This is a genomic window from Vibrio variabilis (assembly GCF_003263785.1).
Taxonomy (GTDB): Bacteria; Pseudomonadota; Gammaproteobacteria; order Enterobacterales; family Vibrionaceae; genus Vibrio; species Vibrio variabilis.
In genome coordinates, this window is record NZ_JYJK01000061.1 from 1 (window position 1) to 57,671 (window position 57,671).

The following is a 57,671-nucleotide window of genomic DNA, read 5'->3' on the forward strand; positions in this document are numbered from 1 at the left end:
GATGCTGCACGTTATCACCGCCCAAATAAGTTTGAGAGGCCGACCACGAAGTTAGAGCACCACAAGTACCACTAGAGCCGTTTTGTACGCTAACCACCTGAGTAGCAGTGTCTGACGAACCTTGATTGTCGGTAACAGTTAGCGTCACAGTGTATTGTCCCGAAGAGACATAGCTATGGCTAGCGCTTACGCCCTGACTGCTTGCCCCATCACCAAATCGCCAACTGTAATTGGCAATATTGCCATCAGAGTCACTGGATTGATTGGCGTTAAACTGGCAAGAGAGCGCAATGCAGTTCACATCCATTTGAGCGATCGGAGCCTGATTACCGCCCGATGGGCTGCCGACATTACTCGTAGGGACGCCAGCCGGAAAGTGTGAGGAAACCAAAGGCCAAATTTTGCTAATATGAGCGCCTTTGTTGTAGCAGCCACCCAAATGGTGCAAGGCAACCACACGGTGACTGCTCGCGGCCAGTACCGGTGATCCCGACGAGCCGCCTTCGGTATCACAAAGATAACCAGAATCCGTGTTACTACCTCGACCGTTGGTCACGGGTCTGTCTACCACGCAACGTGCACCGCTATCTGTTTCTATGCCAAGCTCTTTCAAACGACCGCCAGGATGCTGAGGAATGTATATGGTCTCCAGTAAGCTTGGAATTCTTGGGTCGAGACCAAGATAACCAAACGATTGAATGGTTGAAAAGTTTTTGACGGTAAACAGACTAAAGTCCAGGTCGTAGCCCGTTTCCAATAGCTTGTCGGCTTGTACCTTCACTACAGTTCCTCGACTACCGCCACATTGACTGAGCTGGTAGTTAAACCATACTTCGGTATTAGCAGCCTCACTCGCCGACTCAATACAGTGATTATTGGTCATCATGTGGTTATTTGGGCCTACTCGCCAAGCGGTACATAAACTTCGACCACCGATGAGAATGCGCGCGACCGGTTTACTGTGCGCTACCTCTTTTCCGTATTGATTGTCAAAACACGCAACCGCTTGCTTATTGTCCGAGCCACAAATCGATTCTTCTCCAGAAGGACTGGCGTTAATCACCTCTTCAAGTTGACCTTGGGGTAAGCCAACTTGTATGTAGTCAATGACCGCACTGCCCTCACCTATCAGCATCACTTCAACCGCATCACCGGCTATCGACATGGCAGAGAATTGCGTTACACCATCATCACCTTGACTACTCTCAATTGTCATCGGGGTGTTGTGCTGCGCACTGTAAACATAGCGCTCACTGCCGTCACTGCTCACGACTTCAATCGCAGCGCCTTCAGGCAATACTACATCGCTAAAATGTACTTTGATAAAACTCGCACCCGGCTCAGAAAAACGAAACACTTCAGACGTCACGAGAGTCGATTCTGTTGGTTCAGAACTCACGCTTAGGCTGTGATTTATTGTGCTGATGCTGGAGACACTGGGCAGTTCCGTTTGGCCATTAACCAGTGCGAGGGAAGAAAAACTCAAGCTAGACGCAGCTAGCGCTAGGCTCACCCCTTGCCAAATAGGCAAGCGCGAACCAGATAGTGGTCGATCCATGAAAGGTTCCTTACTTTGAATGAATTAAACACCTAGGTGTTACTCATTCACAGTAGTCAGGCTTATTGGAACCTAGCGGACGATTTGGTGGTGAGTATGAGGTTTTACGAGTTGATATGAGCTCTTTAGCAACTGATATGTTGCTCGGGCAACACGTCCTGTGAACTCAGCCATACAACTCACTCTATTGAGCGCTACTTTGCCTCATTTTCAGCAGTAGTTTCTGCTGTCTCTAAAGTTTCAACCGCTTCAGCTTGCTCAGAACTCACCGCTTGCTCCGCTTCCATTTTGGCGCGCTCAGCTTTTGAGATATAGCGCGGCTTGTTACTTTTCTGCTTTTTGGCGTTGCCTTTTTTCGCTTTTCGCTTTCAGGATCTGGATGACCTTCTTCTTTCTGTTCATAAACGGCTCTATTCTCTAGCGGGTTTTCATGGGCTGCGCATGATAGCGCTCTCTTGAATGTTAATCCACTGCTAAGCACTATGACTCGCCATCGAGAACATTAATTTCATCCCCTTTACCTTGAACATAGCTGCCAAGGTGCGTGGCAAAGCGCCGCTCTTCAATGATAGGCAGCACATCTTGCGCTAAATTTGCTGGAAAAACTTTTAAGGACGACAGTTCATCAATTGCAAGCCATTTCACTTCTTGAATATAGCTTTCATCGTTAAGCCCCACGAGATTTCCAAGCCCTGGCTCACCTTGCCAATCACGAATATGATAAAACAGCTCAACATGGTAGCGCTCTGCCGAAGTCTCATAAAACTCACGCACACAGATTAACTCGCCAACATCGACATCTAGGTTCGTTTCCTCTTTGAACTCGCGAACCAGGCTTTGCTTAGTACTGACATCCCCAACCTCAAAACCGCCACCTGGTGGGATCCAGTATTCGCCGGAGTAAGGATCTTGTACGCGCAGCATTAAAATGCGATTGTCGTTAACCGCTATCCCAGCGGCGCGAATGCGATGTTTCATGTTAACTCCTTTAACCCAGCCGCTGCTTCTATGAGCGACATGTGAATTGGCACTAAGTCGGCGTGATTAGTGCGATAACCACCACCAATCACACATGCGATTGGAATCGCGCGTTCCTGACAAATAGCGAGCATCCAGCGATCTCGTTCACGTATGCCATCAAGGGTGACATTCAAGAAACCAAGCTCATCATCTTGGTGGATATCAACGCCGGCATCAAAGATCACCAAATCTGGCTGATGGATATCGAGGGCGAACTGCACCACCTGCTTGAAGCTTGGCAAAAAGTCGTCATCCTCAGCACCTTTAGAAAATGGTACGTCGAAATCAGAATCGGGTTTTCGCGCCGGGAAGTTTTTATCACAGTGCAGTGAGAGTGTGATGATTTGCGAGTTTTGTGCCATCAGTGATGCTGTGCCGTCACCGTGGTGCACATCGCTATCGATGATCAGTACCTTATCTACACCTTGCGAAGTCGCGTGCCGCGCGGCGACCGCCAAATCATTGAACAGGCAAAAACCACTGCCATAATCAAAATGGGCATGGTGATAACCACCACTTAAGTGAATGGCTAAGCCATTTTCGAGTGCCTCTTTAACCGCCAGTACCGTGCCACCCGTTGAAGTCAACGTGCGTTCAATAAGACGCTCACTCCACGGAAAACCAATACGGCGCATCTTCGCAGCGGGCAAGTGTCCCGACACCAAGTTATCAGTATAAATATGGCAATGGGTCTGTTTAATATCATCCACGCTAAGCGCTTGAGGCTCGACAAATCGAAACAGCGACGAGTTGGAATAGCGCTCAGCGACCGCCTCATAGAGCAGCTCATATTTACGAATTGGATAACGATGCCCATCAGGCAATGGCAGCGTGGAGTAAATAGGATGATAGATGAGTGGAATCAAAGTATTCTATTCTCAGTTAAATCTATGACACAAAAAGATGTTACGAAAACATAGTAGCGCTAGGAGAACAACATGAAAACCGTCTTCATAACTGGAGCCAATCGAGGTATCGGCCTCGCTTTGACCAAAAAGTACTTAGAGTCCGGCTTTAGGGTTCATGCCACCTACCGCAGCGCCAGCTCCGCTCACGAACTGCTTTCTCTGGAAGTAAGCGAATCGAACCTTGCCACACACTCGCTAGATGTGACTGATTACGGCTCGGTAGCAAAATTAGTACAAACGCTGCCGGACATCGACATCTTCATCAATAACGCAGGTTACTATGGCCCGAAAGGCTACGGCTTCGGTAATACCGATGTTGATGAATGGCGCAAAGTATTTGAAATCAACAGCATCGCACCACTTAAACTGACTGAGATGCTGTATCCAAAACTCATCAACTCGTCGGTGAAAATCATTGCCTGTTTATCGTCGAAAGTCGGCAGCATGACAGAAAACACCTCCGGTGGTGGTTATATCTATCGCTCATCGAAAGCAGCGCTGAACTCGGTGGTGAAAAGTTTGAGTAACGATCTCACTTCACAAGGTTTTACCGTACTAGCGCTGCACCCTGGTTGGGTACAAACCGAGATGGGTGGGCCAAATGCGCTTATTTCTACCTCGGTTTCAGCCAGCGGTTTGTACAAGGTGATCCAAGGTGCATCGCTGGATGATTCGGGTAGGTTTTTAAACTTTGAAGGTGACGAGCTACCTTGGTAGCTCAATTCACAAGGAAAAGCTCAAGGAGCGAGCACTTGATTAGCTCGCTTTCGGTTTGCTACGACGCTTACCCGTTGAGCTACCTGCAGAGCGGCGCTTTTTGTACTTTTTGAAGGCTGGCTTTTCCACTTTCGGTAGATTACGCAGCGACTCTGGCACTGGGCCTGTTTTCACCTGCCCCATTAACTGATCCAGCTTCACGTTCAAGTCCGACATGAAAGGCCCATACGATTGAGTCTTTTCCGCCATGCCTTGAAGCTGAAACTCCCAATGCGCCGTCATATCAGGATACGTTGACTCATCAGGCAATGCGTGAATAAGGCCCCGACCTGCTGGCGTTGACATCACAGACTTACCCTGACGGTTCAGCAGCTGGCGTTTAAACAGCGTATCTAGAATGCCTGCGCGAGTCGCTTCCGTGCCGATACCGTCGGTATCACGCAAGATTTTTTTCAGTGACTTATCTTCAACGAAACGGCTGATACCGGTCATCGCTTGCAGTAAAGTGGCTTCGGTAAAGTGACGTGGTGGCTCCGTTTTCTTCTCGCCAATTTGGCCGTCACGACAAGTAAGAACAGTGCCGACTTCAAGCGGTGGTACGGCGTCTACCCCTTCTTCTTGATCAGTAGCACTGTTGCCCAGCAGTACTCGCCATCCAGGCTCTTGCAGACGCTTGCCCTTTGCAACGAACTGGCCACCTTGAATATCGAACTCCAACATGGCTTCGGCATACACGGCGGCAGGATAAAACTGCATCACATACTGACGTGCAATCAAGCCGTAGACTTTTTCTTCAAACCCAGAGAGCACCATGCTGGTCTTTTTAGGCGTTGGAATAATCGCGTGGTGGGCATCGACTTTACTGTCATTCCACGCTTTAGATTTACGACTGCTGTCTGCGCCATCGACAGCCGTGGAATACTCTTGGCTGTTGTTTTTAATCGCCGCCAGCACGTCATTAGCCTGATAGAAATGATCTTTAGGAAGGTAGCGGTTATCTGAACGTGGGTAAGTAATCAGCTTGTGCTTCTCATACAACGCCTGACACACATCTAATACCTGTTGCGCGCTCATGTTGTAGCGTTTCGCCGCATCAATTTGCAGCGCCGACAGCGAATACGGCAGCGGCGCGTTTTGTTTGGTCGACTTGTGCTCTGACTTAACGACCTTAGCTGGCTGGCCTTGAATACGCTGCGCCACGTTCTCGACTAGCTTACGATTGAGAACGCGTCCTTCTTCATCTTGCCATGGCTTACACGCTTCGCTCGGCCGCCATTTGGCGCGAATGTCAAATGCGGGGCCGTTGTCTTGGTATGGGATCAAGGCGTGCAACGTAAAATAATCACGAGGAACAAAGTTCTCAATCTCTTCATCACGACGAACCACCAACCCCAATACTGGCGTTTGCACACGTCCCACTGACAGTACGCCCTGATAGCCGGCCTTTTGGCCAAGCAAAGTGTACGCTCGGGACATGTTCATGCCATAGAGCCAATCAGCCCGTGAACGCGCCAAAGCAGAGACAGATAAAGGCACAAACTCGCGTTCATACGCATGCTATTGAGCGCTTTTTTGACCGCAGGTAAGTTAAGGTCACTGATCAGCAGGCGCTGAGCGGTCTCCTTCTTAGATTTAGGGACTTTGCAGTAGTCGATAACTTCATCCACCAGCAGTTGCCCTTCTCTATCTGGGTCACCGGCGTTGACGATTTGCGTCGCGGTTTTAAGTAACTTCTTAACGGCCGTAAGCTGCTTGGAGGCACTTTTTCTCGGCCTTAACTGCCACTGGTCGGGCACAATCGGAAGATCGGCGAGGTTCCATTTTTTGTAACGCTCATCATAAGCGTCTGGCTCAACTTGCTCTAGCAAGTGACCAATACACCAAGTGACGACATCACCGTTACCACATTGAATAAACCCATCCCCTTTTTCTGGGGGTTAGGTAAGGCGGCGGCGATCGCACGGCCAAGGCTGGGTTTTTCTGCAATGAAGAGACGCGTCATAAAATGAAATGAGTCGAAAAAATAAAGGTAAGCTTAACTAAGCTTACCTTTGCGAATCAAGAAAAAACTGTATAAATAGCCAGTTAATCCTTATCAGTTACAAAAGCGGCTGTTATAGAAAACCGCTGTTATAAAAACTGTACAAATTTGCCTAGCTCACGCTCTGGCACTTTCATTGGCGTACAGCCAGGGGTGCCGACATAGAGAAAACCAACAATTTGATCATCGCCTTCAAGCTCAAAAGCCTGACGGACAGAATCATCAAACATCCATTTTCCCGAACGCCAAAACGCTTGGAAACCTTGTGCGACTGCAGCCATCTGCATCGCTTGCACCGCGCAGCCCGCAGACAAGTGCTGCTCAAACGCAGGCACTTTTTCATGAGGTGTCACCTTGGCGATAACCGTGATCACCAGTGGAGCGCGAAACGGCGCTTTTTGTGCTTTTTCTATCACTGCAGGCTCACTACCCGCAAGTGTGGCCGCATTGGCGAGAATATTGGCAAGTTTTTGGCGACCTTCTCCTTGCGCGAGAACGAATCTCCAAGGCGTCAATCCAGCATGATCGGGAGCGCGTAGTCCCGCTTTAATGATGTTTTCTAGAGCAACCCCTTCTGGTGCGGGATCGGAAAGTTTGGCTATTGAGCGCCGGTTGAGCAACAGGTCTAAAGCATCCATAACACATACCTCTTATTATCGTTTCGCTATAATAACAAAACGTTAACCTTTACGCATCAAAAATGAGAACAGATCTCATTTAGTAGCTCTGGATTGACGTGCCAGTTGTGGAGCGACTAGCACGTCAGCCCAGTTTTTCGGTTTGGACTCTACCTATGTCTCTGTCTGTTTATTTGGGTCTATAACTTGGCAGCCAACTCAACGCCTTGTCGAATTGCTCGCACGGCATCAAGTTCACCCGCATAATCCGCACCGCCAATCACATGCAGTTTGTCACCAAACTCCGGCCATTGGTCTTCAAACGGCTTCACCGACTCTTGACCAGCACAAATCACCACTTTGTCTGCGGAGATGAGCTTCGACTCCCCTTTCACCGTGATATGCAAACCTTCAGCATCAATCTTGTTGTAGGTGACGCCGCCAAGTAAGTGGACGCCGCGCTTCTCAAGGGTCTTTTTGTGGATCCAACCTGTGGTTTTACCTGGACCTTTGCCGACGCGGCCTTCTTTGCGCTGCATCACCCAGACATTGGTCTCAGTGGTCGAGTCAGGGAACGGGTACAAGCCACCAGGGTGTTCGATGTTTTTATCAATGCCCCAGTCGTGTAGCCAATCATCCAGTGTTTGCCCGTGTGGCTCGGTAATCATGCTGGCGATATCAATACCGATACCGCCAGCACCCATGATAGCAACATTCTCACCGAGGTAAGTTTTGTCACGAATCACCGTTTGGTAATCGATGACTTTATCTGCATTATCGATACCTTCTAGCTTCGGCATACGTGGTTTAACGCCTGTTGCCATCACTACTTCATCGTATTCTTTGAGTAGATCCGCCGTCGCTTCGGTTTCGAGGTGCAGCTTAACGCCAGTCTGAGCGATTCGGTTGGCAAAGTAACGGATGGTTTCTCTGAACTCCTCTTTACCTGGGATCTGCATAGCAAGTCGGAACTGACCACCGATGCGATCGTTTTTCTCAAACAAATCAACCGAGTGCCCTTTTTCGGCCAGCATAGTGGCACAAGCCAATCCGGCAGGCCCTGCGCCAACAACCGCGATATTTTTGCTGTTCACCGTCTTCTTAATGATCAAGTCTGTTTCATAACACGCCTGCGGATTCACCAAACACGTTGCTCGCTTACCTTTGAATGCGTTATCCAGACAAGCTTGGTTACAGCCGATACAAGTGTTGATGAGGTGAGCTTCACCCTGCTCAGCTTTGGCAACAAAGTTAGGATCGGCGAGGAAAGGTCGCGCCATGGAAACCATATCAGCGTGCCCAGATGAAAGAATGCGTTCCGCTTCATCCGGGGTATTAATTCTGTTGGTCGTGATGACCGGGATAGAAAGGTGTGGGCGAATTTTCTCGGTTACCCAAGTGAATGCACGCGTGGCACTTGGGTGGCGATAGTCGGTACTTTTGCTTCGTGCCAACCAATACCGGTATTAATGATGGTCACGCCCGCTTGCTCAAGCGCTTTGCCCAGTTGAATGACTTCGTCAAAGGTGCTGCCCTGCTCAACGAGATCCAGCATCGAGAGACGGAAGATAATAATGAAATCTTCTCCGACAGCCGCTCGAACCGCTTTGACTATTTCTAATGGTAAACGAATGCGATTGTCATAACTGCCACCCCACTCATCGTAACGTACATTGGTACGCTTACAGATGAATTGGTTAATGAAGTAACCTTCTGAGCCCATGATCTCAACGCCGTCATAACCCGCTTCTCGCGCCAAAGAGGCACTGTTGGCGTAAGCGTCGATGGTTTTCCAGATCTGACGACTGCTCATTTCACTCGGAGCAAATGGCGTGATCGGTGATTTGATTTTGGAGGCACTTTGAGAGAAAGGATGATAGCCATATCGCCCTGCGTGAAGAATTTGCAGTGCGATTTTACCGCCATGTTTATGAACTGCTTCTGTGACCACTTTATGTGCTTTCGCATGCTTTGGTTTACTTAAACTCTGCAGCAAATGGGGCGAGGCGACCACGAAGGTTAGGCGCGAAACCGCCTGTTACTATTAACCCAACTCCACCTTTTGCACGCTCCTCGTAGAACGCAGCAAGCTTGTGTAGACCTTCTTTATGCTCTTCAAGACCAGTGTGCATTGATCCCATCAGCACTCGGTTTCTAAGTTGAGTAAATCCTAAATCCAGTGGCTTAAGTAAGTTCGGGTACATGGCAGATCCATTTATTGTTGTTGTGGTCTGACCAGAATATTATGGAAAGGTTAAAAAATCAAACTAGCGTTTACATTCTTACAACATAAACAGAAAAACTTTCTGATTCTTTGAACTTCATCTAGTATGGTAAGTCTCTAATTTATATTCAGTTAACCCCCAAGCTGATAGAAGTCAGCGTCACATACGTACAATTACACAATTGATACTGCGAATTGTTAACCTCAGCGCTACACTAGTAATTGATGTTAAAGGACATAAACACTCACATTTGTGATGTGGAGAGATGATGAAAAAAGTATTTCGTTTTATAGGTATGATTTTCAAAGGCATTTGGAAGCTGATTAACTTCACTCGCCTCGCCATTGTGAATCTGTTTTTCTTTGCGGTGCTCGCCACACTGTACTTTACGCTTACCCAAAGCGACGCGCCACCAGCGGTCGAGAAAAAAGCCACCGCACTGGTGATGAACCTGTCTGGTCCTATTGTTGAACAAAGCACCTACGTTAACCCAATGGACTCGTTCACTGGATCTCTGTTTGGCCAAGAACTGCCAAAAGAGAACGTGGTCTTTGATATTGTCGACACCATCCGCCATGCCTCTCAAGATCAAAAAGTCACAGGACTGGTTCTCTCACTGCGAGAAATGCCAGAAACCAGCCTAACCAAGCTGCGTTACATCGCTAAAGCTATCAACGAGTTCAAAGCGACAGGCAAACCGGTTTATGCCTATGGCGCGTTTTACAATCAAAGCCAGTACTACCTCGCCAGCTACGCCGACAAGGTCTACCTTGCCCCAGATGGCGCAGTGTTGATCCGTGGTTACAGTGCATACTCAATGTACTTTAAGACCTTGCTTGAAAAGCTCGACGTCACCACACACGTGTTCCGCGTGGGTACCTACAAATCTGCAGTCGAGCCATTCCTTCGTGATGACATGTCTGAAGATGCGAAAGCCAACGCAACTCGCTGGGTAACTCAACTGTGGGACGCGTATGTCGATGATGTTGCAGCAAACCGCGAAATTGAGCCAAGCATACTCACGCCGAGCATGGACGATTTCTTAGCATCGCTGAAAAACGTCGATGGTGACCTTGCTGCCCTATCTAAAGAACTCGGGTTAGTTGACGAGCTAGTGACTAAGCCACAAGTCAACGAAGCCATGATCGAAGCCTTTGGCAGCGATGGTGACGGTGGCTTTAATGCCGTGAGTTATTACGAGTATCTAGCAAGCGTACCATTTGATATGCCAACAGAGCCTGACAACCAAATTGCCGTTGTGGTTGCAAGTGGTTCAATCATGGATGGCGAACAGCCACGAGGCACTATTGGCGGTGATACCATTGCATCGCTGCTTAAACAAGCTCGCGAAGATGATAGCGTAAAATCGGTTGTGCTGCGTGTAGATAGCCCTGGCGGTAGTGCTTTCGCTTCTGAAGTGATTCGCAATGAAGTTCAAGCACTGAAAGATGCTGGCAAACCTGTTGTGGTATCGATGTCGAGCGTTGCTGCATCTGGCGGCTACTGGATCTCAATGAGCGCGAATGAAATCATGGCGCAGCCAACAACCATCACAGGCTCAATTGGTATCTTTAGCGTGATTACGACATTTGAAAAAGGGCTCAACAACATTGGCGTCAATACAGATGGCGTGGGCACTTCACCGTTCTCAGGTGTTGGCGTAACACGTGGCATCAATGAAGGTGCATCTGCTGCCTTCCAGATGGGCATTGAGCACGGTTATAAACGCTTTATCACCCTAGTATCTGATAACCGCAACATGAGCCAGACGGAAGTCGACAACGTCGCTCAAGGCCGTGTATGGACAGGACAAGATGCGCTAGACCACGGCCTTGTTGACCGAATAGGTGACTTTGACGATGCCATCGCGCGCGCCGCAGAGCTGGCTAACTTAGAAGATTACGACGTGTACTGGGTAGAAGAGCCACTGAGCCCTGCACAGCAGTTTGTACAGGATCTCATGAAGCAAGTGAAAGTTAGTCTAGGGCTTGATATTTCAGCTTGGGTTCCGCAAAGCCTATTGCCTGTTGCCACAGAGCTTCAGCAGCATGCAAGCATTATGGAGAGTTTTAACGATCCGAAAGGCCACTACGTTCTCTGTTTGACCTGTAATGTTCAATAGCGGATAACTCTGCAAAACCTGACTTTAGAGCCACCAATCGGTGGCTCTTTTGTTTGATTTGGTTATAATCGCCCCACCTGTTCCCAGTTTCAAAGTAATGTCTGTCATGACGCGTAAACACATCTATATCGCCTATACTGGCGGCACTATCGGCATGCAAAAGTCCGATCATGGTTACATTCCTGTCGCGGGCTTTATGGAAAAGCAACTGGCGAGCATGCCAGAATTCCATCGCCCTGAGATGCCAGAGTTCACTATTCATGAATACGAGCCGCTCATCGACTCTTCTGACATGACGCCTGCAGACTGGCAACAGATCGCCGACGACATTCGAGACAACTACGACAACTACGACGGTTTCGTCATTCTTCATGGTACCGACACCATGGCGTACACTGCTTCGGCATTGTCGTTCATGCTAGAAAATCTTGGCAAACCTGTGATTGTGACAGGCTCGCAGATCCCACTAGCTGAGCTGCGCTCTGATGGTCAGGCAAACTTGCTGAATGCGCTTCACATCGCAGCCAACTATCCAATCAACGAAGTGACGCTGTTTTTCAATAACCAGCTGATGCGCGGTAACCGCAGCACAAAGTCACACGCGGATGGCTTTAATGCCTTCACCTCACCAAACCTGCAACCTCTGCTAGAAGCTGGGATTAATATCCAATTGAGCAGCGGTGTGGAAATCAACAAACAGCCGGAAGGTAAGTTCAAGGTACATGACATCACGCCACAGCCTATTGGCGTTATCACCATGTACCCAGGCATTTCCCACGAAGTGATCCGCAATACCTTGCTGCAACCTGTTAATGCAATGATTTTGTTGACCTTTGGTGTGGGTAATGCACCGCAAAACCCAGAGCTTTTAGCACACCTGAAAGAAGCGTCAGAGCGCGGCGTATTAGTGGTCAACTTAACTCAGTGTTTGGCGGGTAAAGTTAACATGGGCGGTTACGCGACTGGCTGTGCACTCGCTGATGCCGGCGTGATTAGCGGTTTCGATATGACACCGGAAGCCGCGCTTGCCAAGCTGCACTATCTGCTGAGCCAAAACCTCAGTTATGAACAGGTGAAAGCGCAAATGCTGGAAGTACTGCGCGGTGAAATGAGCAAATAGCCTTTAGGCAACACCCTAAGATTCACCCTAAACTTTTATAGCCGCAGCGATATATCACTGCGGCTTTTCTTTGACCTTCACTTCATTACAGCGACTTTATCAAAAAAAGTTAGGGCGATTACTTTTTAACCAAACAAACACCCAAGCTCTGTTTTGCACGTGCAATCCGTATTTATTTCTATATACTCCCGCGCCGTTTGTCAGGTGAAAACCTGAACACAACCAATACAAGCCGTCACCATGGAACTGTGAATGACCCCAAGGAATCGGACCAGCTTATTTCACAGCTTGTAAAGGTTACTCAATGACAATTTTATTCAACACCTACCACACCACGTGGTTTCCTCGTCCGTCTCTGTCGGCTTCTTGGTATCACTTTGGCTCTTCCACCATTACCATGTTTGGAGCGCTGCCCAATGATCTCTATCCTGCTTAGCCTAGTCGGCATCGTTTCGCTCATTGCTATCGCATACCTGTTCTCTGAAAAACGTTCAGCGATCAATTGGAACACGGTACTTCGCGCCCTACTTCTACAATCACTAGTCGCAGCGTTTGTTCTCGCATTTCCACTAGGCAAAGATATTCTCGGCGCCATGAGCAGCGGCGTTGCGACTGTCCTTGGTTTCTCTGACCGCGGTATTCAGTTCCTATTTGGCGACTTAGCCACCAACGGCTTTGTGTTCGCCATTCGCGTACTGCCTATCATTGTGGTTATCAGCGCGCTGATTGCCGCGCTTTACTACCTTGGCATCATGCAACTGGCGATTCGCGTTATCGGCGGCGGCCTACAAAAGTTCCTTGGCACCAGTAAAGCGGAGTCATTAGTGGCGACGGGCAACATTTTCTTATCGCAAAGTGAATCACCACTGCTTATTCGTCCATTTCTCGGCACAATGACACGCTCAGAGCTATTTGCCGTGATGGCCGGTGGCATGGCATCGGTCGCAGGAAGTGTACTTGGTGGTTACGCAGGACTGGGTGTTGAACTTAAGTACCTCATCGCCGCAAGCTTTATGGCAGCGCCTGGCTCGTTAATGATGGCCAAGCTACTGGTACCAGAGCAGCAAACACCGTCTGACTACAGCGATATCGAACTCGATGACAGCAAGCAAAGCAACATCATTGATGCCCTCGCTGCTGGCGCAATGAACGGCATGAGAGTCGCGGTTGCGGTCGGTACTATGCTTGTTGCTTTCATCAGTGTGATTGCGATGCTTAACGCGGCAATTGAATCTATCACGGGCTGGTTTGGCGGCGAAGGGGTCACGTTAGAGCTACTGTTTGGTTATGTGTTCGCTCCAGTGGCTTGGTTGATTGGCGTGGAATCGAGTGAAGTGTTAACCGCGGGTTCATTTATCGGCCAGAAAGTGATTTTGAATGAGTTTGTTGCCTTCATCGACTTTGTAGAAGCAAAAGCCATGCTGTCGGACAAATCTCAAGTCATCGTTACCTTTGCCCTTTGTGGATTCGCGAACATCTCTTCGATCGCGATTCAAATTGGTGCCATTGCCTCTATGGCGCCGGAACGTCGCTCAGATGTGGCAAGCTTGGCATTAAAGCCGTTCTTGCCGGTACACTTGCGAACCTAATGAGTGCTTGCCTTGCTGGCCTGTTCTTTATGCTATAAAGCATAACCACCGTACAACTAGGGGAACTGATACCTCAGGCTCAAATAAGGTGTCAGATCCCCGCTTGGTATTGATAGTAAACAGCCACCCTAAACAAACTTTGCCAAGACGCTATCCGATGCGTCCTCAATCAAATCCAACACTAACTCAAACCCTTGTTCACCGCCATAATAAGGATCCGGTATCTCAGTGTGACTCGATGAGCCATGGCTCAGAAAAAGCGACAACTTGTATTGCAAGTGCGCAGGGCAACGCTGTTTTAGATCGGCCAAATTATCTCTATCCGCCGCCAAAATAATATCAAACACTTCAAAGTCATCATCCGTCACCTGCCGTGCTCGGATGCCAGCAAACGAGTAGCCCCTCGCCTCTCCCGCTTTTCTCGACCTTGGGTCTGGCGTATTCCCTTGGTGATAACCAATCGTACCCGCCGAGTCTATCGTCACCGATACACCACTTTGCTCAGCACGCGCACGAAGCACGGCTTCCCCTGTAGGCGAGCGGCAAATGTTGCCCATGCATACAACGAGAATCGATGGTTTCTTTTTATTATTCATAGAGTTAACACCTAATTTCGGCCAATTTTCATGTCAAAGATACAAAAAATTTTAGTCGATAAATCAGGTACTTGTGAATAGTTTTGGAGGGATTTTGGAGCGAATCTGCCCTCAAAATGACCATTCAGCATCGATGTGAAAACCATCCTAACAAACTGATTTCAACATAAGCCATTGAAAAATAAACACATTATAAAATTAAGCGTGTTCACACGGCTGCTTGTCAGTTTTATTTATCTTGAAGAGCAAAAAGTAATCACCAAACGGACTCTTGGGGTTTGGCCGGGTGTTAGCATCAGCAATGAAAGGAGCAGAGTGTTCTCCAACTTATCTCAATCCAAGCAAGGGGAGGAAGTATGAGCGGCATTTTTACTTTACTGGCTTTAGTCATCTTTGGTTTGTTTTTGGTAGCCAAAATGCGCAGTTACGAAGCTATCGGAAGCACGATCGAACCTGGCGTTAACACCAAGGAGTCAAACTATGAACCAAACTGGGTATTTTACCAAGACCAAACTCAAAGCTCGGTCGATAGCAACTCGTATGAGCCAACTAACGACACCGATTTTGCATCGATGGACTTTACCAACCAATCTCATGTCGATGATGAAAACACCGTCATTAACCCAGCAACAGGCCTTCCAATGGTTGGAGGTATTAGCGGGCTGGATACTATGGGAAATCCGTATGGCTACGACAGTCTGTCTCAGAGCACGTACCCAGACGATACCTCCTCAAGTACTGCTGATAGCGCTTTTGAAGCTGATTCTAGTTCATGTACTGATCACGACTCTGACGAATTCGTTAGTACAGGCTTTGATAATAGTTGCGATGGCAGTTTTGACGATAGCTTCAGCTCGGGATTGGATGACGACATGTTTTCGTAGGGGTTCGTTGTTGAGGCGGTTTAGGCGTTGAGAGTGAGGGCTGGGAGCTTTCGAGTTAGCTGTGGTTTTGAGGCTAACTGAAAGTGGACATAAATGAGCTACAGCTTTCGCTAAATTAGCAGTTAACGGATTAGCTAATGTATTGCAAACCTCTAGTGTAGTGGCTAAATTCATTCAGCCACTATACCCTGTGGGTTCATGGGCGTATACACTCTTTCAAGACTTATATGAGCCAGAATACAAACGAGAAGCTGCGCGATCCATCACTCCTTGCAGCAAAACTCAGTTTAATTGCCAGCTTCCATATCAATTAACTTAAAAATTGAGTGTGACATTCTGGTACCAGCTCCTACTATACGAGCGAATACTTTTAATTGCTCTTTTATAGCAAGGCTGTCTGTCTCTGTTGGATAGTTTACCGTGTGGTCTAACTCTCCCCAAACTTCCTCAAAAAGGGTTCTTACCTGCACCTCACAAGTAACGTCACTGTGTTCGCTTGCTTTGAAGACATAGTGAACACTAGTGTAGAAGCTATCTTTCTGTCGAACATCCATTCCTAGACTACGAAAGAGCTCTCCGTACTCGGGATCCCACGTGTAAGCCTTCGGTTGTTCGTACAGAAAAATATCACCTTTCTCAAGATATTCCTGAAACGTACGGTGAATGTGCTCTAGTTGTCCTTGATGTAGGTGAAGAATTCTAATCCCAGATATATCAGTGACCTTTTGCAGAATGTTCTCTGAAGAAATTAACTCCTCTCCCTTTCCTTGAAGTACCTCATTTTTGCGAGAGATTTTTGCATCCAAATGAGTGAGATCTTTCACTCTATATTTGTAACTATGTACGTTATCTCTCAAAACTGGGTTATGGTTTATGTAAGACAGAATCCTTTCAGCAAAAATCTGATATTCGTGAACTTTAGATCGAACAACAGCAATAGCACTTTCATTACTCATTTAGCTTCTCCCAATTCGTTCTAGGCGAGCCAGCAAAGAATTCGCAAAATTGATATAGCCTTCTTGAGTTTCAGTATATTGTTCCCTTCTACCTTGGATTGTGCTTTTGTCTTTTGGATCAGTTACCTCTCCTGATGTAGGTAAAAGCCACATTGGTTGTTTGTACTTTTGGGCGTATGCTGGCATCGTAGCATGGCCATAAATGATCGAATTACCACCAATAAACTCTCTTATTTCCTCTTCTGTGATAGGGGAATAGCAAGCTTTCGGGATGTAATCCACAATTTTGTCGGGTAATTTATTAGCCAATTGAAGTGCGCTTTGGCTATTTTGAGGGCGTTCGCTGCATCGTCTCGTTTTTTTGCGTTGTATATTGTGTAACCCAACAACTTAACAAACTCTTTCGGCAAGTTTTCCTTTTTGGATTCTGGTAGAAGAGACATCATCGTATCAAAATCTCTCTTCCATATTCCCAGGGCATTACCGATGTTTTTAATACCGTAACCGGAAAACATATCAGGAGCGCAGGGGATCAAAAAGCCGTCAGTATTAGAAATAATCACTTTATTTAAGATACCGAGACTAGGAGATGTATCGATTAGAACAACCTCAAAGCCATATTTTTCGGCGTACTTACGACTGATACGTCTAATCGCAGTAACTACACGTAAGGCTTGTGGTTCACCGAGAAACGCTTCACTCCATTGTTTTGAAAGCTTGTTTTCAAAAAGGTGGAGAGTGAGACGGCCGGGAATAAGAGATAAATGCTCATTTATATCAACGCTTGGCGGAAGCTCTTCCTCTTCAGATTGACCGTCCTCGGAAGGCTTCAATATATAGTGAACTGAGCGCGGGGAACCATGTACAGCTTTGAACTCTGGTTCACTAATACTGCGTTTAGCCTTTTCATAATCTTCAATAAACTCATCTTCTTTATCCCAAATGTCTTCGATTTGTTCATCACTCAAAGCGAAAAGACTAAGGTTAGATTGTGGGTCTAAATCAATCATGAGTGTTTTTACACCCATCTCAGAGAGAGCATACCCTAGATGATATGTGAGCGTTGACTTTCCAACCCCACCTTTATTGTTGAAGATCGATATTGATTTCATGTTGCATCCTGCCTAACTGTTTTATTTTACTGGTAAAGTATCACAAAAAACCAAACGGATTGCATATATCCCCTTTAAGACATGTGATTCACCACTAGATCTTTATGCTTCTGCTCTAATCGAGAGTAAGCGCCCTATAAACACCGCATTCTAATAACCTCAGTCTCCAATTATGATCTTATTTCACCAACACGGAGGTAAGGTCATGGCAAAACGACGCAGTGACCAGGAATGGCATGCATTATTCGAGCAATACGAAGCAAGAGAACTCACTCAACGCGCCTTTTGTGAGCAGAACAATCTCAGTCCTTCAACCTTTTCGCCAAGCGACAACTACTACAGCAAATTAGCCCCAACCAAAACAGCTGTTTCGTTAAAGCACAGCTAGTCGAAAAGCCCACCCACTATCAATTAGTACATACGCCAGTAGCGAATATGATACTCTCTTTGCGGGAGGCTGAACTCAGAATACCGCCGGGCACGCCAGCTTCTTATGTCGCGGAGTTGATCGGAGCACTATCGTGAAAAGAATGCTAAGTGCGCCGAACATCTACCTGTATCGAGAGGCTGTCGACTTCCGTAAGTCGATTAATGGCCTCGCTGCCATCATTGAATCTGAGACCAACTTGCCTCTAGGCTCTGGCTCCTTATTTGATAAGGCCTGTTAGCCGTAGCCACTTTCAGATTACAAAAGCTGGTACAAACTCGGATCGTTGCTCTGTCAGTTGCAACTAAACGAAACACATTTAGGGGCAAAAATAAGCTAGCCTCGTCACTCTGTTTGCGGAGTTGACGATATGATTCATTGGGCGCTGTCAGTAGATTCCTGCCTTCGCAGGAATGACCGGATTTGGATTTGGGTTATTAGCACAGAAAGGGGCACTTCTGAGTTACGAAGTGCTAACTGTGAAACTTTTGGACAAAACTGTTTCAGTGAGATTGCTAATTTGGCTGTTTGCGGGTTATTTAAAGTAAGTCAAACTGTGCCATAGTCGTTTGTTATAGCTATTTATCAGATGATGAAATAGCATCAATCATCTCATTTTTTATAAGGTACTTTATTAATACATATCGAACTATCCGCTCTAACCCTAAAATAGTAGGTGAACGTTTTACATGTCTTTTCATTGCTACATCTTCAATTACTGGATTACCTGAAATAATTTCTTCATTCTGATTTAAATGGTTAACAGAAAACCAGTTACTCATGAATTTTCCAGCATGAACATATGTACTTCGTATGCTATATGCAGCCTTTAACCTAGATTTAAAGTTTTCAGACGTTAATTGATTACTAGGTGATAAAGACTCGGTTTCAGAGAAAAAGTCTTCATCTATGTGTTCTGTTACTAGCAAACAGAATTTTTCTGAAATGCCAGATAACCTTTTTTTAATTTGTCTTGCTACTTTGTCACCATCATCAAGACCTAATTCAATTTTGTTAAGTAAAGAACGAATCTCATCATCTAAAAGGGATTCAATATCATAGTCCTGCTGAGCAGCCAAAATTTCACAAGATGTGACTAAACTAATAAAAGCAACTTCAGGATTAATTTCCATTTCACGCAGAGCATCTAAATAGAATTTGCCAGCATACAAAAATGCATCCTGAACTTCCTGTTTACTCTCACTAACACCATGAACAATTGCTATAATTTTCTCAACATTTTGCAAGTTTAATTCTAGCCGAAAATCACACCTTTCCTTTAAGCTATTAAAGGCTAGTGCTTTATTGTAACGTTCACCTCCAAGCTTTGAACTTGGTACATACGGACGTCCATGTTGTAGAAGTAAACCATGACTATCAAAACGCTTCCCGAACAAAACTGATAAAGCAATACAGAAATTTTCTGCAACATGGGAGTAATCCGGAATAACTATGGTATCCCTCTGCTCCTCAGGAGTAGAAACTGTCAACTCAAGGTACTGTCGGTAACTGCTTTCAGTTGGATTAGGACGATAGAGATCAAGCCGATGATTCTCACGGGCATGAGTCAATAAATACGTTTCTGATTCACTCTCACCAACAAACCTTGATGGAGTTGAAATTAAAAAACGCGTAATAGTTGTATCACTTCTAAATTTACTCATAGTTTCCTAATTGCTATAACAACCAGATAAAGTGTCGGCTAGGCTACACTTATCCTTATTTGTTATACATTGTGACCACATAGCTCACTGATGACTTTATCGCTCTCTCTACTTAACATTTGAGATTCTGCTACAGAGGCCATTTCAGCCCAACTAGAGAACGTAGTTTGTTCTGCAATAAAAGAATCCCACTTGGGAGAATTAAAGTCTGATTGAGAGATAATTTTCACACTTGAAGCTTCAACTAGCTCCTCGAATGTAAAATACTTCGAACACCCTCGAATGAAAGTGGATGGGAGTAGCTCATTAAGTGTAAATGACTGTCTAACTCGCGTATTGGCTTTCTTATTACACGATACGCACAAATAGTAAGTATCTGATACACCTTGCCATTCACAGATTTTCATTCGAGTGCTGAAGGCTTTTTGACAGCATGAACACTCTTGTGCCTTCAGCGCTTCCAGTTTTTGAATTGTGTTATAGCATTTTTTACAAAGTGCATAGGATTTACCGCCTTCTTGTATGCTGTATCTATTTTGCTTTTGGTGACTGATAACCGTTTGGCACTTCCGACAGACCGATTTATCGCTGTTCATGTAATAGGCAAAAATGACCACAGCACCAATAACACCAAATACCAACGTTGCTATATCGCTAGGGCTCATATTTTCTCCAAGATGTATAACGCTTTATAGACGGACTTTTCCGTCTTTGCATCCTGACTATGTTGCTGCCATTAATTATAAAACTCAACCAGTATCAACCTGTTATGTGAATCGGCAAATAGTTGCGGTGTCGAATTACAGAAAAGTTCCGTATAAGAGAACAAAGTACGGATTAGATTAACTTGGTCTATTGGTGTACTGCTCAGTTGTACCGTGTACAGGTTCTGTGAAGGTTTGGGGCAAAAACGCGTCACAACACTATAGCAGCCGGACATAGAAGCCTCACAATCACGACCAGAGCCTAGTGACCACATCAAAGTTTATACTCACCCAGAAAGCACCTTATAAACCGTAGAACGGCTACAGGCGAGCTCACGACTAATAGCATGTTTGTTCCATCCGCTTATAGCTAACTCCCTTATACGTTCATGTAATGCCAAATCAGGGTGACGACCAAGGTGCTTCCCTTGCTGTTTAGCTCGCTCCCTCCCTTCATTGCATCGCTGCAATATTCTTGAGCGCTCCATCTCTGCAAATGCACCGATTGTGGTATAGATAACGCGCCCCACGTCACTGTTTATATCTAGGTCGCCCAAATCATGACAAATGAGCCCTGCGCCCCGCGCGCTCAATTGATCGGCGACGCCAAGCGCATCGATTGTATTTCTGGCAATCCGGTCTACCTTGGTGACATGCACAATGTCCCCTTCCCTAGCAAACTCAAGAAGCCGCTTTAATCCCTGACGCTCCGCGCTCTTACCACTGGCTTTATCTTGATAGATCTTTTCACAACCGATACGAGTAAGCTGTTCAACCTGACCCCCAAATCTTGTTCATCACTACTGACACGAGCATAACCAATCAACATAACCCCTCCTCGAAACTGTCCAATAAGTCCCAACAAAAATGAAGACATGTACGGCAAGCGTTTTGCCGACTTAATGTACAGTGATTACCTTACCATTTGGCCATTTTGCTGAAGTCCGAAAAGGTACACCTTTTTGGACACACTTTTAGACGGTATTTGCCGCTTGGGGAACTTCTGATAATCATTAAACGGCCACTCAAATAATGGCAGCTCCTACACGCGTTGCGGAAACTGGTATCAAATGACGTGAAGCATGGGTCAATTACATTGGCTTTTGACGAATCAAAGAAACACAGCTCCGCGTTAACATACAAAATGTTTCTTCAGAATATGTGAATTAAAGAGGTTCACATATTGTCTTTGTGGTAAGAAAATACTCCTAGATAAAAGATCACATATACTTGAAACGGTAAACAATGAAAACATTCACATACAGTTGGGCATGGCGTCATAGAATATTAGTTCGGACGAGCCTGACATGGTTATTGATTTCATTCGTACTCATACTAACACGAGGTATAGATGAAACATTAGAAAACCCATCAACGCTAATTATGACTTGTAGTGTTTTCGCTATCCTAAACATACTTTCAATAAAGTATGAAAAAGACACCGTTTTGGAAGTAAGACTATTAGGTGAAGTCTGTAAGATTAGAACTTATGATGGACGTTACCAGGAGTTTCTTCTAAGCGACATACAATCGAAGACGCGTGTAACCAGCGAACATGGCTTTCGAGGCTACTCACTTGAGCAAATTTGCATAAAAATCAATGGTATTAGTCCTATTTTTATTTCTATCAACATTCGAGACTTTGATATCTTATGTGAAGCTTTAGAAATCGAAGACTTTAAGAAGTTAACAATTAATAAAAACATAGCGTGAAAACTATCAAGTGAAAATCAAGTTCCTATACAAGAATAAACTAATATTCAAACAGTATTTTGAAAAACATGGTGATACGGATAGTAATTTTAAATCAATCGCAGTTACAGCTTACCTACTTTTTCAGAACATAGCGACCATTTGCTTTCTGATTACATTGGCTTTTCCGAGTTTTAGTGAAAAGTTAGCTATACCCTTAAGCCTTCCTAGGTTTATGGAATTTTTTCTTATTTGCGCGTTTTTTTTTGGATTCGCTTTCTGTGTGGGTGGTAAGTTGGAATGGAATGAAGTCACAAAAACTGAACGCGCAATTAATAGGTGGTATGTAATACTTTCTCTGCTTTCGCTTCCAGTAACATATCTTATGATTTTTTTCTTTAAGTGGGACTAAAGCGAGATCTGTATTGGCTCAATAACTCGAACGCCAAATTTGGAGGTAAAGTCTCCACCATAAATAAGCTGTTCAATATCGCGCCCTCCCTCTACTAAGAGTTTAAACAGCGAAAACCGGGTATCAATCGAGAATATTCGGCCTCTAGTAAACCTGCGGCAATCATCAAAATGTCACTTGAAGATTGGTGGCTCCGATGCGCGTTGCAGAAACTGACGCCAAATCACGTTAATTGCATAGTAGTAATCTCGGCGAGTAGAAGGTGCCAGATGACGATTGTCACGATAAAACCGACTTACTTGTTTTCGTCCTATCTGCTCGAGCCCTTTTACCCTCTCTTTTTCGACCATATACCCTATTACGATCCGCATTTTTTGTGCCTGTCGCTTTCGGCTTGTTTTGCCTCCGCTGCGCACATAAAGGTGAAGATGTTTTTCAAGTTGAGCTATCGCTTTGTTCATCGCGTTTCCCCCTAATATACGTACACTTTCGCAATGCTTGCCCTCTCGTGGCCTAGTTGCTTTGAGATATAACTAAGAGCTTGGAAATTTAGCTCCGATGCCTTTGTAATGAAGTCATGAACAGTTCTCACATGAACATCACAGCAACAACTGAACGTGTCCTGGTGGACACAATAGAGTTCATTGGCAATAGTGCGAACTTGTTGTTTTCTATCATAGTGACTGTCGATTGGCGCAATCACTGAGAGCCCCTGTCTTGCAAAGAACAGTTCATATAGCGTCCTTGCATACTCACGGCGCTGAGTATGGGTGCGATATCCGATTTTCCCTATTTGTCGGTAATAGAAGCTTCGATACTTTTTGTAGCTGCTATTTTTTGGGATCATCGATTTGTGGTCGCCTTGATACTTAGTCGCATATTCCAAGGCTTGATATTGAGAGTCACAAAACACGTCAACTCTCCTGGGTTTACCTCCTTTCGTACCAGCAGTGATGGAAATGTATTCATTCCGCTGCGCTTCTCGCAATGCTCGGTGAGCATTGAGCTTCGCAGCCTCCTCAAATCTCAGCCCAAACGCGCGTTGTAGCGAAGCTATGCTGAACTCTCTTCCTCTCAAAAGCCTCTGTAAGCTCTGAAATTCCTCATCAGAGCTGCCTTTAGCTACGCCATATTCAAACTCACGCTTCGATAGCTGAGCTTCCGTTCCAGTGACTCGACATTCACTGTCGCCTCTCGCCTGCGAAAGTATCGTGTTCACGGCAGACAAGTGGTTCTGTGCCCAAGACGCGCTCTTTTGAGTGCTATTAGCTACAGTACGCAAATGCTTTGCATAACCTTCGACATGCTCACGTCTTACTCTGCGCATGTCCTTAATCTGATAGCGTTCTTGCATGTAGTGCACAAAGAACGCAAACCTTTTTACTTGCTGATGACGCGAGCTAAAACCGCATGCGCTAGCAAGGCGTCGCTCCTCCATTGCGTGTTCCGCAGCTTTCAGCATGCAACGCGCCCTGAGCCCAAAGTTACGAGCATTGGGATTAGCGCGCTCAAACCGGTGCCGAGACCTAACTTCATTTCTTTTGGACATACCAATCTCCTGAGTGGTTGCGGAATGGAGACTAGGGAACAGTAATAGTGAGTGTTATTGGTAGGTGAACACCTACACGCGCGAATACGTCGCGCAGCGCTGCCTCCTTTTTGTTTTTCGAGGTTTAGTATTAGCCCCACAGCTTAGCGCCCTATCGCGGACTTGCTTACCATGATAAGCGAGTCATTTAGCTGCCTATTGCACCTGTTCAGAGCGACATTCGTCGTTTTTCGTCCTAGATACATGGGGTTGTTTAGCTGCTTAGTTCTTGAATAGAAGATAAAAACTACATATGCGAGGAACCGCTTTAAGTTGCCTCTATGTTTTTTCCTATATTCGAACCACACCTCTTCACGAGGAAACCTCGAGCAGCAATTTAGTTTGATTTGTCTGCGTATCGGGCGATACGGGTAGATGCGAAGCGCATCTATGGTCGGGCTTTGAGCCCCGTGGGTGTGTAGCACACATTATTATTGGGTGCTAATTAGATGAAGCAGCGGTCAGTGACATGAGCCTGCTCATATAAAGGTTATCTCCCATTTTGCCCTAGGACTGAGAGGGTTGTGATGTATTTGTACATCAGAGTCGTTGGCAGCGACCCAGCTGTGCTGGAGATTGGAACAACATAACTATGTGAACCGAATCGCCATTAGAATGATTAAAGTTCAGCAGAGAATGAGGGAAATGCAAGGTAGTTTAGTTTGATCACAAGTTTTTGGCTGCTTAATCCCATTGCCACCATTTTGGCCTCGCTAATCTAGAAAAAGTAAGTAAACGGACTTTTTGGGTTCAACCCAAAGGTATGATGGTCGGTTACAGCAAGGCGATTGGCTGACTCAGGCAACAACTAAGGTCAGGAGTGAACTATGCATATTACGATTCGGGAATGGGCAATCCAAGAGTTTGGCTTTGCCCCAAGTGCGAGTACGTTGGCGAGCTACGCAAAAACAAAGCAGATACACCCTGCTCCGGTCAAATTCGGCGGAAAGTGGATGTGCGATGAAAAAGCGGTATTTGTCGGCCTGTGCTCAACAGACTCCATAGAAATCACCGACCCTGTCGTAGCTAGGATTTTCCGTCATGGCAGCTAGACCTAGAGCACACAATCTAAACGTTCCCAATCTCTATCAGAAATTTGATAGGCGAAATGGCAAGGCGTACTACCAATACCGAGATACTCGAACTGGTAGATTTCATGGATTAGGAACCGACAGAACAACAGCGATTAAGGTTGCAACAGAGCTTAATCGACTCATCGCTGCCCAGTTAGTCGAGCAATATCACCACATATTCAATGCTAATCCTGCCAAGAAAAAACGAATGGGGATCAGTACTGGTGAATGGTGTGAGCGATACATGGAGATCCAAGCCGAAAGGCTTGAGACTGGTGAAATCGTTGATGCTACCTTCAAAACACGGAGAAGTGGCATCAAAGTCCTAAATGACAGATGTAAGCATGTCGCTATCAGGGAGCTCGATACAAAGACTCTCGCCATCATCATTGATGAGTACAAACGAGAAGGCAAAACACGAATGGCTCAAGTTCTGAGGTCTATTTGGATTGATGTTTTCAAAGAGGCTCAACATGCTGGTGAGGTTGATGCTGGTTATAACCCAGCCTTAGCCACTAAGCCTCCAAAAACCAATGTTCGCCGTGCACGTCTAACCGTATCTCACTGGGAGCAAATCGACCGCGTCTTAAAAGACTCACCTCATGTCTATTGCTATCACGCCGCCCTTCTCGCTTTAACGACAGACTGCGTCGAGAGGACATTTGTAACCTCAAGTTCTCGGACATTAAAGAAGGCCTACTCTACGTTGCCACAAGTAAATCTGGGCAAAAAACGAAACTCGCCTTCCCCCTCACCCTTCGTAATCCAATTCTCGATATGACGCTGGCTGAGATTATAGGGATGTGCCGAAAGACGGATATAGTGTCACGCTATCTCGTTCACAATATAGCGCGAGTACACAGCACCAAACCAGGCGACAAGGTCAACGTCAACACTGTTACTCGCAGGTTTGCCGAAGCTCGAGACAAAGCCAATCTAAAATGGGAAGGCACCCCTCCTACTTTTCATGAACTAAGATCATTGGCCGAACGCACATACCACGAAGCAGGCGTCGATACCCAAAAGCTACTTGGTCATAAAGATCGCCGAACGACGGATAGGTATTCGGATAACCGAGGTAGTGAGTATGTTGTGGTGGGTGAGTGAGGCGGCTGTCACGAACAGTAAATTCTGGTTATAAAGTTACGTTTATAGCTACTCCATGAAGTTATATGCTCCCAAAACTTGATCAGGAAGTTGCGACAGAGTCGCATAGTGAACACTGCATTGAAGTGGATTCCAAAACTCACTTTTATATAAAACTTTCTTAATCAAATTACTAAATTAGGATTCCAATAATTATCTCTCGTATCACGCTTTGCTGAGTTGCAGCTAACGAGCACAACTCCCAAGCAAACCACACAATCACTGGACTCAAGCAAAACAATCATGCCGCATATTAGCTTGTCTATTTGTGCAACTTGTTAGGTTTTGGACTTACCAAGTAAATACAATGAAACTGCAGCAGCTGAGTTATTCACTAGCATTGCGAGGTCTTCATCTGGTTCTAGGTCTGCCTCGGAACTGCCATGAGCGTTTCCAATATGTGTCCTAATTGCTCCTATTGCTGAAAACATTGATTTAACGCCTGAGGTTAGTTTCTTAACGTCAGCTGACTCTTCTGGATAAGAGGATAAATCAACTTCCTGCAATGCTGCATTAATTAAATTTGTAATATCAATTCTATTCGGTAAAGGACTGCCATTCGACTCAATTACTTGCCGGCATACTGATTCTAAATAGCTACTACTTCTTGTAATTGACTCAGCGGGATCAGTGTAGACACTCGCTTTTGCTTTTACCCATTGTTTCAAGAGACTTTCACTCCGTATAAGAGTGTCCTTGACCTGACGATCTATATGTTCCACCTCTACATTAAACAGATTAACTAGAGACGCAGTAGCTCGTTCTGCACTATCAAGGTCGGCCGACAAATTAGTTTCAATTGACGTAATAAGTGAATCTAATATTTCATCCTTGATTAATGCGACTTTCCATTGATTTGACATTTCATGAATACTCTGTGTGCTAAATACGCGCTGCGCATTAGGAGTATTTTCCCTAGCATCCACATAGTCATCAAAGGTTGAACGATAAGCTACTTTCAGAGCACTTTTCGAGTAGTAAATATAACCATATGTCCAATCTTCATCAGAAGTATGCTCCAAGGTTACCGTTTTACTCCTACCATAAACTTCTATATTCGGTAAGTTTACTATCAGCTCTGCTTCAAACTCATTCAGCTTCGAGGCGACAACGTGATGCTTGTCATTTAGCTTCGTCGCTATCGATTTCAACCGCTCCAACTTGTTCATTCTATCAATTCCTCCTTATTTGTCAGATAAAAGCCTAGTTCCCTTTTAAGGAGTGACCAACGGAATACCGAAGCTCCCACCAAGCCACTAATACCAATGTACTGCAAAAATGCAACGCGTTCTAAATTCCTCTTGAAAGGTTGTTAAACATCAGATTGCGCAAAGTTTCCTTCAAGATCTGTTTGTCCCCACCTGATATACCCCGTGTTGAAAACTCTTTCCGAAAAGTCTCGCTGATCTATTGGGAAACCTTGTCTGCTAACCTGTTCAAAATCTGCAAAATCAACATTGAACAGCTGCGAATTTACAACAAATCTTTTTTCAGAAACCAGCTCGATACCAATAATAAAGTGAGGAAAGAGAGCACCTTTAACTGCCACTTCCCTTTGTCTAGGATATAATCCTAATGATTTATAGGTTGGTAAACCGCAACCAGTTACAATCCGTTGGTGATGTTCACTTACCCAAGGTGCTATAGCGTGAGCGTGGAATGGTTTAGGTATAAAGTAATGAAAAATGAACTTTTCTTTAGGGTTACGCTCTACCTTTGAAAATTCTCTAGCGACCTTTCTATCCACACTTGTTGAAACCAACGGAGTTTCAGTTCGTATTCCGGGCGATCCTGCGATATGAAGCCAATATAAGTAATAATCTCTAGCATTTAGTTTTGATTGGCTATTATCAGTATCATTAATTCTTTCGACAAACATCCTTTTATTCGATGGCGTACCAAAAAATTCTCTAAACTTTTCCGAGGTATTTTCTTGTACGCGACTACGTCTTTCGGGTGAATTTAGAACATTTGATATTCTGTCGAAGATAAACCCTAAAGTCTCTTCAGAGCAATCGTTAATGCCTGTTAGAAAACTTCGGTCTACATCAAACCGATCGATAAAAAAATGCCTTGCTTTTTCACCAAAGTAGAATGCTCTCTCATACATTTTTCCACTTACAAAATCACTCTGATCACTAAACAGACGTCTATTGACGTTCCTTTGCTCTTCTCCGCGATACAGAAGTAGAACTTCGCCCTCCTTATCTTTCTCACTTATAAAACTACGAAAGGATTTCAACTTATGCATTTCCTCGCTAGAAAGGGCAATAAAATCTGACTTTAAGTACTCCATAATTCTCCCATGATGTATAACGCTCTGTTAGGGGTTAGCAACACAACATCAATAACGCCGCATACCACACTAAACACAAGATCCAACGCATGGCAAAAATTCCACGCGTTGCGACCCTCCTTTAAAACAGCTTGTTAAGTTTACATAACCCACTTAGCTAAATCGTATGCGAACTGTCCAAACCAGCCTACCGACAGAACACCAAATATCGCACGATGCATCAACATTTTGCTGTTTGCTGAGCGATACTCAACTAACGGGCAAACCCACCGTAAATAGTGAAACAATAATCTAAAAACAAAGAGTGTTGCTACGAATGAATACATGTAAAGTGCGCTTTCAAAAAACACACTTGAGACTTGCATGCTCTCAATGTAAGGACTAAAACGACTACAAATCCAGAAGGATAATGGGAACCCCATAAACCACAACAATACGTCATAAATGCTATGCCGGTGAACAACTGAAAGTGTTGAAGATTTTGAGCCTATGTAGTTCTTCAACTCACTAAAAACCCCATTAACCCACGTAGCATCGTAGCCACTTACTTCAAGATTAGACTCATTTGGAGTTCCGTAACTCGGAAGTAGTGAAAAATCGAGCACCTTAGGTTTTGAGAAATCAAGATACATAACAAAATAGTTGTGCGGATAGTAATTATGTACATGCTTAAGTGTTGACTGACTATCTACATAAAGTGATTTAACGTTTTCAGGAAAGTTCACTGAATCGAAGACTTCACTAATTGTGCCCCACAATTCTTCGCCATTTGTTCCAGCAATCGTAATTTTTAAGGTAAAGGACTCACGCAGAGTTACGAGATTTTTCTCATATTCATCTTGAGTTTGGTCATTTTTAATAAATAGGGAAGCTTCAATTTCTGCAGCAGCAATAGCTCTTTCTTGCAGGATATCGCAAAAACGTCGGAGTTCATCTTTATCAAAAGATAAAGATGAAATTTTCATTTTTTGCCTACTTTTAATTTTGTTTTTTTCCATCGCAACTAATGAATCCAAATTGTATAATTAACACCAAATAGAAGGCTAGGGAACGCAATTCCGGCCTTGCCTCAACCACTTTAAAAACAGAAATCAACACATGGTGAAAATGTCATGCGTTGCAAATTATCCTTCAAGATTTTGTTAAATTCTTACCATCCGAGCATACGAAGACATAGATCCTACGTTTATGAAGAAAGGTTCCAGTTGCATCTGAGGTTCTTCTGGCAACCATATAGTCCTAACTTCATTTTGGTAGCTGTATTTAAAATGCTTTGCTAGAAATACATTTACATCATCAAGACTTACATTTAATGGATCAAGGTATTTTACTGGTGATGCAAATCCTTTAAAATCAGGCTTAACCTTTTTTACAGCTTTCATCATTTTTTGAAATAGTTCCCGCGGTTTATCAATGATAATGCAGCAATCAGCATCAAAGTCATCATACTCTCTATACGTATATTTAGAAGCAAAGCAATGAACGTAATAATTTGTGTTACTTTCCAATTTAAATTTAACTTGACCAAAAGTAGGTATTGTAACGCCATGTACGTCCTCAAAAACTAACCCATCAGCCCTTTTTTGAATTTCAAAGGATAGTTCATCGTCGCGAATTGCATTATTTAGTGATGGGTCTTTATAGTATGAAGCTGGAGAAATACGAATGTGTCCTTTATTAAACATCCCATCTAAATGTTCATACTTGCCAAACTTACAAATAGCCCCTTCATTAAACCCTCCAGCTAGTTTCAAAGCCGTTGCAGATTTTGGCGGTTCAGGAAAAGATGCTTTGACGATTTCCGCATTTGACATTGCCCCATCTGTAAAACCATTTGGATAAGGTCCGTACCTAATAGCAAACTCTTCCAAAGCATGAGTCCATACTTGAAGCCAGTAGTTGCCAATTTCATTCGTGCCATGTAAGCCGATCTTTCCCTCAGAAGAAAGAATTGTCATATTGGCGATAATTTGTTTCGTCCTGTCTTCCAGCTCGATTTTCGATAAGAACTCCATATATCTGTAAGACCTATATTCATTTCTCCACATTTCATGACGAACCAACTTTTTACCTCCTAGCATTTACCACCTTATAGACAGAGTTCTTCCGTCATTGCACTCCATCTATGTTGCTGCTATTTATTATGAAACTCAAGTAGTATCAATCTTTTGTGTGAATAGATATAGGGTTAGGGGAAAATTACGGAATAATTCCATATAAGAGGACAAAGTACGGTTTAAATTAACTTTGTCAGACTAAGTCTTCCTCTTACAGCTTTGAGGTAAAGGCGAGCCGGCAGTCATTGTTCCACATTCCCCTTAACAAAAACGAGCAAGCTTTATGCCTTCTTAAACCAGATGTGACCCAGTAACTCACACAACGCCACTTGTAGCCCCCTTTAAGCGCAACAAAAACACGCTCACATTTTGGAGAACTTTCATTGGAGCAATTTTGGAAGCGGAATTTTATATTTATTTTTCAATCAGTTAACGGAAACAACTGTGCTGCCCATGCATACAACTAGAATCGATGGTTTCTTTTTATTATTCATATAGTTAACACCTAATTTTGGCCAATTTTCACGTCAAAGATACAAAAAATTTTAGTCGATAAATCAGGTGCTTGTGAATAGGTTTGAAGGGATTCGTTGTTGGGGTGGTTAAAGCCTTATAGAGTTGGAGCTTTCGAGTTAGCTATGGGTTTGGAGCCAACTCGAAAGTGGACAAAACTATGCCAGTTACTTTTATAAATTTGATTGTAACTGACTCACTCACGGATGAACGCCCTATTACGGTGATCAACGCAATACAGAAGATCCCGCGCACCACCCTAAGCACCGAGAGCATAGTAGAAATGCCACGCGTTGCGAAAACCCCTTAGGCAGATTGTTAACACACACTATTACACGTCATCTTCCGATAAAACTTGACGACAATTACGAACTGTTAGTATTCGAATTTCGTGACTTAAACTGTAAATAATACGATAGTGACCAAAGATGATTTCGCGATAGTTCGTAGGGGCATTTCAGGAACAAACCGCCCCATTTCAGGCATGCTTCCAAGTAGTTCGGTTTTGTCAAACACTTCATTTACCCACCTCTATGCCGCTGGTGGATTATCCAAAGATATAAACTCCGCTGCGTCACCTAGTTTCTGAAGTGCTAATGGCGACCAGACTACTTTCATTCCTTTATGCGGCCTAGTACTTGAGCACGCGCATCATCATTGGAAACACCAAGACCAGAAGCTAATTGAGCTTCTGCTGTGCGCATTTCTTCCAGTAGTTCGATTTTCTCTTGCATTGCTTCATACTCAGCAACATCAAGAACAACAGCAACACCTTTGCCACGTTGCGTTATAACCAATGGGCGACGAGTCTCATTGATTTGTTTGATGTATGAAGCTACGCCGGCACGAAACTCAGACAAAGGCTGAATATCTTGATCGAAACGAATGCGACTCATATTGAACTCCAAACAGTACAAAATAACGTACAAATAATAGTTCAACTGGCTATTTTGAGTAAGAGGGCGACTCTGTGTTGTAACGCTGTATAGACGAAAATTTTCCGTCTTTGCTTTTCACCTACTTCAAAAACCCCAAATCCTGCTGCGAAAAATTAGCCAAATTAGGAAATATGTAACTCATCGCGCTGTCACTGCTCACGCCCATCCACTTCGCCACCGTTGCACCAATCTGTTCGACTGATGTCGTTGGGATCATACGTCCTCTGTTAAAATCATTTTCCCCATCAAGGATTAGCGATGGCCATTGACCGTAAAGCTGACCGCCATTTAGCGCGCCGCCCATAACTAGGTGATTGCTTGCCCAGCCGTGGTCGGTTCCTGTGCCGTTGCTGGCAAGACGCCTGCCAAAATCCGACATGGTCATGGTGGTGACTTTGTCTTCAAGTCCAGCCGCTTCCATGGATTGATTGAAGGCCGCGAGGGACTGACTCAATGAGCTCATTAAAATCGCGTGATCTTCTAGCTGATTAGCGTGAGTGTCGAAACCGCCTAAGCCAACAAAATAGACTTGTTTTTGATGCCCAAGTTGGTCGCTCGATTTGATCAGTCTCGCGACGGTGTGGAGCTGGTGACTTAATGATATATCAGGGAAATGGTCTTCTTCCGGTATCGATTCAATGGCCGTTGCCAGTTTGTCTCGTATGGACACTGAATCGCCCTTCACGCGATCAAACTCTCGCCCAAAGGCCGTTAGTGGGGATAAACCCATCACCTTATCAAAGCTCTCACGACGTAGGTCGTTTTTGATGGCATTCACTTGAGGCAGTGATGATGCATTGATGAGGTTAGCACTGTGCTCTGAGCCATTAAGCAGCTGCGCATAGCCATTGAGGCTAAACGTTGGGCTAATCGTATCTGAGTCGCTGCTCAGCACGTCCATTAATCGTCCCGCCCAGCCAAGTGTTGTCGTGCTGCCAGACCAACCACGCTGCCACTCCGCTTGTTGTGAGTTATGGGAGAACAGAAACGGTGGCATCGCATGCGTGCCGTCTTCCAGACCGGCTTTTGTAGAAGGCTCTATCAGCACGCCGCTGTTGGCAATGGCAACCATTTTCCCTGTATTGAACAGGCTTTGTAACTCCGTCATGGAGGGTGAAGCCCCAATGTCAGATCAGAGCCGGTATTGAGCGATACAGGCAGCAATGAGGCTTGTGGTATAGCGATGTCAGGACGAGCAGTCGCGTACTCATCGTAGTGTGCGTTATCATTTGGGATCAGCATGTTAAAGCCGTCGTTGCCGCCGAACAAAAACACGCATACGAGGGCTTTGTAATCATTATTTGGCAGCGCATGTGCTGAGCCAGTGCCCTTCATCGATACTATGGGGGTTGCGGCCATTGCCGCTAGAAGTTGACGACGAGAAATCATTGGGCAAGCTCCTCAATATGGAATTCTTGACTGGTCACCACAATATAGAGCGCATTGCGAACCTTTAAACTTTGCTGCGTATCGCGAAGGCTTTCTAAGCTCTCTAAAACAATTGCTTTAAGAGACTCGCTCATTCTTTGCGATAATAGACGTCGTTCAATTTCATCAATTAGCGCCTGATGGTCATTGGCTATGGCTTCGAGCGGTGCAGTGTTAATCACAATGCGCGTTGGGTTGGTTTCACCCTCATAGTTGGTTCTGCCTAGTGCAGACCAAAGTTGGTTGTTGGTCAAAATGAAGTTGTTCCAACTGAGTATTTCAAATTCCGGCGCTACATCATTAGCATCGGCGATCTCGCCAATGGGCGCATAATTGGGAGAGAAAAAGTTAAACACACTTGGAGAGCCTAGCGGTGACTGTCCATAGGCACCAAAGGTGTTGATAGAGTTGTAGAAACGACCGGTGGGATCGGCGGATTTGGCCTCAAAAGCGCGGAAGAAGTTCGTCATCGCGATTAACGGCTCTTTCATTTTAATTGGCGCTCGTTCCTCGCCGTTAAGTGCTTCACTGTCAGTGAGGATGCCGCGGATCACCGCTTTAAGATCGCCCCGTGCTCCCTTGCCATTGTCGGCAAACAGCGCACTGACTCTCGCCACATAGGCGGGAGACGGGTTAGACGTCACCAACCTTTGAATAAGGTGTTTACTGATAAATGGCGCCGTATTCGGGTGATTGAGCAACATATCCATGGCCTGAGCCATATCTTGCTCGGGTGTTTGCCCCTGTGCAAATACTTCGCCCATCACCACCTTTTCTTCGTCATCATGGCGTTCAGGATAAGCAGCCATAGGTACAAACCAATTACCCTCTTTTGAGCCCCAGTTTGGCTGGTTTTTCTCTGCGATGTGCCAACCGGTAAAGACGCGAGCTAGGTTCTCAATATCGTCCTGAGAATACGTCGGGCTCTGTTGTCCTTGGCTATCGAGTTTGTCTGACCCATCCTGATTGAGATGATAAAGCCCAATACTAAACAGCTGCATCACTTCTCGGGCATAGTTTTCATCGGGATAGCGGTTGCGCTCAGGGTCAGCCTTTTGATTCGCCATCATGGATAAGTAATCGCCCATCGCGGCATGCCGAGTCACCGCTTCAATCAAATCACGATAGTTGCCAAAAGCGTGTGTGATCAACATGTCGTAATAATCGGCCATCTCTTGCGGGCGGCCATTTAAGCTTGCACCATATCGTGAAATCACAAAGATCTCACTCAGTGCAAATGCAACTCGCTGCCTAAGTTGATCAGGTGCGTTGAGGCTTAAATCCCACCACACCGCGACGCGATCGGATTGGTTGTAACTGTCCTTTCCAGGTTCAAGGTCATACTGCTTAAGTCGCGGTAAGTGCAAACTTGGTGTCATCGAGAACTGCTGGTCCAGCCACTCAACATAGCCAATATTCGCCAACTGTTGGTAGGAATCTGGCTTGGGGCCAAACGTCGCACGATAAAGAAGATCGTAACGCTGATCTTGAGTGAGAGGGGTATATACAGGAGTGGCATTACCAGAATCACCTTCACCGCCACACGCTGACAGCAATGAAAGACTGAGCAAGCAGGTGCTCAATTTAAGGACACCACGCAAGGCATCTCGCTTTCTAATGGAAGACAATTGACAAACCTTTATCAGACGATTTCGTCGCACACTAGCGAAGAACTCTCGTTGCGACAATCAATGCCAATGCAAACTGTGTGACGGGTTCAAATTCACGATGAGACTTACGCCCCCAAAAATAAGTTGCGCACAATTATATTTATTGCAATTCAAATTACAGATTGATACTGTGCTACGTAAACAAACGGAACAACTAACACATAACACATAACACATAACACAAAAGGTTGGCGACTCATGATTACTCTACATCACCTTAACAAGTCACGCTCCAAGCGCATTATCTGGCTGCTAGAAGAGCTCAACGTTCCTTACCAAGTCAAAGCGTATCAACGTGACTCGGTAACCAATTTAGCACCTCCCGAGCTTAAAGCGGTTCACCCGCTTGGTAAGTCACCCGTAATTGAAGAGAATGGCCAAGTATTGGCGGAGTCCGGTGCGATCACCGAATATTTGGCGCAGCGTTTTCCCACAGTCTCTCTTGCCCCAGCGCAAGATTCAGCGGAGTACCCGCTATACCTTCAGTGGCTACACTTCGCCGAAAGCTCCGCTGCATTGCCGCTTTTACTTCACTACTTCCTAAAAATCGACGGCACTGAAACACGCTTTCTTGATGGTTACAGCAAGCAAGAACTTGCGCTGATTCTGGGTTACCTCAATGATCACCTAACAGCCAACGCTTGGTTAGTTGGCGAGCAATTTACTGCAGCCGACATTCTTCTGTCTTGGATTGTTGAAGTAGCGGCTCAGTTAGAGCTTGTTAATGACTATCCTGCATTGACGGCGTATCTCGCGAAGCTTCAGCAGCGCCCCGCCGCTCAAAAAGCCGCTGAGCTTGAAGCGCAATACGACAAATCAAGCGCTTAAATGCAATCAAGGTCTAGCACGTGAATATTCTAGACCGAGTTATTTATTGACCAACGTCAACAAATGAACAATTTGCATAAATATCTATTTTCTGCATAAATATCCGTAATACTGAGTGACCTAACAGTCTATCAATTAGGTCACTCCATATTTTTTCATCCCAGGAAATTTAATATCCCTTCAAAAATAGTTGGTTATTTTTACCTATAGTTTTTTGTGAGCAAGTCTAAAGTTATTCTCGCCTATCCATAGTACATTTTAGCCACAATTTAGATTAGTAATTCTTATAGCTTCAATGTGGTAATTGAACGTTAAACGTACAGCTAAGCGGGAAGAAAGCACTTCCTGCTAAGGAGAATGCTATGACCGCCCACGTCGTCCAAGAACCGAAAAAGTCTGGCGGCTTTTTTACTCGTTTCAAGTTCCCTTCTGCCTACACCATATTATTTGCGCTGATCGCCATCGTGGCGCTGATGACCTGGATCATTCCTGCTGGCCAATATGAGCGGGAAATGAATGAAGACCTAGGTCGAGAAGTCCCTGTTGCGGGTACTTACGCCAGCGTAGAAAGCAATCCACAAACCCCTATTGATGTACTACTCGCTCCGATTGACGGCTTTTATGATCACAACAGCTATGAAGCTGGTGCGATCGATGTATCGCTATTTGTACTCGTCATTGGTGGTTTCTTAGGTCTGGTTACCGCAACTGGCGCTATAGATGCGGGTATTGAGCGCGTTACACGCCGCCTTGAAGGGCGAGAAGAGCTAATGATCCCCATCCTCATGGCACTGTTCGCCGCTGGCGGCACTGTGTATGGTATGGCGGAAGAGTCGTTACCATTCTACACCTTGCTAGTGCCTGTCATGATGGCTGCGCGATTCGACCCATTAGTCGCCGCAGCGACTATTTTGCTTGGTGCTGGTATAGGCGTTCTAGGTTCAACCATTAACCCATTCGCAACGGTCATCGCTGCCAATGCTTCCGGAATACCTTTTACTGACGGCATTATGTTGCGTCTAGCAATGCTCGTTGTTGGCTGGGTGATTTGCGTTGCTTATGTGATGCGCTATGCCAAGATGGTCAAAGCAGACCCGACCAAATCCATTGTTTACGATAAGTATGAAGAAAATAAAGCACACTTCCTTGGTAACAAAGGCGATGAGTCATTAGAGTTCACCACTACTCGCAAAGTCATTCTCACCATTTTCGGTGGCTCATTTGCCGTAATGATTTATGGCGTATCGGTTGCTGGATGGTGGATGGCCGAGATCTCCGCCATGTTCCTGGCCGCATCAATATTGGTGGGTCTCGTCGCTAAAATGAGTGAAGAATCCTTTATCGATAACTTCATTGAAGGGGCGCGCGATTTATTAGGCGTGGCACTGATTATCGGTATTGCGCGAGGTATTGTGGTAGTAATGGATAGAGGCATGATCACCGATACCATATTGAACTCCGCCGAACATATCGTTACCGGGCTCTCATCCGTGGTGTTTATTAACGTCATGTTCTTCTTAGAAATTCTATTGTCCTTCTTGGTGCCGTCAACGTCTGGGCTTGCGGTACTCACCATGCCAATTATGGCGCCACTGGGCGACTTTGCTGGTGTGGGACGAGATCTGGTGATTACCGCCTATCAGTCGGCATCTGGACTGGTCAATCTCATTACCCCAACCTCGGCAGTGGTAATGGGAGGCCTCGCGATAGCGCGGGTTCCTTATGCGCGATGGCTCAAGTGGGTTGCACCGCTTATGGCGATTCTAACCGTGTTCTGCGTTGTTATGCTTAGCCTAGGTACACTTCTCGGTTAATTTAACACAATTACCCCTATGTGTTGCCCGCTGCTTGTCAGCGGGTTTTTTGGTTTTTAAAAGCGGTCCTTGGTCCTTGGTCCTTGGTCCTTGGTCCTTGGTCTTCAGTGTAAGAGCCAAATAATAAGACATGAATCACATATTTGAGTGAAATTCTGTTAACAAATGGCGTTTTGGTGTGAGAAAAAGCGCTAAGTAGTAGATGGGATTGCATATTTTGTCGCATTAGCCAATCCCATTAAAATATCTAATGCGAATTGTATTTCCTTCATGCTTCCTAAATTCACTATCTCGACAAGAAACCCTGCATATTATTCCCATAAAAGTTCAATTTTAACCCATTATCTATTCAACTAATTCCGAATAGATATTGTTAACAGCCCCTTTGATAGTCCTAAAGTGAAAGCAAGAATATGTGTGATCGCGATCTAACACGACGTGAATATTTTGCTTCATATTATAACCACCACAGCGAAGCTAATAATAAATACCCTACATAAAACTCGACGAGTTTTAATAAATATTAGAGAGACTTGATTATGAATAAACTCTATGTTGGTTCTGAAGTTGGTCAGCTACGTCGCGTGTTAATTCACCGTCCACGCCGTGCTCTCACACACTTAACTCCATCAAACTGCCACCAGCTACTTTTCGATGATGTGCTTGCTGTCGAGAAAGCCGGCGAAGAACACGATGTGTTTGCAAAAACACTAGAGTCCCAAGGCGTTGAAGTCTTGCTACTGACTCACTTACTTGCAGAGACGCTGGCGATTCCAGAAGCGAAAGATTGGCTACTAAACACCCAAGTATCCGATTTTCGCTACGGCCCAACCTTCGCTAATGATGTGAGATGCTACCTAGGCGACCTTCCAAACCTTGAGCTTGCGAAAGTGCTGACTGGTGGTTTGTCATTCGGTGAAATGCCACTTGAATCATCTTCAATGCTGCAATCACTGTACAAAAAGAACGACTTCATTATCGATCCACTGCCGAATCACCTATTTACCCGCGATACCTCATGCTGGTATATGGCGGCGTGTCGATTAACCCAATGGCAAAAGTCGCGCGTCAACGCGAAACCAACCACCTTCGCGCCATCTACCGCTGGCATCCAACCTTCGCAGGTCAAGACTTTATTAAGTACTTCGGCGATGAGCCTTTGGCGTATGACCATTCGACTATTGAAGGTGGTGATGTACTGGTCATTGGTAAAGGCGCCGTGCTGATTGGTATGTCTGAGCGCACTACACCACAAGGCGTTGAGCACTTAGCGTCTAGCCTGTTTAGACATGGCCAAGCCAAACAAGTGATAGCACTAGAGCTTCCAAAAGATCGCTCTTGCATGCACCTAGATACCGTAATGACCCACATGCGTGAAGATACTTTCTCGGTTTACCCAAATGTGATTCCAGATGATGTGAAGTGCTGGAGTTTAACCGGTGACGAATCTGGTCGCGTTAAAGCTACTCAGCAAAGCTCGTACATCTCAACGATCGAAAAAGCGCTACAAGTCGACAAGCTCAATCTTATTACTACCGGCGGTGACAACTTTGAGGCTGAACGTGAACAGTGGAATGACGCCAACAATGTACTGACCGTGAAACCGGGTGTGGTTATTGGCTACGAGCGCAATACCTATACCAACGAGAAGTACGACAAAGCCGGCATCACTGTACTGCCTATCCCAGGTGATGAACTTGGCCGTGGCCGTGGCGGCGCTCGCTGTATGAGCTGCCCTATTGAACGTGATGGTATCTAAACATTTCCTAAGACTTAACTGCTCTGGATAAAGATTATGAAAAAACAAACCATTGTCGTCGCTCTTGGCGGTAACGCTCTGCTCAAAAGAGGCGAGCCACTCGAAGCGGAAGTGCAAAGACACAATATTGAAGTCGCGGTTAACACCATCGCCAAGATTGCTGAGCAATACAATGTCGTATTGGTGCATGGAAATGGCCCTCAAGTGGGCTTACTGGCACTGCAAGGATTGGAGTACAAAAAGGTTAACCCGTATCCACTCGACGTACTCGGCAGCGAAACGCAAGGCATGATCGGTTACATGTTAATGCAAGAGTTCAAAAACCAAATGCCGGAGAGAAACGTCACCTGCATGCTGACTCAGATGACGGTCGATCCCAACGATCCTGCGTTCCAAGACCCGACTAAGCCGATCGGTCCAATTTATGAGAAGCAAGAAGCATGTGAGCTTGCAGAGAAGTATCACTGGACAATTAAGCCCGACGGCCAGCATTTCCGCCGTGTGGTACCAAGCCCTCAACCAACGGGCATTATTGAGCACGAAGCGATTACTTCGTTAATCGAACAAGGTCACTTAGTTATCTGTACTGGCGGCGGCGGTATTCCGGTTACGCGCAAAGCGGGCAAGTTGGTTGGCGTGGAAGCGGTAATAGACAAAGACATGTCGGCGGCCTTCCTGGCGAAGCAGCTCAATGCCGATCGCTTGTTGATTTTGACTGACGCCGATGCAGTGTACCTAGATTGGGGTCAACCAACGCAGCGACCACTGCACGCCACGACGCCAGCAGAGCTCTCGCAATATCAGTTTGATGCAGGCTCTATGGGACCAAAAATCGACGCCTCTTGTGAGTTCATTCAACAAGGTGGGCAAATGGTGGGCATTGGCGCCCTAGAAGACGGCCTTCGCATCCTAGAGGGCAATGCAGGCACCGTAATTACCAAACGTTAATTCACATTCCATCACAATGATATGACGCGCTGGCTTAATTTAAGCGGTATGAGCCAGCGCCAAGACAGAAAAAAGGACACTATTATGGCTTTCAATCTTCGTAATCGTAACTTCCTAAAACTTCTTGATTTCACACCTCGCGAAATCGGTCATTTGTTAGAGCTGTCTATTGAGCTTAAAAAAGCCAAGTACAACGGCTATGAACAGCCACGCCTTAAAGGCAAAAACATCGCACTTATCTTCGAAAAAACCTCAACACGTACCCGCTGCGCGTTTGAAGTTGCCGCCTTTGATCAAGGTGCGCAAGTTTCCTACCTTGGCCCAACCGGCTCTCAAATAGGCCACAAAGAATCGATGAAAGACACCGCTCGCGTACTGGGCAGAATGTACGACGGCATTGAGTATCGCGGGTTTGGTCAAGAAATTGTTGAAGAGTTAGGTCAGTACGCCGGCGTGCCTGTTTGGAACGGATTAACCGATGAGTTCCACCCAACACAAATACTGGCTGACTTCATGACTATGATGGAGCATTCACCGAACAAACCGCTAAGTGCGATTACCTTCGCCTACCTTGGTGATGCGCGCAATAACATGGGTAACTCACTCATGGTAGGTGCAGCGAAAATGGGCATGGAAATCCGCCTTGTAGCGCCAAAAGCATTCTGGCCTGAAGCGTCTTTGATTGAGCAATGCCAAACCATCGCAGCAGAAACCGGAGCGAAGATTGTCCTTACTGAAGATGTACAAGAAGGCGTGCAAGGCTGTGACTTCCTATACACCGACGTATGGGTGTCCATGGGTGAAGCTAAAGAAGCTTGGGCAGAGCGCATTAAGCTGATGTTGCCATACCAAGTCAATATGGATGTGATTAAAGCGACGGGCAATCCAAACGTGAAGTTTATGCACTGTCTGCCAGCGTTCCATGGCGAAGATACCACCGTGGGCAAAGGCCTCGCCGCTGACTACCCAGAGCTGTCACAAGGGTGTGAAGTGACCGATGAAGTGGTTGAGTCTCCATACTCTATCGTGTTTGATGAAGCAGAGAATCGCATGCACACCATCAAAGCCGTCATGGTGGCGACATTAGGTCAATAATCCAATAAAACCAATGCACGAAAAAAGCGAGGGGAATCTCTCGCTTTTGAGTGATTAAACAATAACCCGTCATCAAAATGAGAAATGGGCATATATTTTACTTTTTCACAATTTGATAGTGTATGAGTTGCTATTCGTTATAAATAACAACACATAAAACCACCTCAAGGATGAGTTTTACTATTTAGTAGGTGAAACATGTACGACACTCCTGATTTAGACAACCCGACTGTCGATGAGAAAAAACTCACCGAAGTGTGCAAAAAGCTGCTGCAGCAACAAAGCTTCACAACCCAGAATAAGCTCAGGCAAGCCCTTGTCGACCTTGGTTATCATGGGATAAGCCAATCTACGGTCTCGCGTCTGCTTGCCCAGCTTGGCGTGGTGAAAATGCAGAATGCGTGCGGCAAAAAAGCGTATTGCCTGACCTCAGAAAGCAGCTCGGTTCGCGTTGACTCTTCTATCTCTTCTCAAATCGAACTCATCACCAATAATCAATCGTTAGTGGTGATCAAGACACACCCTGGCAGCGCTCAATTGATAGCAAGACTCATCGACATCGACCCACACGCCGACATCCTCGCCACTATTGGTGGCAACGACACCATTTTAGTGGTGCCAAAACACGTCAAAGATGTCGACCGCTGTGAGCAAGTCGTGAGAGCGCGATTGGGTGCATAGTCGCTTTAGTAAGAGGCAAAGGACAAAAGGCAAAACGCAAAATCGAACCAGCCTATAAAGCGGGATAATCCCTTAGGATTTATCCCGTTTTTTTCTTTTGGGTTTGCTTTATGATGGAGCGTAGACACAACAAATTTAAGGAACCCCCATGTCAATGTCGGAAGAGTCTAAGCAGCAGCGCCATAAAGAGCGCCAACAGAAAGTTAAAGAGAACGTCGATAAGAAAATCGCCAACGCTCAAATTGAAAAAGGCCTGCTACTGATCATCACCGGAAATGGTAAAGGGAAATCGACATCAGGGTTTGGCACCGTAGCACGCGCCGTCGGACACGGCAAAAAATGTGCAGTGGCACAGTTCATTAAGGGTACTTGGGACAACGGTGAGCGTAACCTACTCGAAAAGCTCGGTGTGGAATTTCAAGTCATGGCGACGGGCTTTACTTGGGAAACCCAAAACAAAGCAGCGGATACCGAGGCAGCTCAAGGCGTCTGGCAAGAGTGCAAGCGTATGCTTCAAGATGAATCTGTTGATGTCGTTCTGTTTGACGAACTGACCTATATGGTGAGTTATGGTTACATTGAGCTTGATGAAGTCGTCGAGGCACTTAATAACCGCCCAGCAATGCAGTCTGTCATTATTACCGGGCGTGCCGCGCACCGAACATTGATTGACATGGCAGACACTGTTTCGGAAGTGAAAAACGTTAAGCATGCTTTTGAATCGGGCGTTAAAGCGCTTAAAGGCGTCGACTGGTAACCTGTTTGGGGTACAAAACAAGATAATTCTTGCATGACAATGGTTTGTATTTCGTTTAAATTAAACATTAATGCAACATAACATTAACATGGAGAGTTTTATGGAAAGTTGTACTCTGACCCTTTGGATGCACACCAGCGAGCATCAGTTTGTCCTAGGATGGGGACCAATACAAAGCATGCAGGACTCCACAACGTGTTGGGACGAAGTTAAACCCAGCACAGAGCCATCGAGTGTATCACTGACCATTCGCAGACCCGATGGTGTTATCGATAGCAAAATGGTCGACATGGCAACCGTGGCTCAGTTGATCACCCAATGGGAAACCATTGCAGAGCCAGAGCAAGATCTCGACCTGCACTGGTAATCATATAGCTTTAAGAAAAGTGCCAGCCTCGGAAGGCTGGCATTTTTTTGTGTAAAGAGACAGATTAGTTAAAGAGACCTTTTAACAGGCTATCTACTGCTTTTTTGGTCTTTTCATCTTTAATGCCTAGTCGCTCAGTGGCACGCTCGACTTCTTTTTTGGCTTTCTCTTTGAGTACATCATCAAACACCAACGCGAATTTTGGATCCGTCCACGCGCCGGTGATTCGAATCGGAATCGTCACATCTCTAAGCTCGTCGATACTCTGGCCGCCCTGCCCTTCAAGGGTACCAACGATCGAAGTACTTACGACAAAGTCAGCTGTTTCGTTGATGTAATTCGCCGAGCCTTCGCCTCTCACGCGTAGTAGCGGTGATTCGGCCGTCATATCATTGGTCGACACCACACCATTAGCGAGCTTGAGCGTCGCTTTCATTGCGCTAAAATCAGTCTTTTTCGGGCCTGCTTCACCATCCAAAGACTGACCTTTAAAACGAGCGTAGTTTTCACGAATAAGCTGCGCCACGTTGATGCCATTGACTGCGCCATCAGCAAAGTTGATTTTCACCGTACCCGACAAGTTTTTCTTCATCGTTGTTGGTGCTAGGCCTTTGCCTGAACATCAACATCAATGTTGCCCGTACCTTCCAACTTATCGTTATTCGCCACATCAACCAATAACGGCTGTACTTTGACACCTTTGATACGTTTCACTGCACTGTATGAAGCAGGTGACTTACGCGCGTCCAGTTTACCCGTTGCTGTAATTGAACCACCGTAAAGCAGCGAGCTGAAAGAATTCAGCGTCGCCACACCACGATTCACCGCAAAATCGGTTTTCACTTGCTGCATATGAGCATTGCCCGCTTTGAACTTATCGATGGTGATCTTACCTTGAACATCCATACCGCTAAGCGCTGTTAAATCAGGTTCAACTTCTTGTGCTGGTGCACTGGTTCCCGAACCAGCCGTTCCCGCTTCTCCATCTTTAGAGTCTGTGCTCGCAGCCGTTTGGTTCAAGCCCAAAAACTCATCTAAATCGATATTTGGGCTATGCAGTGAGAAGCGCACTTTAGGGATGTCCGCTAACTGCACCGTAGCCTTACCATCCAGCTCAATCTTATTAACGGTCAGCTTCTGCAATACAAAGTCTAGGAAGCTTTTGTTCATATCAAAGCTAAGATCAGAAGCCATCACCACCTTCATCGGTGATTGCGGAAGTGTTGCTCCTTCTAGTGTCGAATCCAAAGACAAGCCGCTCAATGTAACAAGAGTCATCGCTTTATCGACGGTAAACGTGGTGCCACCTTTCGCCTCAAAGGTGAGATCGGCAGCATTGCCTTTCATTGAAAAGTCGATGGCATTTGGTTTATCAAACTCAAACGTCGCCAGTTTTAACTGCGCTTGCTGAATCTTATTCGCTGCATCCTCATAGGTGGCATCAAACTCAATATTCTTGAGTGCATACTCTGCAAAGCCCTGCGCCAGTTTAAAATCAGCCGTGCCTTTTGCTGTAAACTGCTGATCGTTGTTTTGGCCTTTAAGCTCAAAGTTCGCCGTCGTCCATTGGTCAACCGCGAACTCGGTCACATTCAAGCCCACATCATATAGCTTAGTGAACGTGCCTGTTTGTGCATTGGACACTTCAAGCAGCGCATTTGACACCGTGACACCAGAGAGAGAAATCTGCCATCCATCGGCAGCTGATGTGGACGCTTCCGCTGGCGCATCACTGGTTGCTGCCGGCTCTGCCGTCGTCTCTGTTTGCGGCGCTGCCGTTAAGGCATCAAGGTTTGAGCGGCCGTCTTTAAGCGTTTCTAGATAAACCTCTGCGCCATCTAGCGTTATCGAGCCAATCTCCAACGTTTTGTCAAGTAGCGGCATCACCGCCACACTCACGCCGACTTGGCTAACACTAAATAAATTTGGGTTTTGAAAACCTTGCGGGTTTTTAAGGCGAGTTTGGCCAAGCTCTAGGCCAACCGACGGAAAGAACTGCCAGCTGATGTCACCGCTGATTTCAAGCTCAAGACCGGTTTGGTTTTTCACTTGCTCAGCGAGCATAGGTTTGAACTGATTAGGGTTGACGAACATCACCAGGGCGGCGACACCCAACACGATCACCAGCACCGGGATGGCGAGAATGAGGAGGAGTTTTTTCATTAGCAACTTCCTTGCAAGGCTGAAAACCTAAAAACAAAAAGTGGCACATAAAGTGCCACTAATTAGTTAAAAAATAAAGCAATTTAAACGCCGTTCGAGCACCCATTTATTATAGGACATTCTCACCGTGTTCATTGTGCGTTTTCAATCCGAACTGAGTCAGGATTATGCACGAAGTAGTTTGGCGATGTGCGCTTTCAATACGTCGATTGCGATACGGTTTTTACCGCCACGTGGCACAATAATGTCCGCGTGTTGCTTTGACGGTTCAATAAACTGCATAAACATAGGACGAACTGTCGATTGGTACTGTTTCAAAACAGATTCCATCGTACGACCGCGTTCTTCAACGTCACGCTTAACACGGCGCAGTAGACAGATATCAAGCGGCGTATCCATGAACACAGTCGCGTGCATCAGCTTACGTAGGCGAGGATCGGTCAGCAGTAGAATACCCTCAAGGATGATCACTTTCTTTGGTGTCATTGTGGTGCTGTTTTCTGTACGAGTGTGCTCAGTGTAGCTGTACTCTGGCACTTCAACCGCTTCACCATTGATCAACTGCTCTAGGTGATCGCAAAGTAGATCGTGGTCAAGGGCATTTGGGTGGTCGTAGTTGGTTTTAACACGCTCTTCCATGCTCAAGTGACTTTGATCGTTGTAGTAACAATCTTCCGTGATGACACCGATTTGATGATCGCCAACCTTTTCGCGAAGTTCATTATAGATAGTGCTCGCAATGAGGCTTTTTCCAGAAGCAGAAGCGCCAGCGATACCGACGATGACACATTGATTATTATCAGACATTCTTTGCACCTAGTACATATATGGTGGTGAGGACAAAACCGCGTAATTATATGGACATCATTCAATAGATACTAGTCGATATCTCACTTATTTGACGTTCAATTTTGTCTCAGATCGAAGAATGAAAAAATGCAATCGATTACCCACCAGCGCTCTGTTTGCTTAATAACCAACCATACTCATATCGAGTTATTCGACCATCTTAAACAAGATTGAGTCTGGTTTCGCTTTGCCACTCCAAAATAAATCCGAGCAGACTCTTTCAGCAAGCTGTCGATAGATGTTTGCATGCTCACTTTCTGGCTGTGATACGACCGTCGGCGCACCATTATCAATCGACTCACGAATATCGATATGAAGTGGTATCTGACCAAGAAGATTCAAGCCAAATTTAGCCGCCATCCACTCAGCACCACCCGCGCCGAAGATGTGCTCTTTCGAACCACATTGGCTACAGATGTGATAGCTCATATTCTCAACAATTCCGACTACTGGTACCGAAACCTTCTCGAACATCGCAGCGCCTTTAATCGCGTCCGCCAAAGCAAGGTCTTGCGGCGTAGTGACGATAAGTGCGCCCGTTACTGGTATTTGCTGAGATAAGGTCAATTGAATATCCCCTGTACCCGGCGGCATATCGATAACCAAGTAATCCAAATCTGGCCATTCCGTTTCATTGAGGAGCTGAGCCAATGCTTTAGACGCCATTGGGCCACGCCAAATGGCCGCGTCGTCAGTACTCATCAGGTAGCCGATAGATTGGGTGTAAATACCGTGCGCCGGCACTGGTTGCATCCACTTGCCATCACGTACTTCTGGGTGTGCATCGATTTGACCAAGCATGATAGGAATAGAAGGGCCATAGACATCAGCATCCAAAATACCCACTTTTGCGTCTAGCTGACTGATCGCCAGCGCGAGATTGACCGCCGTCGTCGATTTACCCACACCGCCTTTGGCTGAGGTCACCGCAATGACGTTTTTCACGCCTTTGACTTCCGTCGCGACTGTCGTTTCAAGTGCTTTGGTGCTGACAGACACTGAGAAAGGAAACTTAGCGACTTCGCCAGAAGCTTGTTTGTTCTCGATCCAGCTAGCTAATGCCTCTCGCGCAGAGAGGTTGGCAAACGGCAGAGCAATTTGAAACTCACCCGAGGCGGCAACCTTAACCACATCAGGAACTTCACTCCATCCCAGCTTGAGGTTTGAGTGGCTGAATTCCCCTAGCCATTGGCAAAAATCTTGTTTCGATTCGAACGTGCGCATCATGCATTCCTTATTATTGTTAGTCTTTTGCTAATCTTCCTAAGATTAGCACTCACTTAGCCGAACCAGAACCTAAAAAAGTTGGGGAGATTGGTGTCGGATATCTTGGAGTCATGCCATGCATCATGTAGTATTAGCCCATATTTTTACTTGAATAAAGAAAGCGAAACAAAGTATGGCAAACGATCCAAGAAAACTGTTGGTCACTTGTGCACTACCGTACGCTAACGGCTCTATCCACCTAGGTCATATGCTTGAGCATATCCAAGCGGATATTTGGGTGCGCTACCAACGTCTACGTGGCAACGTAGTAAACTTCATTTGTGCTGATGATGCTCACGGCACACCAATCATGCTGAAAGCTCAGCAGATGGGGATCACGCCGGAAGAAATGATCGCTGCAGTGAGTGAAGAGCACCAAAAAGACTTCGCTGGCTTTGATATTAGTTTTGATAACTACCACAGCACGCACTCAGACGAGAACCGCGAGTTGGCATCTCACATCTACCTTGAGCTGAAGAAAAATGGCTTCATTTCTAGCCGTACTATTTCTCAGCTGTTTGACCCAGAAAAAGAGATGTTCCTACCGGATCGCTTCGTAAAAGGGACTTGCCCAAAATGTAAGTCGGAAGATCAATACGGCGACAACTGTGATAACTGTGGTGAGACCTACAGCCCAACTGAACTGATTAACCCTAAATCAGCAGTATCTGGCGCAACACCTGTAATGAAAGACTCTGAGCACTTCTTCTTCGACTTGCCTCAGTTTGAAAGCATGCTACAAGAGTGGACTCGCTCTGGCTCGCTGCAATCAGAAACAGCGAACAAGATGCAAGAGTGGTTCGAGTCAGGTCTACAGCAGTGGGACATCTCTCGTGATGCGCCGTACTTCGGTTTCGAAATCCCAGGCGAAAAGAACAAATTCTTCTACGTTTGGCTAGATGCCCCTGTTGGCTACATGGCGTCATTCAAGAACCTATGTGGCAAACGCGACGATCTAGACTTTGACGAGTACTGGAAGAAAGACAGCTCGACCGAGCTTTACCACTTCATCGGTAAAGACATCGTTTACTTCCACAGCCTATTCTGGCCAGCAATGCTAGAAGGCGCAGGTTTCCGTAAGCCAAACAACGTGTTCGTTCACGGCTACGTAACGGTAAACGGCGCGAAGATGTCTAAGTCGAAAGGCACGTTCATCAAGGCGGCAACGTACCTTGACCACCTAGATCCTGAGTGTCTGCGTTACTACTACGCGGCTAAGCTAAACAGCCGTATCGACGATCTAGACCTTAACCTTGAAAGACTTCACGCAACGTGTGAACGCTGACGTCGTCAACAAGATTGTTAACCTAGCATCTCGTAACGCTGGCTTTATCAGCAAACGCTTCGAAGGCAAGCTTTCTGATAACTTTGCAGAGCCTGAGCTTTACAACGAATTCGTAGCAGCCGCTGACCGCATCGCAGAGCTTTACGAGTCTCGTGAGTTTGGTCGTGCAATCCGTGAAATCACGGCACTGGCTGACAAAGCGAACCAGTACGTTGATGAAAAAGCACCTTGGGTTGTGGCTAAAGAAGAAGGTAAAGATCAAGAGCTTCAAGACATCTGCTCTGTAGGTATTAACCTATTCCGCGTTCTGATGACTTACCTGAAGCCGGTTATGCCTGGTTTGGCTGCTCGTACAGAAGCATTCCTAAACGAAACCCTCACTTGGGAAGGGATTGCCGCTCCGCTGACTGGTCATGAGATCACTAAGTTCAAGGCGCTGTTTAACCGTATCGATCCTAAGAAAGTGGAAGCAATGATTGAAGCTTCTAAAGAAGATGCAGCAGCAGAAGTCGCGGCGAAAGAAAAAGCGGAAGCGGAGAAGAACAAAGCAAGCCAAACTGAGCTTGATAAAGATCCTATCGCTGATGAGATTGAGTTCGACGACTTTGCCAAAGTAGACATGCGTATTGCTCGCATCATCTCTTGTGAAGAAGTGCCAAAAGCGAACAAGCTACTTAAATTCCAGCTAGACATTGGTGGTGAAACTCGCCAAGTGTTCTCTGGTATTAAGTCTGCATACAAGCCTGAAGAGCTAGAAGGTAAACTCACCGTTATGGTAGCAAACCTGAAGCCTCGTAAGATGAAGTTTGGAATGTCTGAAGGTATGATCCTAGCCGCAGGCCCTGGTGGCAGCGATCTATGGATCCTTGAGCCACATGAAGGTGCTCAGCCAGGCATGCGTGTGATGTAACACGTTAAAATTGCTAGACTAAAGCCAGCATTTTTGCTGGCTTTTTTTGTGATTTGATTCACAGATAATGTGCAATTGCACCAAAACATAGCACCAGCTCCTACCTTAATAGTATTAAGCAACTGTTTTATAACAACATTTCATATTGGCACTCCCTTTGCTCTATGTCTCTTGAAGGCATTAGACGACATAAAGGAGGTCGTTATGTTTGTATTGATATCTCTAGTCTTATCTGTGGCTATTTTGGCTGCCATTTATCACTATGCAAAAGTCACCGAAGCCAAGGTAGAACGTAAATATCAATTAGTCGTGCAATTGCGTGATCTCATTACCCTGATCCGCCAACATCGCACCGCGACTCACTATCAATTAATGTTTGATCAAAAGAAGGTCAAGCAACTGGAAAAAATTGAGATGGCGATGGAAGAATGCTGCTTGAAACTGATCAACATCGCCCACTTTGACAACAAACCGCTCTATCGAGTGTTGCACAGCAACGTCAAACTACTTTCTCGCTCATGGAAGAAACACACGGTCAGTAAGAACCAAATAGTTCATGGCAAACTGATCCGTCAAACCCTGTTTTTGGTTGACGAAATTTTCACCGCTTGGTTAATGGATTCAGAGCGAGAGGAGCTTGAGCAAGAATATCGCAATGTCTGGCAAGGCGTCATCGATTCACTGGACTGCCTAACTCAGCTTCGTATTTGCATTGATGGTGCAGACTCTGAGCTCGGTAGACAACGCATTCTTCACTACTGTAAGCAAATGCACCGCAAAGTGAATCACCTTAGTCTAGTTGGCCCATTGAGCGTTCCGTCACCTATGTACAGCACTACGGTGAGTAAAATTGAAGCGCTAATTGAAAATCCGGATACGCCACTGGACAAAGAATTTATGTACCAGCTCACCGCCGAGTTGTCAGAGCTTATCTTCTCAAGTTACGACGGACTGGTCAGTGAAATTGCGAGTGATCTCTATCAACCCGTACCGAATATTATGACGGTTTGATTTTGTCATTTACCTTTCATAATCAATAAGTAAGCTAATAAGCATATAACCCAAGGCACCCTTTCAATCGATCATCTCAAAGTAACTGTCTTGGGTTAACCCCGTTCGCAAGGAGGCGACAATGACATACTCTCTAGGAAAAACATCCAGCGCGGTTCGCCGCATGTTTAGCTTAACGCCGGAAGGTGGCGTGAGCCATGAATGCTACTATCGACGGTTGGCGGATCTGAGAAAGCTCATCGCCTTACTGAGAATGCACCGAGAAGCGACCCATTACAGCTTACTGTTTGGACACAATAACCAAAGGCAGCAAAGTAGTGCTCGAGTCCAGCTTCAGCTACTGCTAGAAAGCCGCGCTCTGCATCGCTAGATGGATTTAGCGACATTAAAGCGTGTGTCACGCAGCAACTACAAGACTGGCCGCAACAAACGGTACGGGACAATCAACTAGTGCATAGTCAATTGATTCGAGATGCGCTGATTTTGGTGCAAAGTACCATTTCCACTTGGGCAAAAGCGGATGGTCAAACTCACCTTTTGCCAACCCAGCGAAAAAGCTGGCAGGCCATTGTGCCCTACATGGACACGCTAACCACATTAAGGTTGCACATTGAAACGCTAGAAACAAAAGACAGTCAAAGCGCAATCCGCAGCCTGATTAAGCAATTAAGCCACCAGCTCGGTGCACTGCACATCAGCCAAGATTTGAGCTTGCAGCAGCATCTGCATGAAGATTTGCTGGCGCGCATTGCCGATATCGATGCAGACGGGTCCGCTGATGAGCTTAAACAACGTTTATATCGCATTACTTCCCAGTTGTCTGAGCTTATTTTTCACTGCTATGACCGTTCAGTCACAACGGTGGCACAGTCGATTTACTCGACACTGCCGAAAATTGCAGTGGCGTAAAAAAACCGCCCATCGGCGGTTTTCTCTATGTGTTATCAAAGTCTATTAACTGTCGTCTTCTGTAAAGTTGCTCGGCAGTGTGGTCTTCATCTGGTTCCAGATTTGGCCACTTTCCATACCGTATTGACGAATAGCGTTCGGCAGTCTGTCACGATCACCGGTGCGACATACCTCTAGCAGCTCTTTGTAAAAGTTAAGCGCCAAGGTACGTGCTTCTGGGTTTGAGAAGTAGTACGAGCCAACACGGTCGTAAAGCTTCTTAAGACCGTTGAAGATCAAACCATAGATTTGGTTTCCAGAGTGGAACGCCAAACGCTGGAACAGCGAGTAATCGTAGAAATTAAACGTTTGAGCGATGAGCGATGCCTGGCGCGCCGCTTCGTCTTTATCACCGTCATCTTTAACGTGTGCCTTGAGTTTATCGGCATACGGTGATGATTCAATAAACGCATCCCAAGACTCAGCGTTTAGCAAGCTTTCGCAAGATTCTATAATGCCTTCGATGGTGCGCTCAGCGTTGTCTTTGTTGGCTTTAAATGCGTAGCGCATGAAAATCGGGCTGATGTTGGTACGTGCAGCAAGCAGGTCTTCAACAATCGATGTCGCATTGTCTGCATCAAGCGTCATTAACGTATCAAGAATATGCAGACCCGAGGTCTCCATAAATTGGTTTACTTTGGTTGGCTTACCATGTTGGATCGTTAGCCAGCCGTCACGGGCTAGTCTCTGCAATACTTCACGCAGTGTAGTTCGTGTGACCCCAATTAGTTCTGACAGCTCTCGCTCAGCTGGGAGAATTGAGCCTGGTGGAAAACGGCCGTTCCAGATACTCTCAATAATATACTTTTCAGCGAACCCTGCTGGCTCTTCGCCTTAATTACCATTATGGGGTGTTTCCAATCTATTGTATTTATCGTTACATGAAACTCATCATACCACTACTTCCAGATTTTGGTAAACCTACACTACTTATCTATGTAACAATAACAAAATGGAGTAATAACTCTATTTTGACATTTAAGCAGCTATAACCATTTATGGGTATGAAGCATGAATGTTACAGAGGTATTTACCTTTCATTAATATTACAACCCTCTGAATTGTATAATAATAAACCATAACATTCACAGGGCTAATCAATAAGATATTTCCGAGCTTTTGGTAAGAATAAGCCTAAAAAACATGCTTTTTTGAGGGTTGTGATTGGCATATCATCGTGGCGCAGTGTTTCATTCAGAACACTGTCAACAAAGTAAAAATCAACCATTGACTGCGGCTATGCTTAGCTTATTTCGTATAGATCGCGTTTTTGGCAAAAAGTACCTTTTTCTTTTTTGAGAACGGTGTTTTTTGTTGACTAAATCTTACCGAGGAGTATCTTTGCGGGCGAAGCAAGGAGTGCTTAGCAGCTGAGGGACTTGGCAAGTGAACATTCTCCCCACTCCGTTTGTGCAGTGTGTGATTTTTGTTCGTTTTCTAAGTTTTTTAATTCTGCCGATTTATTTGGAAGCCCACTCAAATACTCTTCGTACCCTTTGCTACTGTCGATTAATAACAACATAAGAGTATTACTATGCCGATGTCTCTTGGAAATGCATTTATCAAGAACTTCCTTGGTAAAGCACCCGATTGGTATAAATTAGCGATCATCGCTTTCCTTATTATCAACCCTATTGTTTTCTTCCTCGTCGACCCGTTTGTTGCAGGTTGGCTACTTGTGGTCGAATTCATCTTCACTCTCGCGATGGCACTTAAGTGCTACCCATTACAACCAGGTGGTCTGCTCGCTATCCAAGCGGTGGCGATGGGAATGACCAGCCCGATATGGTGATGCACGAGCTTATCAATAACATTGAAGTGTTATTGCTGCTGGTCTTTATGGTTGCCGGTATCTACTTTATGAAACAGCTTCTGCTGTTCATCTTCACTAAGATATTACTTGGCATTCGCTCAAAGGCGGTATTGTCTTTGGCCTTCTGTTTTGCAGCGGCTTTCCTATCTGCATTCCTAGATGCACTAACGGTTATTGCCGTGGTTATCAGCGTGTCAGTGGGTTTCTACTCTATCTACCATAAGGTCGCTTCAGGTAAGAACTACGGTTCATCTCATGACCACACTCATGACGGTGAAATCACCGATCTTACTCGTGACGACCTAGAAGATTACCGAGCATTCCTACGTTCACTGTTGATGCACGCAGGTGTCGGTACCGCACTGGGTGGCGTTATGACTATGGTTGGTGAGCCTCAAAACCTCATCATCGCTGGTCAAGCGGGCTGGGAGTTTGGTGAGTTTATTATTCGTATGCTACCTGTAACCGGTCCTGTACTTATCTGTGGCCTTGCTACCTGTTTCCTTGTCGAGAGAATGGGTGTGTTCGGTTACGGTGCGAAGCTACCGGAAAACGTACGTAACATCCTAGTTGAGTTCGACCGTGAAGAGCGTAAATCGCGCACTAAGCAAGATATCGCGAAACTGTGGATCCAAGGTGCTATCGCAGTATGGCTGATTGTTGCTCTGGCAATGCACCTAGCGGCGGTTGGTCTAATCGGTCTATCGGTTATCGTACTAGCAACTGCGTTTACAGGTGTTATTGAAGAGCACTCAATGGGTAAAGCGTTTGAAGAGGCGCTGCCGTTTACGGCTCTACTTGCGGTATTCTTCTCTATCGTGGCTGTGATTGTAGACCAAGGTCTATTTAAGCCAATCATCGACGCAGTTCTGCACATCGAAGACAACGGCACTCAGCTTGCTCTGTTCTACATTGCAAACGGCGTGCTGTCTATGGTGTCAGATAACGTATTCGTCGGTACGGTTTACATCAACGAAGTGAAAACTGCGCTTGTCGAAGGCATTATCACTCGTGATCAGTTCGATCTACTAGGTGTTGCAATCAACACGGGGACTAACCTACCTTCAGTCGCAACGCCAAACGGTCAAGCAGCGTTCCTATTCCTACTGACTTCCGCATTGGCACCGCTTATCCGCCTTTCTTACGGTCGCATGGTTATCATGGCACTGCCATACACCATCGTACTATCGATTGTGGGTCTGCTTGGCATCATCTACTTGGTAGAGCCGATGACTGCATGGTTCTATGAAGCAGGTTGGATTGTTGAGCACACAGGTGCCGTAGTTGAGAGCGCTATCTCATCTGGACACTAATTTTTAGTTGATTGTGAAACTATTCCACGTTAAAAAGCTCTGAGTATTCAGAGCTTTTTTTATTTATCAAGGACGTGACAGTGACACTTCTAGCGAACATTAAGGCATTTTCAAAGACGCGATGGTCTTGGGGATTGCTGCTTCTGGCGATTATCTTCTTCGAGCTCTGCGCTCTTTTCTTTCAACATGTCATGCAACTCGCTCCTTGTGTCATGTGTATCTACGAACGCGTTGCAATGTTTGGCATTGGCGGTGCAGCTTTAATTGGTTTGATTAACCCTAGAAATACCTTGTTGAGATGGCTTGGTTTAGGTGCTTGGGGCGCCTCTTCTATCAAAGGTCTAACACTGTCACTTGAGCACGTGGACTATCAGTTCAACCCTTCTCCGTTTAAGACCTGTGATTTATTTGTGACGTTCCCGGATTGGGCGCCGCTGAACGAGTGGGCACCATGCTGTTTGAAGCCTATGGGGATTGTTCGAAAGTGGTGTGGCAGTTCTTGTCGCTTTCTATGCCGCAGTGGCTGGTGGTTATCTTTGCGGGTAATTTGGTGGCGTTAGCGATTGTTGTTGTTTCGCAGGGTGCGAAAGTGTCGTCGGCTAGACATCGTGGGTTTCAATAATAAGGCGGTGTAACTTTGTTTGGTTTTCTTTACCCAGGCTAATCCTTAGAACGCTTTTAGTCCTGCGCAATTTACCCCTCCTAACCTCCCCTTATAAAGGGGAGGAACGACTTGCTCGCTGAGCATCGCTATTTACTTACCACAACACTTCTTAAACTTGCTCCCACTGCCACAAGGACAAGCATCATTACGCCCTACCCCTTTAAATGGGTTCACCGTCTGAGACTGATGGCCCACCATCATCTCATCCGCCGCCATCGCAACCTCGTTCACCATCGCATCAAGTTGTGGCGCTAGGTCTGCATAGGTTGGCAACTGCTCAAAGCCTGCGTCACGCATTTGAGCATGCGTTTGCTCTTCGTCCATTGCTAGCATCAAAGTCGTCAGCAGAGCTTGAAGCATACGCTCTGTGCCATCAGATAGACTCTTACCTTGCCATTGAGTTTCAACAACTGGCCAAACCGTCATGAAGCCCTCTGCAAAGTCTGCCGCTTGCTCTTGGTTATCATCAAGCAAAGTCAGCAATGCGTATTGATTGGTTTTAAGAAGCGCATATTGAGCATGCAAGTGTTCAACGACCCAAGTTTCTTGCTCTGATGTGAATTCGCCGATGACTGAAGATAACCAAGCTTCTGGCTTTAGTGGCTCAGCAGCAAAGTTAGCGGCTAGGATTGCGCCTTCAATAAACGCGCTAGTTTCGCCTGCCCAATCAGCAGGAAGCTCAATGAATTTCATTATTCGTTACACCAATCAAAATTTTCGGCAAGTATATTTACCTCGCCCTAGAAACACAATGGTCGATTCTTTGTTCTATAACGGGTAGAATCCCCGCTCCCTGAATATGATGAGAACTGGTATGCGTGTTGTTTTGGGCCCGATGGAGGGTGTGTTAGATCATTTAATGCGAGAGATCCTCACTGAGATCAACGACTACGATCTTTGTGTAACTGAATTTGTTCGCGTTGTTGACCAAGCTTTGCCTGATCACGTGTTCTATCGCCTGTGTCCTGAACTTGCCCAAGGTTCCATGACAAAATCTGGCACACCTGTTCATATTCAGCTGCTTGGACAAGATCCCCGCTGGATGGCAGAAAACGCCGTTAAAGCGGCGTCACTTGGCGCGAAAGGGATTGACCTCAACTTTGGCTGCCCAGCTAAGCTGGTCAACAAGAGTAAAGGTGGCGCAGCGCTACTGCAGCACCCAGAGCTTATCCATAACGTAGTGAAAGCATGCCGAGACGCGGTAGACCCTTCTATTCCTGTGACTGCTAAGATTCGTTTGGGCTGGGAAAATCCAGATGATTGCTTTGAGATTGTTGACGCGATTGAACAAGCAGGCGCCAATGAACTTACCGTGCATGCACGCACTAAAATTGGCGGATATAAAGCTAGCGAGATCAAATGGGAATACATTAATGCGATTCGCAGCAAAACCAGCTTGCCTCTTATCGCGAATGGTGAGATTTGGAACTACGCTGATGGCCAGCGCTGCATTGAAACCACAGGCGTGGATTCGTTGATGGTCTGCCGCGGCGCGTTCAACGTGCCAAACCTCGGTAACGTGGTCAAACACAACCACACAGTGATGCCTTGGCATGAAGTGGTTGAGCTGCTTTTGGTCTATTCAACCTATGAAATCAAAGGCGATAAAGGCTCTACTATCCAAACCGAGTGAAGCAGTGGTTCTCGTATCTTCGCCAACAGTACCCGCAAGCCGCTGAGCTATTTCGTGAAATCCGCACCTTTAACAAAGCGGCACCGATTGTTGAGCACATTCAGCAATACCGCGACAAGATGCTTGCGACCTTATCGCAGTAATCACCTTGCCGCAGTCAATCTAGTTAGCGTGTCAGCAGCAGAGAGCCCTCTGCTGCGATAGTGATGTCTAACACACCATCAAGTGAATCAGATGTGCTGCCCGTTAGTGCACATTCAAAACTGGCACTCTCAAGCCCTAGTTTCCAAACCGGCAGCGAAAGCTGCACAGAGCCTGCCCCAAGGTTAAAGCCACTAATCACCACTTCATCCTCTAGTTGACGTGCGAACACCAAACTAAACTCATCAACGTGAAGCGGGACAAAACTGCCGCGCTGCAACGCTTTTGAAGCTTTACGAAGCGAAATCAATTGCTTGCAATACGGGAGCCAGTGACTTGTCTCAACTCGCTCC

General features: G+C 45.7%; 42 protein-coding genes and 14 pseudogenes (1 of these 56 running past the window's edge). 26 read left to right on the forward strand and 30 right to left on the reverse strand.

The genetic code is table 11. From position 1 onward, the window contains the following. From TZ48_RS08695 to TZ48_RS08710, 4 genes and pseudogenes are all read right to left on the reverse strand, one after another. Positions 1–1,558, reverse strand: a 1,558-nt coding sequence (locus TZ48_RS08695; RefSeq protein WP_112478881.1) for a PKD domain-containing protein, incomplete at its 3' end; no start/stop codon positions are given. A gap of 194 nt (positions 1,559–1,752) precedes the next feature. Continuing rightward, positions 1,753–1,960: pseudogene (locus tag TZ48_RS08700) on the reverse strand (DUF2986 domain-containing protein). Between the two features lie 78 nt (positions 1,961–2,038). Next, on the reverse strand, positions 2,039–2,536 hold the full coding sequence (locus tag TZ48_RS08705; RefSeq protein WP_112478882.1) for an NUDIX domain-containing protein: 498 nt from the start codon (positions 2,534–2,536) through the stop codon (positions 2,039–2,041). Further along, on the reverse strand, positions 2,533–3,444 hold the full coding sequence (locus tag TZ48_RS08710) for a histone deacetylase family protein (protein ID WP_112478883.1): 912 nt from the start codon (positions 3,442–3,444) through the stop codon (positions 2,533–2,535). The genes TZ48_RS08705 and TZ48_RS08710 overlap by 4 nt, the downstream gene beginning before the upstream one ends. A gap of 72 nt (positions 3,445–3,516) precedes the next feature. On the opposite strand from TZ48_RS08710, the gene TZ48_RS08715 reads away from it, so the two are divergent. After that, on the forward strand, positions 3,517–4,203 hold the full coding sequence (locus tag TZ48_RS08715; protein ID WP_112478884.1) for an SDR family oxidoreductase: 687 nt from the start codon (positions 3,517–3,519) through the stop codon (positions 4,201–4,203). 39 nt (positions 4,204–4,242) lie between these two features. Here TZ48_RS08715 and TZ48_RS08720 read toward each other — a convergent pair. The 3 genes and pseudogenes from TZ48_RS08720 to TZ48_RS08730 form a co-directional block, all read right to left on the reverse strand. Beyond that, a pseudogene (locus TZ48_RS08720) lies at positions 4,243–6,205 on the reverse strand (DNA topoisomerase III). A 128-nt stretch (positions 6,206–6,333) separates the two neighbouring features. Beyond that, positions 6,334–6,882: an NAD(P)H nitroreductase gene (locus tag TZ48_RS08725; RefSeq protein ID WP_112478885.1), complete on the reverse strand. Its 549-nt coding sequence runs from the start codon at positions 6,880–6,882 to the stop codon at positions 6,334–6,336. 179 nt (positions 6,883–7,061) lie between these two features. Continuing rightward, positions 7,062–9,065: pseudogene (locus tag TZ48_RS08730) on the reverse strand (2,4-dienoyl-CoA reductase FMN-binding domain-containing protein). Positions 9,066–9,354: 289 nt separating this feature from the next. On the opposite strand from TZ48_RS08730, the gene sppA reads away from it, so the two are divergent. The 4 genes and pseudogenes from sppA (at position 9,355) to TZ48_RS08745 (ending at position 13,955) form a co-directional block, all read left to right on the forward strand. After that, positions 9,355–11,208 (forward strand): signal peptide peptidase SppA, encoded by a 1,854-nt coding sequence (gene sppA, locus TZ48_RS08735; RefSeq protein WP_112478886.1) that lies wholly within the window; start codon positions 9,355–9,357, stop codon positions 11,206–11,208. A 106-nt stretch (positions 11,209–11,314) separates the two neighbouring features. Next, positions 11,315–12,328 (forward strand): asparaginase, encoded by a 1,014-nt coding sequence (ansA, locus tag TZ48_RS08740; protein ID WP_042499075.1) that lies wholly within the window; start codon positions 11,315–11,317, stop codon positions 12,326–12,328. Between the two features lie 304 nt (positions 12,329–12,632). Continuing rightward, positions 12,633–12,764, forward strand: coding sequence for a hypothetical protein (locus TZ48_RS25805; RefSeq protein WP_275426426.1), 132 nt, complete (start codon positions 12,633–12,635; stop codon positions 12,762–12,764). After that, positions 12,748–13,955 (forward strand): annotated as a pseudogene (locus tag TZ48_RS08745) (NupC/NupG family nucleoside CNT transporter). Before TZ48_RS25805 ends, TZ48_RS08745 begins: the two are co-directional and overlap by 17 nt. Before the next feature lie 90 nt (positions 13,956–14,045). On the opposite strand, the gene TZ48_RS08750 reads toward TZ48_RS08745, so the two are convergent. Next, on the reverse strand, positions 14,046–14,513 hold the full coding sequence (locus TZ48_RS08750) for a low molecular weight protein-tyrosine-phosphatase (RefSeq protein ID WP_112478887.1): 468 nt from the start codon (positions 14,511–14,513) through the stop codon (positions 14,046–14,048). A 356-nt stretch (positions 14,514–14,869) separates the two neighbouring features. On the opposite strand from TZ48_RS08750, the gene TZ48_RS08755 reads away from it, so the two are divergent. Further along, entirely contained in the window at positions 14,870–15,397 is a 528-nt protein-coding gene (locus tag TZ48_RS08755; protein ID WP_112478888.1) for a hypothetical protein, read from the forward strand. 287 nt (positions 15,398–15,684) lie between these two features. Here TZ48_RS08755 and TZ48_RS08760 read toward each other — a convergent pair whose 3' ends face one another. Continuing rightward, positions 15,685–16,353: a RelA/SpoT domain-containing protein gene (locus tag TZ48_RS08760; RefSeq protein WP_112478889.1), complete on the reverse strand. Its 669-nt coding sequence runs from the start codon at positions 16,351–16,353 to the stop codon at positions 15,685–15,687. Between the two features lie 230 nt (positions 16,354–16,583). Continuing rightward, positions 16,584–17,465 carry a ParA family protein gene (locus tag TZ48_RS08770; RefSeq protein ID WP_112478891.1) on the reverse strand — a complete coding sequence of 294 codons (882 nt, stop codon included), beginning with the start codon at positions 17,463–17,465 and terminating at the stop codon, positions 16,584–16,586. Positions 17,466–17,670: 205 nt separating this feature from the next. On the opposite strand from TZ48_RS08770, the pseudogene tnpA reads away from it, so the two are divergent. Both tnpA and tnpB read left to right on the forward strand, forming a co-directional pair. Beyond that, positions 17,671–17,990, forward strand: a pseudogene (gene tnpA, locus TZ48_RS08775) (IS66 family insertion sequence element accessory protein TnpA). A gap of 5 nt (positions 17,991–17,995) precedes the next feature. Further along, entirely contained in the window at positions 17,996–18,133 is a 138-nt protein-coding gene (tnpB, locus tag TZ48_RS08780) for an IS66 family insertion sequence element accessory protein TnpB (RefSeq protein ID WP_239670763.1), read from the forward strand. Between the two features lie 337 nt (positions 18,134–18,470). Here tnpB and TZ48_RS08785 read toward each other — a convergent pair whose 3' ends face one another. The 5 genes and pseudogenes from TZ48_RS08785 to TZ48_RS08815 form a co-directional block, all read right to left on the reverse strand. Beyond that, the gene (locus TZ48_RS08785) at positions 18,471–19,556 is read right to left on the reverse strand and encodes a HEPN domain-containing protein (protein ID WP_112478893.1); all 1,086 of its coding nucleotides are present in this window, start codon (positions 19,554–19,556) and stop codon (positions 18,471–18,473) included. 62 nt (positions 19,557–19,618) lie between these two features. Next, positions 19,619–20,221 (reverse strand): hypothetical protein, encoded by a 603-nt coding sequence (locus tag TZ48_RS08790; protein ID WP_112478894.1) that lies wholly within the window; start codon positions 20,219–20,221, stop codon positions 19,619–19,621. A 326-nt stretch (positions 20,222–20,547) separates the two neighbouring features. Then, a pseudogene (locus tag TZ48_RS08795) lies at positions 20,548–21,089 on the reverse strand (recombinase family protein). 1,448 nt (positions 21,090–22,537) lie between these two features. Further along, a complete protein-coding gene (locus tag TZ48_RS08810; protein ID WP_112478897.1) occupies positions 22,538–22,825 on the reverse strand; it encodes a hypothetical protein in 288 nt (95 codons plus the stop codon). Between the two features lie 11 nt (positions 22,826–22,836). Further along, a complete protein-coding gene (locus tag TZ48_RS08815) occupies positions 22,837–23,826 on the reverse strand; it encodes an integrase domain-containing protein (RefSeq protein WP_162674524.1) in 990 nt (329 codons plus the stop codon). A gap of 953 nt (positions 23,827–24,779) precedes the next feature. On the opposite strand from TZ48_RS08815, the gene TZ48_RS08820 reads away from it, so the two are divergent. The 3 genes from TZ48_RS08820 to TZ48_RS24895 are packed head-to-tail and all read left to right on the forward strand — an operon-like array spanning position 24,780 to position 26,132. Beyond that, positions 24,780–25,004 (forward strand): excisionase, encoded by a 225-nt coding sequence (locus TZ48_RS08820; protein WP_112478899.1) that lies wholly within the window; start codon positions 24,780–24,782, stop codon positions 25,002–25,004. Then, the gene (locus TZ48_RS08825) at positions 24,994–25,806 is read left to right on the forward strand and encodes a phage integrase Arm DNA-binding domain-containing protein (protein WP_239670756.1); all 813 of its coding nucleotides are present in this window, start codon (positions 24,994–24,996) and stop codon (positions 25,804–25,806) included. Before TZ48_RS08820 ends, TZ48_RS08825 begins: the two co-directional genes overlap by 11 nt. After that, complete coding sequence (locus TZ48_RS24895) at positions 25,710–26,132, forward strand: tyrosine-type recombinase/integrase (protein WP_239670764.1); 423 nt, start codon at positions 25,710–25,712, stop codon at positions 26,130–26,132. The genes TZ48_RS08825 and TZ48_RS24895 overlap by 97 nt, the downstream gene beginning before the upstream one ends. Before the next feature lie 317 nt (positions 26,133–26,449). Here the strand turns inward: TZ48_RS24895 and TZ48_RS08830 are convergent, their stop codons facing one another. From TZ48_RS08830 to TZ48_RS08870, 9 genes and pseudogenes are all read right to left on the reverse strand, one after another. Further along, complete coding sequence (locus tag TZ48_RS08830) at positions 26,450–27,340, reverse strand: abortive infection family protein (RefSeq protein ID WP_112478900.1); 891 nt, start codon at positions 27,338–27,340, stop codon at positions 26,450–26,452. A gap of 143 nt (positions 27,341–27,483) precedes the next feature. After that, positions 27,484–28,467, reverse strand: coding sequence for a hypothetical protein (locus TZ48_RS08835; protein WP_112478901.1), 984 nt, complete (start codon positions 28,465–28,467; stop codon positions 27,484–27,486). 140 nt (positions 28,468–28,607) lie between these two features. After that, positions 28,608–29,465, reverse strand: coding sequence for a hypothetical protein (locus tag TZ48_RS08840; protein WP_239670757.1), 858 nt, complete (start codon positions 29,463–29,465; stop codon positions 28,608–28,610). A gap of 144 nt (positions 29,466–29,609) precedes the next feature. After that, a complete protein-coding gene (locus TZ48_RS08845) occupies positions 29,610–30,548 on the reverse strand; it encodes a hypothetical protein (protein WP_112478903.1) in 939 nt (312 codons plus the stop codon). A gap of 820 nt (positions 30,549–31,368) precedes the next feature. Then, positions 31,369–31,655: pseudogene (locus TZ48_RS08855) on the reverse strand (type II toxin-antitoxin system RelE/ParE family toxin). Beyond that, positions 31,652–31,933, reverse strand: a complete 282-nt coding sequence (locus tag TZ48_RS08860; RefSeq protein ID WP_162674525.1) for a type II toxin-antitoxin system Phd/YefM family antitoxin — start codon at positions 31,931–31,933, stop codon at positions 31,652–31,654. The pseudogene TZ48_RS08855 and the gene TZ48_RS08860 overlap by 4 nt, the downstream one beginning before the upstream one ends. A 121-nt stretch (positions 31,934–32,054) precedes the next feature. Further along, positions 32,055–33,083 carry a DUF1501 domain-containing protein gene (locus TZ48_RS08865; RefSeq protein ID WP_239670758.1) on the reverse strand — a complete coding sequence of 343 codons (1,029 nt, stop codon included), beginning with the start codon at positions 33,081–33,083 and terminating at the stop codon, positions 32,055–32,057. After that, entirely contained in the window at positions 33,080–33,364 is a 285-nt protein-coding gene (locus TZ48_RS24905; RefSeq protein ID WP_239670759.1) for a DUF1501 domain-containing protein, read from the reverse strand. Before TZ48_RS24905 ends, TZ48_RS08865 begins: the two co-directional genes overlap by 4 nt. Beyond that, positions 33,361–35,031 carry a DUF1800 domain-containing protein gene (locus TZ48_RS08870; RefSeq protein ID WP_239670760.1) on the reverse strand — a complete coding sequence of 557 codons (1,671 nt, stop codon included), beginning with the start codon at positions 35,029–35,031 and terminating at the stop codon, positions 33,361–33,363. Before TZ48_RS08870 ends, TZ48_RS24905 begins: the two co-directional genes overlap by 4 nt. Before the next feature lie 240 nt (positions 35,032–35,271). Between TZ48_RS08870 and TZ48_RS08875 the strand changes: the two genes are divergently transcribed. The 8 genes and pseudogenes from TZ48_RS08875 (at position 35,272) to TZ48_RS08910 (ending at position 43,322) form a co-directional block, all read left to right on the forward strand. Continuing rightward, entirely contained in the window at positions 35,272–35,901 is a 630-nt protein-coding gene (locus tag TZ48_RS08875) for a glutathione S-transferase family protein (protein ID WP_112478906.1), read from the forward strand. A gap of 362 nt (positions 35,902–36,263) precedes the next feature. Next, entirely contained in the window at positions 36,264–37,715 is a 1,452-nt protein-coding gene (locus TZ48_RS08880; protein ID WP_112478907.1) for a YfcC family protein, read from the forward strand. 539 nt (positions 37,716–38,254) lie between these two features. Continuing rightward, positions 38,255–39,474 (forward strand): annotated as a pseudogene (gene arcA, locus TZ48_RS08885) (arginine deiminase). A 36-nt stretch (positions 39,475–39,510) separates the two neighbouring features. Continuing rightward, positions 39,511–40,422: a carbamate kinase gene (gene arcC, locus TZ48_RS08890; protein WP_112478908.1), complete on the forward strand. Its 912-nt coding sequence runs from the start codon at positions 39,511–39,513 to the stop codon at positions 40,420–40,422. 84 nt (positions 40,423–40,506) lie between these two features. Continuing rightward, positions 40,507–41,517 (forward strand): ornithine carbamoyltransferase, encoded by a 1,011-nt coding sequence (locus tag TZ48_RS08895; protein ID WP_112462248.1) that lies wholly within the window; start codon positions 40,507–40,509, stop codon positions 41,515–41,517. A gap of 198 nt (positions 41,518–41,715) precedes the next feature. After that, positions 41,716–42,198, forward strand: coding sequence for an arginine repressor (locus tag TZ48_RS08900; RefSeq protein WP_042499061.1), 483 nt, complete (start codon positions 41,716–41,718; stop codon positions 42,196–42,198). Between the two features lie 148 nt (positions 42,199–42,346). Further along, complete coding sequence (gene cobO / locus TZ48_RS08905) at positions 42,347–42,955, forward strand: cob(I)yrinic acid a,c-diamide adenosyltransferase (protein ID WP_112478909.1); 609 nt, start codon at positions 42,347–42,349, stop codon at positions 42,953–42,955. Between the two features lie 100 nt (positions 42,956–43,055). After that, the gene (locus TZ48_RS08910; protein ID WP_112478910.1) at positions 43,056–43,322 is read left to right on the forward strand and encodes a hypothetical protein; all 267 of its coding nucleotides are present in this window, start codon (positions 43,056–43,058) and stop codon (positions 43,320–43,322) included. Between the two features lie 64 nt (positions 43,323–43,386). Here TZ48_RS08910 and TZ48_RS08915 read toward each other — a convergent pair. The 3 genes and pseudogenes from TZ48_RS08915 to apbC form a co-directional block, all read right to left on the reverse strand. After that, positions 43,387–45,485 (reverse strand): annotated as a pseudogene (locus tag TZ48_RS08915) (AsmA family protein). A gap of 165 nt (positions 45,486–45,650) precedes the next feature. Further along, complete coding sequence (udk, locus tag TZ48_RS08920) at positions 45,651–46,292, reverse strand: uridine kinase (RefSeq protein WP_112478911.1); 642 nt, start codon at positions 46,290–46,292, stop codon at positions 45,651–45,653. A gap of 189 nt (positions 46,293–46,481) precedes the next feature. Beyond that, positions 46,482–47,558: an iron-sulfur cluster carrier protein ApbC gene (apbC, locus tag TZ48_RS08925; protein WP_112478912.1), complete on the reverse strand. Its 1,077-nt coding sequence runs from the start codon at positions 47,556–47,558 to the stop codon at positions 46,482–46,484. A 175-nt stretch (positions 47,559–47,733) separates the two neighbouring features. On the opposite strand from apbC, the pseudogene metG reads away from it, so the two are divergent. The 4 genes and pseudogenes from metG (at position 47,734) to TZ48_RS08945 (ending at position 51,715) form a co-directional block, all read left to right on the forward strand. Continuing rightward, a pseudogene (gene metG / locus TZ48_RS08930) lies at positions 47,734–49,795 on the forward strand (methionine--tRNA ligase). 204 nt (positions 49,796–49,999) lie between these two features. Continuing rightward, positions 50,000–50,806, forward strand: a complete 807-nt coding sequence (locus tag TZ48_RS08935; protein WP_112478913.1) for a hypothetical protein — start codon at positions 50,000–50,002, stop codon at positions 50,804–50,806. A 121-nt stretch (positions 50,807–50,927) separates the two neighbouring features. Then, positions 50,928–51,176: a hypothetical protein gene (locus tag TZ48_RS08940; RefSeq protein WP_112478914.1), complete on the forward strand. Its 249-nt coding sequence runs from the start codon at positions 50,928–50,930 to the stop codon at positions 51,174–51,176. Positions 51,177–51,256: 80 nt separating this feature from the next. After that, entirely contained in the window at positions 51,257–51,715 is a 459-nt protein-coding gene (locus TZ48_RS08945; protein WP_112478915.1) for a hypothetical protein, read from the forward strand. 45 nt (positions 51,716–51,760) lie between these two features. Here the strand turns inward: TZ48_RS08945 and fadR are convergent. Next, positions 51,761–52,599: pseudogene (gene fadR / locus TZ48_RS08950) on the reverse strand (fatty acid metabolism transcriptional regulator FadR). Between the two features lie 689 nt (positions 52,600–53,288). Between fadR and nhaB the strand changes: the two are divergent. Next, positions 53,289–54,880, forward strand: a pseudogene (gene nhaB / locus TZ48_RS08955) (Na(+)/H(+) antiporter NhaB). 80 nt (positions 54,881–54,960) lie between these two features. Further along, positions 54,961–55,502 (forward strand): annotated as a pseudogene (gene dsbB / locus TZ48_RS08960) (disulfide bond formation protein DsbB). 132 nt (positions 55,503–55,634) lie between these two features. Here dsbB and TZ48_RS08965 read toward each other — a convergent pair. Continuing rightward, positions 55,635–56,237, reverse strand: a complete 603-nt coding sequence (locus TZ48_RS08965; RefSeq protein WP_112478916.1) for a YecA/YgfB family protein — start codon at positions 56,235–56,237, stop codon at positions 55,635–55,637. Positions 56,238–56,358: 121 nt separating this feature from the next. On the opposite strand from TZ48_RS08965, the pseudogene dusC reads away from it, so the two are divergent. Next, a pseudogene (gene dusC / locus TZ48_RS08970) lies at positions 56,359–57,320 on the forward strand (tRNA dihydrouridine(16) synthase DusC). A 23-nt stretch (positions 57,321–57,343) separates the two neighbouring features. On the opposite strand, the gene malZ reads toward dusC, so the two are convergent. After that, on the reverse strand, positions 57,344–57,671 hold the end of the coding sequence (gene malZ / locus TZ48_RS08975; RefSeq protein ID WP_112478917.1) for a maltodextrin glucosidase. Its footprint extends 1,505 nt past the window's final position; only the last 328 of its 1,833 coding nucleotides appear in the window; its start codon lies beyond the right edge, outside the window; it ends in the stop codon at positions 57,344–57,346.

Bases quoted from the DNA above. Each gene is read 5' to 3' on its own strand.
- TZ48_RS08705 (WP_112478882.1), bottom strand. From the start codon at position 2,536: ATGAAACATCGCATTCGCGCCGCTGGGATAGCGGTTAACGACAATCGC.
- TZ48_RS08715 (WP_112478884.1), top strand. From the start codon at position 3,517: ATGAAAACCGTCTTCATAACTGGAGCCAATCGAGGTATCGGCCTCGCT.
- TZ48_RS08725 (WP_112478885.1), bottom strand. From the start codon at position 6,882: ATGGATGCTTTAGACCTGTTGCTCAACCGGCGCTCAATAGCCAAACTT.
- sppA (WP_112478886.1), top strand. From the start codon at position 9,355: ATGAAAAAAGTATTTCGTTTTATAGGTATGATTTTCAAAGGCATTTGG.
- ansA (WP_042499075.1), top strand. From the start codon at position 11,315: ATGACGCGTAAACACATCTATATCGCCTATACTGGCGGCACTATCGGC.
- TZ48_RS25805 (WP_275426426.1), top strand. From the start codon at position 12,633: ATGACAATTTTATTCAACACCTACCACACCACGTGGTTTCCTCGTCCG.
- TZ48_RS08750 (WP_112478887.1), bottom strand. From the start codon at position 14,513: ATGAATAATAAAAAGAAACCATCGATTCTCGTTGTATGCATGGGCAAC.
- TZ48_RS08755 (WP_112478888.1), top strand. From the start codon at position 14,870: ATGAGCGGCATTTTTACTTTACTGGCTTTAGTCATCTTTGGTTTGTTT.
- TZ48_RS08760 (WP_112478889.1), bottom strand. From the start codon at position 16,353: ATGAGTAATGAAAGTGCTATTGCTGTTGTTCGATCTAAAGTTCACGAA.
- TZ48_RS08770 (WP_112478891.1), bottom strand. From the start codon at position 17,465: ATGAAATCAATATCGATCTTCAACAATAAAGGTGGGGTTGGAAAGTCA.
- tnpB (WP_239670763.1), top strand. From the start codon at position 17,996: ATGCTAAGTGCGCCGAACATCTACCTGTATCGAGAGGCTGTCGACTTC.
- TZ48_RS08785 (WP_112478893.1), bottom strand. From the start codon at position 19,556: ATGAGTAAATTTAGAAGTGATACAACTATTACGCGTTTTTTAATTTCA.
- TZ48_RS08790 (WP_112478894.1), bottom strand. From the start codon at position 20,221: ATGAGCCCTAGCGATATAGCAACGTTGGTATTTGGTGTTATTGGTGCT.
- TZ48_RS08810 (WP_112478897.1), bottom strand. From the start codon at position 22,825: ATGAACAAAGCGATAGCTCAACTTGAAAAACATCTTCACCTTTATGTG.
- TZ48_RS08815 (WP_162674524.1), bottom strand. From the start codon at position 23,826: ATGCTGAAAGCTGCGGAACACGCAATGGAGGAGCGACGCCTTGCTAGC.
- TZ48_RS08820 (WP_112478899.1), top strand. From the start codon at position 24,780: ATGCATATTACGATTCGGGAATGGGCAATCCAAGAGTTTGGCTTTGCC.
- TZ48_RS08825 (WP_239670756.1), top strand. From the start codon at position 24,994: ATGGCAGCTAGACCTAGAGCACACAATCTAAACGTTCCCAATCTCTAT.
- TZ48_RS08830 (WP_112478900.1), bottom strand. From the start codon at position 27,340: ATGAACAAGTTGGAGCGGTTGAAATCGATAGCGACGAAGCTAAATGAC.
- TZ48_RS08835 (WP_112478901.1), bottom strand. From the start codon at position 28,467: ATGGAGTACTTAAAGTCAGATTTTATTGCCCTTTCTAGCGAGGAAATG.
- TZ48_RS08840 (WP_239670757.1), bottom strand. From the start codon at position 29,465: ATGGAAAAAAACAAAATTAAAAGTAGGCAAAAAATGAAAATTTCATCT.
- TZ48_RS08845 (WP_112478903.1), bottom strand. From the start codon at position 30,548: ATGCTAGGAGGTAAAAAGTTGGTTCGTCATGAAATGTGGAGAAATGAA.
- TZ48_RS08860 (WP_162674525.1), bottom strand. From the start codon at position 31,933: ATGAGTCGCATTCGTTTCGATCAAGATATTCAGCCTTTGTCTGAGTTT.
- TZ48_RS08865 (WP_239670758.1), bottom strand. From the start codon at position 33,083: ATGACGGAGTTACAAAGCCTGTTCAATACAGGGAAAATGGTTGCCATT.
- TZ48_RS24905 (WP_239670759.1), bottom strand. From the start codon at position 33,364: ATGATTTCTCGTCGTCAACTTCTAGCGGCAATGGCCGCAACCCCCATA.
- TZ48_RS08875 (WP_112478906.1), top strand. From the start codon at position 35,272: ATGATTACTCTACATCACCTTAACAAGTCACGCTCCAAGCGCATTATC.
- TZ48_RS08880 (WP_112478907.1), top strand. From the start codon at position 36,264: ATGACCGCCCACGTCGTCCAAGAACCGAAAAAGTCTGGCGGCTTTTTT.
- arcC (WP_112478908.1), top strand. From the start codon at position 39,511: ATGAAAAAACAAACCATTGTCGTCGCTCTTGGCGGTAACGCTCTGCTC.
- TZ48_RS08895 (WP_112462248.1), top strand. From the start codon at position 40,507: ATGGCTTTCAATCTTCGTAATCGTAACTTCCTAAAACTTCTTGATTTC.
- TZ48_RS08900 (WP_042499061.1), top strand. From the start codon at position 41,716: ATGTACGACACTCCTGATTTAGACAACCCGACTGTCGATGAGAAAAAA.
- cobO (WP_112478909.1), top strand. From the start codon at position 42,347: ATGTCAATGTCGGAAGAGTCTAAGCAGCAGCGCCATAAAGAGCGCCAA.
- TZ48_RS08910 (WP_112478910.1), top strand. From the start codon at position 43,056: ATGGAAAGTTGTACTCTGACCCTTTGGATGCACACCAGCGAGCATCAG.
- udk (WP_112478911.1), bottom strand. From the start codon at position 46,292: ATGTCTGATAATAATCAATGTGTCATCGTCGGTATCGCTGGCGCTTCT.
- apbC (WP_112478912.1), bottom strand. From the start codon at position 47,558: ATGCGCACGTTCGAATCGAAACAAGATTTTTGCCAATGGCTAGGGGAA.
- TZ48_RS08935 (WP_112478913.1), top strand. From the start codon at position 50,000: ATGTTTGTATTGATATCTCTAGTCTTATCTGTGGCTATTTTGGCTGCC.
- TZ48_RS08940 (WP_112478914.1), top strand. From the start codon at position 50,928: ATGACATACTCTCTAGGAAAAACATCCAGCGCGGTTCGCCGCATGTTT.
- TZ48_RS08965 (WP_112478916.1), bottom strand. From the start codon at position 56,237: ATGAAATTCATTGAGCTTCCTGCTGATTGGGCAGGCGAAACTAGCGCG.